We start from the raw sequence: 55,425 nt of genomic DNA, 5'->3' as shown, positions 1-55,425 counted from the left end.
ATCGATATCGGTGCCGATCGCGAACTCGACCATGGTCATGGACAGTCCCTCGTTCACGATCGAGCGAGTGCGATTGACGGTACCAAGTCCTGCGACGCCGTCCTCGACGAATCGGGTGATTTGCGCCTCGATTTCAGTCGGCGCAGCTCCAGGCCAGGCAACGCTGACCGTCACCGTCGGAATGTCCATGTCGGGCATATTGTTGAGCCGGAGCTTCGAGAAGCCGACGGCACCCGCAAGAGTGAGCAGCACGAACAGAATGATGGTTGCGACGGGATTGCGGATCGCCCAACCGGAGATGCCGTTCATCGCAGCGCGCCGCCTTTGACCGAGGCAGTCTTCACGTTTACGAAATCACCGTCGCTGAGGAGACCAGCACCTTGGGTCACGATGCGATCTCCAGCCTCCAGTCCACGCAGGACTTCCACGTCATCCGATTCCTTGGCGCCGATTCCGATCTCGACCAACGACACCAGACTGTCGCGTCCGATCTTGAAGACGTGAGCCTTCGCTTCGCGCCAGACCAGCGCCTTCAGGGGAACGGTCAACGCAAGCTTTCTTTCGGCCGAAATCTCGACCCGAGCGAACATCCCTGGCTTGAGATTCGTTCCCCTTGGCAGCGCGACATGAACCGTACCCAAGCGCGTCTTCGGATCCACCACCGGCGAAACGAGGCGGACCGATCCATACTCGGATCGCCCACCGGGGCCGAGCACCATCACATGCTGCCCTGCCGCAGCAGCGAGCAGGTCGGTTTCGACCACGCGGGCATCGACCTCGATGCGATCGTCCTGGATCAATCGGAACATCTCGACTCCGGCTTGAACCACCTGGCCGATCGCCACCGATCTCGAGGCGATCGTTCCCGCAGCGGGCGCGATGACGACCGTCTGACGTTGCCGTGCCTCTGCTTCGTCGAGTTGGGCACGAGCCGCTTCCAGCTTGGCCTCGGTCGTCTTGACGAGCGTCTCGCGCTGCTCGATGGCTTGCGCGCTCATCACCCCCGAGGACACCGAATGCGCGCGCGCAGCATCCGATCTGGCAATGGCAAGGCTCGCTTCCAGTTCGCCGATCGCGGCTTTTTGCTTGGATATCGCCGCAGCCGTCAGATCATGGCTGAGGCGCGCCAGTACCTGCCCCTTCACAACGACGTCGCCTTCGTCCACGGCGACCTCGATCACCGCCAGCCCACCCGCTTCAGAGCTGACCGGGATTTCACGCCACGCAACGACGTTGCCTGTGGCGGTGATCGTTCTGGTGACCTCCGATCTCTCGACCGATGCGGCCACGACGGTCATCGCGAATGAAAGACTTTCCGCATGGACGGTTGAATGGCAGACCAGAGACGTCATGATCGCCATCGACCTCAGGCCGCGATGGATTCTCTTCATATCAGCACCTTCCTCCCGCGCCCCCGTCGACTCCCGAACGCCTCGCCGGCCACACTTGCTCGTACGGCCGACGACTGCTCGGGTAGGACGTGGCGTTTGCTCGCGTAGTACAATTTGTGTCGGATCGTCTCGGGAGGGTGCCGGTTTGTGTCGAAATGTTGCTAGATTGGTGCCTCGGCGCCTTTCGTTACGAGTTCCGGCTTTTTTCGACCCTGTTTACCGGTAAAACCGCGCTTCCGAGCCACTGTGAAGGGCATCCATGAACGAACACACTCCTCAGATCCTGGTTGTCGACGACGATCCCGAGATTCGTAAGCTTCTTGCCCGCTACATCGAAAGCCAGTCGCTTCGCGTCGTCCTGGCATCGAACTGCAGCGAGATGCGCGAGCGCCTTGCCGCCGAACAGGTAGATCTCGTGGTCCTGGATGTGATGCTTCCGGACGGCTCCGGGCTCGACGCCTGCCGCGATTTGCGAGCGAAACGGAACATGATCCCGGTCATCCTTCTGACGGCGCTCAAGGAGGATGTCGATCGCATCGTGGGTCTGGAAATGGGAGCCGACGATTATCTCGGCAAGCCGTTCAATCCGAGAGAGCTGGTCGCCAGAATTCGCGCCGTCTTGCGACGCCGCTCGGAAAGAAGTCTTCGATCTCAGCAAGCAAGGAAGTACCGATTCGACGGCCTCACGGCCGATCCGCAGTTGCGCAGTGTAACCGATGCGCAGGGCAATGCTCTCGAACTGACCGGCGCGGAATTCGATCTGTTGCAGGTCTTTCTCGACAGACCGGGACGCGTGCTTTCGCGCGATCAACTCCTGGACCTTACGCGCGGCCGAGAGGGAGACGTCTTCGATCGCTCCATCGATGTCCTCGTCAGCCGGTTGAGGCGTAAACTGGACACTTCCGGAATGCCGCCCCTTTTCAAGACGGTTCGCAACGGCGGTTATCAGCTCGTCGCGAAGGTCGGGGTGCAGGACTTTCCGGCGTGAACACCCTGCGCGCCAAACTCGCCGTCCTTCTCACCGTCGTGATCATCTCGGTGGTCTGCATTCTGACCGGGATTCTCGTCTACCTGTTTGATCCGCCCAACGAACGGGAGGCAATCGCTCCACTCGTCGACCAGGTAGAGTTATTGACCCGAGTTGGGCAGGTCGCTCCCAGATTGGTCATCGTTCAACAGGCCGCAGCGGGCGGTGAAGTCGAAACCAATCTCACCGCTTGGCTGCGCGACGCGCTGACGGCCCGCGGGATCCCCCGCGACGTCATCGTCTCCCGCAAGGACGACCTTGCTCTCCTGTCAATTCCGGTCGATCAAGGATGGATCGTCACGCAAATCCCTGACTTGCCTCCCGCGGGCGGCGTCTTCCATCTCCTTTTGATTTGGCTCGCGCTGACCACACTGGGCACGATGGCAGTCGCTCTCTTTTTCGCGAACCGGATGGTCAAACCTCTCGTACTTCTCGAACGCGCGATCGAAACCGTAGGCGCGGACGGTGTCCTTCCCGAGCTGGCCATGACAGGACCGGCGGAGGTGCGGGTCGCAGCCGGAGCGCTGAATTCTCTGTCTTCCCGGCTGAAGTCGGCAATGGAAAGCCGAATGCGGCTGGTCGCGGCAGCGGGCCACGACTTAAGGACACCGATCACCCGTATGCGCCTGCGTGCCGAGTTCGTCACGGATGAAGAGGACCGCCAGATGTGGCTAAAGGATATCGATGAGCTAGAAAAGATCGCGGACAGCGCAATTCTTCTCGTGAGAGAGGACTCCGGCAAGTCGGCACCTGAGCCGATCCGGCTGGACATTCTCGTTTCCGACCTCGTGGACGAGCTTCGAACGCTATCTTACGACGTCACTCTGACCAACTCTGCGGCGGCGACCGCACTCGCGAATCGAACAGGCCTGAGCCGCGCCTTCAGGAATTTGCTCATAAATGCATCCACGCATGGTAAGCGGGCCCGGGTCGCCGTCCAAAGCAGCGCGAAGGACATCGTCGTTGTGATCGACGACGACGGTCCGGGGATTCCGCCCGATCTAATCGGGCAGGTTTTCGAGCCGTTCTTCCGCGTCGACCGGGCGCGCACAAAGCAGTTCGATGGTGCCGGGCTCGGTTTGACGATCGCGAAAGAGATCGTTCAGCGCGCAGGAGGCAGCATCAAGATCCAGAACGGATCACCACGGGGGCTGATCCAGACCGTGACGCTGCCGGTTACGCACTCGCTTCCGGCGGAGCCACACTGACGGGTGCCCCTTTAACCCCGGCGGGACACATTTACCGGAGCTCCGCACTCTGACTGGCGGGGGGCGAGGCCGAACTGGAGAAGTGACCCAGCGGCTTCGGATTTTTCGCGATTCCCGGGGGTGCCTTTATCCACCGGTAGCCTTCGAAACCGGAACGATAGCCTTCGGTGTACAACGCCTGCATATATCCCTGCTCAAACGACGCCTCTCTCGTCGCTCGAAAGGTCGATGAAATTGCCGCAAGGTTGAAGTCAGTACCGTCGATCTCGGCCTTCGCATAGATGCGATAGAGGTCGCCGATGCTTTGATTCTTGATCAGGGTGGAGATCGACCTCAGAGAAATAGAGAAAATGCCCGGTTCTACGGCTTCCCATTCCGGGCTGATCTTTCCGTTTCGGATGATGAAAAGGCGTGCAGCAGCTTTCTTGGTCGGGACGTCGGTGCGAATGATAGTCGAAGGTCGCGGCACGAAAACCTGCTGAGTCACGCCCCCATCGACATGAAGTTCCTCGTAGGTGCGGTCTGCAACACTGACCTTGATGCGAACGGGAGGAAAGGCACCCGGCACAGAAGCGGAAGCCAGCAGGATCTTTCGGAAGAGGGGCAGGGCTTGCGGATGATTGCTCATGGCTATGCGTCCCACATCCCATAGAACGGGACGCTGCGCGTCCAGATTCGTCGTTCCGATGAGCAACACTCGACCCCTTCGCCGCTCCATCGCGATATCGCGGAGGAATTGATCATCAACATACTTTGCTATCAGACTCTCGAGCGGGGAGCTGTCGACCAAGCCCGATCCGAGCAATGGCGCTACGACGCCGGGATCGTAGATATCGCTGCGCTCGTACCTCGTGAACACCTCTTTCAATGCTGCATCTCTGCTCCGCCCCAGATAGACGAACGGCGCAGTCAACGCGCCGGCGCTCACCCCGGTGACCAGATCGAACTCAGGTCTCGTGCCGGCATCACCCCACCCGACCAAGAGACCGGCGCCGAAGGCACCGTTGTCGCCTCCGCCAGATATTGCGAGAATGTTGAGCTCATCCGATTGTTGGCCGAGACGGCCATGAGCGGCATTCGGCTTCCTGCGGATTTGTTTGATCGTAGACAGGGCGGCAAGCGCCTCAGGCGGAGCGTCCCCCCATACTCGAATGTTCGGCATCCCGGTGAGTTCGGCCTCGTCAATGAGCCGTTTCGGAACCACGTCGCGCGGAAACAGGGAGGCACATCCGCAAAGAAGGCCGGTCATCAGAAACAGCGCGGCCACACGCATCACTGATCTGGATGTACACATGGTCTTCGGTATCTGAGGACGCCTAATCCGACCTCCGAGCGAACGGGTCGTCCACCTGAAGGGCTCGGCGATAGATGCTCGATCGGCCGACACGGGGCACGGGGGCCGGACACGATGACGTGGATGACCATCATCGTAGGCGACCTTCGCGATCGAACCGCAAAGGCCGCGTCTGCCGATCCGGCCGTCCTCGACCACCACTACTTTCGTGTTTCCGCTGGACCGTCATCGGTCCATTCGGGAGGAAGGCCCAATTTGCCGCCGACCAGACCGGCGATCCCAGGAGCCCGGCCATAGGTTTCGCACGCCGCATACTTGGGAGCGAGACCAATATTCGAGCCGACCTTTTCCAAGGACGGGATATCGATACTAAAGCCCTCGAAGGGACTTTCACCCTTGTTGAGCATCTTGGCGAAGTCGTCGCCGAAGTCCCGAGCGAGATCGTAAGCGTCACTGGCTCTCGATGCTCTCGGCGTGCTGAAAAAGGCGTTCGCCCCTCTTCCCCAGATCATGGCGGCTTGCTGTCGCCCCGTGACGTCGACGGCTTCGGCTTCGATGGACAAGTCTCCGAGTCCAACCGGAATGCGGGGCACTGGAATCGGAACGGCCGTGTCCACGAAGCTCGTACCGAGCTTCGCCGCGGCCGAGACGCCCGCGGCGACTTCATCAGTCGGCGTCGCACGCGTAATGGCCGCACGCACGGTCAAATCCGCCCGTTGATCGGGCGACACCACTCTGAATCTGTCGCTCAAATTGATGCACAAGGCGCGGCTTACCGTATTGGCGACAAGGATACGCTGCTCATGGGTTAGCGCAGGCGCAACGAAGGCAGGGAATGCCGTCGGTGCGACATTGATCGTCTTCGCCGCCGCTACCTGCTCTTTCTTCACCTGAAGACGGGACTTGGTGATCTTTCCATCCGACTGCTTCAATCCTTCGTAGGAGGAGAGCCCGTTGCCCTGGACCAGCGCGGGAGTCGCGCAAGCGGGCAACAGGGCAAGGATGGGCAGGAGCGCCAAGCGCATCGACTTGTTTCGGCCCGTCGCCGCCAACTGCCGCCAACCCGCCGCGAACGCGGGGCATACTCGGGTGTTCGAGGCCAAGCCGCCCTCGAATTTCGCATCCGTCCGGCCGTACGGCAGCGCGAAGCGGAGCAGGCGCGATGCGCAATATCCGAGCGGCCACCGGCGTTGGTACGGAAACGACGGATATGAACCAGGATGGTTAAGACCGGCAGCGGAGCGCATTCAGACCCCCTTATTGTGAACCCTGCGCTCGTGATAAACGGGCTACATGGCTCGGAATCTGGCCGCGGATGACCTAATGTTGCTGACCGACCGCAATTTGTGTCGAAAGATGTCCAGTCCGAATTGAGGACAGCCTTCGTTACAAATAATACCCTTCAGCCTGTTCCAACCGGACTAAACCGGCGCCTATGCACATTCCCCAAATCCTTGTCGTCGATGATGACTTAGAGATCCGCAAGCTCCTTGCTCGCTACATCAAGGAGCAGGGCTTCCGGGTTCAACTCGCGTCCCGCTGCGCGGAAGTACGTGAACGGATTGCCACGAATCAAATCGATCTGATCGTGCTGGACGTGATGCTCCCGGACGGGTCCGGACTCGATCTTTGTCGCGATCTCCGGTCCACGCGATCGCGGATTCCGATCATCCTGCTCACGGCTCTGAAGGAAGACGTGGATCGGATCATCGGCCTCGAGATCGGCGCCGACGACTATCTCGGCAAACCGTTCAATCCGCGTGAATTGATCGCCCGTATCCGCGCTGTGCTCCGACGGGGCGACGATGGCCGCCCCTCTCACGGTGGGAAAGGTCGCTACCTCTTCGAAGGGTTCGTCGCCGATCCGTCCGCCCGGTCGGTGGTCGCTCCGCAAGGCACCTCGATCGATTTGACCGGGGCGGAGTTTGATCTCCTCTTGACGTTTCTCGACCGTCCCGGCCGCGTTCTGTCTCGCGACCAACTGCTCGATCTGACCCGCGGGCGCGATGGAGACGTCCTGGACCGCTCCATTGATGTCCTGATCAGTCGACTTCGGCGCAAACTTGCAGAGAGCGGCGCAAACCACATCTTTAAGACGGTGCGCAACGGCGGCTATCAGCTCGCCGCCAAGGTTAGCTACCTGGACGAGCACTCCTGAGCCTGTGGTCGCTCAGTCGACCTTCCCTGCCTCTGCATCATTTCGGCAGGGCTGCGAACGATTGCCCTTCGCAGCGGTCGACGATCACCGACAGTCGCGCCTCAACGTAGCGGTTGCCTTCAAATAGCACCGCGTAAGGACGCCGCTTTGACAACTCCGTGGCGCCGCTTCGCAAACATATGATCCAAGGAAAGGAGGAGATCGGATGGGCTCGGATAGGCTCTGAGACCTCGACAGGCTCCTCCAATTTAGCTTCGGCAGCAACTTTCCTCAGGAAGCCCATGACTTTCGACGGCTCCGGAGCCATCGGCGAGCCTTTGGGCTGCACAGCGCACGACGTCAACAGCACACATGCGAGCCATGAGAGAGATCGCGTCGGCACTTTGTTCGCGTCACCGCGCATCGCGCGTGAGATCGATGGCGACCTCGGATACCCAAGCTCCCGGCGACTCCATGACGAAGGATTGGCGGCTTCCTTTCGTACGAACGACGAGCAGCGCTGTGATCTTATCGCCCTCGATGCGGGCATCGATCACGCCATTCTGGTTGTTCCCATAGACCTTGCCCCCGACGCGGTACTCGCTTTCAAACCAGTTTCCTGAAAGCTCCGAGCCGCTTTGTTCGATCGTGGCGCCCAGATCCATCTTGTACGCGTCGCTCGCGCAGCGCACATTCATCTTGACGGATTGGCCTTCGTTCCTGGGCACGTAGTCGACCTTACAGCGAACCCGCTCCCGGGGCCCGTCCTTAGGCTTCATCCAACCACTGCCCGACCATGAACCGGCGACGCTATTGAAGCTCTCCTGCCCTGATGCAGGGGATGCGGCGGCGACGGCCATCAGCATCGAAAAACCGAGGCTCCGTGGCATATTCAACCGGCGCGTTGGCAGGATTCTCATTGCACCGACTATTGCGACAGTCATCTGCCCTCCTTCTAGAACATTGATCGTCGCTGGCAGGCTTCGATCCATTGGTCAGCTGCACACCGCGCACCGCTCCGCGAACATCAAGCTCTTCGACGCTGCAGACCCCGCTTTCCCGCTCAAGCAAAGCTGAACTACTCGACGAACGACCGATCTTGATGGAATCGAGCGTCGCCCTTCTGCCGACCCGCGCTCGTTAATGAGACACCTGGATCCAAATTGGGCCGCGTGTGACTGAACGTTTCTGCGCGTCGGCATGTTGAGTCAAAAGATGTCAGAGCGGCCGAGTCTCTGATTGGACCGGGTGCATCAGACAGGCGCGGCGCCCGAGACGAACGGCGTGAGGTGATGGATACGGGCCGGCGATAGCGGTTGCAGAATTAGGGCCGACGCCTGGTCCAGTCGCGCATTAAGAGATAGCGGCGGGCAAAGAACAATCAATCGCTTGCTGGTCGCAGCGGCGATACGCTGCTGATCTCGCCGCCTCTGATCATCACCGAGGAACAGATCGCCGAAATCTTTGCTGCCATCGACCTTGCGTTGAACAACATCAGCTGACGGCCGACTTCCGGCAGCCGGATGGGAAAACTATCGCGCTGCGGGCTCCGGTGCTGGAAGGCTGATCAGTTGGCGTGTGAAACGCAGGAAATCGTATATCTTCGCGCACAATCGCATGATTGGTAGATCCATTTGAAATGTTGTGCGTTTGGGATTGACGCTCTCGCCGCTACGCGTCAGTTGGTCCAGTCTATCATGTTGGCACAGAGAGATTTCCAGCGCAAAGCACTCGTTGGTGTCATTCGGCCTGCAATATTGACCCCCTAAGCCGGGGGATCGGCGTCCAAAATTGACCCCCTGTAGGTTGGTCTGTTGCGCTGCCTGCTTTGGAATGAAGCAGGTGGTCGGGGATGCTGGTCGTGGAGACGATTGCGCGGATTCGGCGCGAGCACTTCATCAAGGGCAAGACGATCAAGGAGATCGCCCGCGACCTGAAGGTGTCGCGGAACACGGTCCGGAAGGTGCTGAGGTCCGGAAGGACCTCCTTCGAGTACGAGCGGCAGGTGCAGCCACGACCAAAGCTGGGGTGGTGGGCATCGGAGCTCGATAGGCTGCTGGCGGCGAACGCGACCAAACCGGCTCGTGAACAGCTGACGCTGATCCGGATCTTCGAAGAGCTGCGCGGGAGCGGCTACGACGGCGGTTACGATGCGGTGCGGCGTTACGCCAGGCGGTGGAGCAAAGAACGCGGGCAATCGACCGCGGCCGCTTATGTCCCGCTGAGCTTTGCCCCCGGCGAAGCCTACCAGTTCGACTGGAGCCACGAGGTGGTCTTGCTGAGCGGCACCACGGTGATGGTGAAGGCCGCCCATGTCCGGCTCTGTCACAGCCGCATGCTGTTCGTGCGGGCCTATCCGCGGGAGACGCAGGAGATGGTGTTCGACGCCCACGACCGGGCGTTCGCCCTGTTCAAAGGCACCTGCACCCGCGGCATCTACGACAACATGAAGACCGCCGTAGAGACGATCTTCGTCGGTAAAGGGCGTCTCTACAATCGCCGCTTCCTGCAGATGTGCAGTCACTATCTAGTCGATCCGGTCGCCTGCACGCCAGCGTCGGGCTGGGAGAAGGGGCAGGTCGAGAACCAGGTCGGGCTGGTCAGGGAACGCTTCTTCACGCCGCGGCTGCGGTTCAAAAACCTCGACGAGTTAAACGCCTGGCTGCTCGACAAATGCATCGCCTACGCCAAGGCTCATCGCCATCCGGAGCTGGTCGATCAGACGATCTGGGCCGTGTTTGAAGCCGAACGCCCCAAACTCGCTCCCTATGCCGGCCGCTTCGACGGCTTCCATGCGGTGACGGCATCGGTCTCGAAGACCTGCCTGGTGCGCTTCGACAATAACAAATACTCGGTCGCAGCCAGCGCAGTCGGACGACCGGTCGAGGTTCAAGCCTATGCCGATCGCATCGTGATCCGTCAGGATGGACGCATCGTTGCCGAGCACCCGCGATCCTTTGGCCGCGGCGAGACCGTCTACGACCCCTGGCATTATGTGCCGGTGCTCGCCCGCAAACCCGGCGCCTTGCGCAACGGTGCTCCCTTCAAAGACTGGGTGCTGCCGGCCGCGATCGAGCGGATCCGGCGCAAGCTTGCCAGCACCGACGATGGCAATCGGCAGATGGTCGACATCCTCAACGCGGTGCTGACTGACGGTCTGCCCGCGGTGGAAGCGGCCTGTGCCGAAGCGCTCAGTCACAGCGTCCATTCCGCCGATGTCGTGCTCAATATCCTAGCCCGTCAACGTGAACCCGCCCCACCGGCCAACATCATGACGCCGGCCGCACTGACGCTCCGTCATGCGCCGATCGCCGATTGTGCCCGCTACGACAACCTCCGGAGGACCATCTGATGGAACGAACCCAAATCTTCGATCTCATGGGCGAACTCAAGCTCTACGGCATGAAGGCTGCCTTCGACGAGATCATGGCAACTGCCGTCAAACGCCAGCACGAACCTCAGCGCATTGTCGGCGACCTGCTCAACGCCGAGATCAACGAGAAGCAAGCCAGGTCGATCAAATACCAGCTCACCATTGCCAAGCTGCCGCTTGCCAAGGACATTGCCGACTTCCAGTTCGACGGCACGCCGATCAATCAGACTCTCGTCAATGATCTCGCTGGCGGCGGCTTCATCGCCCAACAACGCAACGTCGTGCTGGTTGGCGGCACCGGCACAGGCAAGACCCACCTGGCCATTGCCATCGCCAGAAGCTGCATCCGATCCGGGGCTCGCGGCCGCTTCTTCAACGTAGTCGACCTCGTCAATCGCCTCGAGACCGAGACCCGCAACGGACGGCAAGGACGGCTCGCCGAGCATCTGACCCGGATGGACTTCATCGTGCTGGACGAACTCGGCTATTTGCCCTTCGCCCAGTCCGGTGGCCAGCTTCTCTTCCACCTCGTCAGCCGGCTCTATGAGCGCGCCTCTGTCATCGTGACCACCAATCTCGCCTTCGGCGAATGGCCGAGCGTGTTCGGCGACGCCAAAATGACCACCGCGCTGCTCGACCGGTTGACCCATCACTGCGACATTGTCGAGACCGGCGACGATAGCTGGCGGTTCAAGAGCCGAGACGACGATCACGCCACCCGCGCTCGTCTCGCCTCCGCTATCCCGGCCAGCTCCGACGAGACGAGCGCTACCAGCAAAGCCCGCCGCGCAAAGGGGTCAAAATTGGACGCCGATGAGGGGGCAAATTTGAACGCCGATTGACACTCTTGATGGACACGTGGGGGATGACACTACGAATATTGGCCAGCCCGTGAGCCGCGGCGAAAAATCATCCCGGCCGTCGGCTCGACGCTGGACACTAGGCGCATGGCTACTCAAGAGACATCAACCACCTGCCCGGTAGTCATGAAGACCAGCAGCCCCCGCTTGGCCTTAGTCTGCTTACGATAGGCGGCGATCTGCTGCCTGTAATGGCTGATGCTCGACGCGTCCGGAGCCACGTCGCTCTTCCAATCGACTACGGCGTCGATGGCACCGGCGGCATCGAGCGCGACCGCGTCAACCTGTCCGGAGAGCAAGATCTCCCCGCCTTCGTTGGTCTGGCTTCCGAACAGCGGGAGCTCGGGGACGAGGCGCGGTCGTAGACTGGAGCACCTCTCGGTTCGTGGCGGCGTTTTTCGCTTTCCGAGCGCGCTCTATTGCCGAGAACGTCGCTATTTTTTGCTTATCGCGAGCGCGATCGGAGTGGGATGAAGGTTGGTGGCAATGATGTGCCGGCAATCCGCGTGTGCGGACCCTATATTTCTGGCCCCAAGCGACATTTTGCGCAACGCTCGCAGTATACCACATGTACCATGTGGGACGACAACGGGCCGTATTTCCTTAGCCCAACGACGTTTGCAAACCGTTTGATCCTAAGAAGGATTTCCAGCAGGACATCATCTTCAAGTTCGAACTGCCGAGCTCCGAGCGAGAAACGGTGATGACGGAATTGGAAGACTACGGATTAAATGCCTTCGGGCTCTTTGGCTCGGAAGAAGGGTTGATGGAAAGCCTCTCGCTGCGTGAGGAGTTCAGTGTCACCTAACAATGCCGCTTTGGCCGTTCGAACGAGCGTCACGGCCGCGGGGTCAAGACATGTTGCCGTACCCGACGAACTGACTTCCGATAATCGGGGTTATTGAAAGTCAGGGTGTGAAAAAGCGCCGAACTTTGGCTCTGACGCAATTTCGATGATTGTCGCAACGAAAGATGGCGCACCATTAAGCCGGGCCTGATCCAATGAATTCCAGCACGGTCTCGGCGTGGCCTTCGATTATCAAGTGACCGCCTCTAGTCGGGCGGTCCGCGGCACGGGCCCAAAGCAACTGGGCGGAGAACTGCATTGTCTTCGCGCGGAATGGGACCTCTTATGCTAATATCAATGCATCGCCTCAATGTGCAAAGTGGAAAGCGCGCCTTACCGCGCTGAATGGACGGTGTTTCTATGAAAGAAGTCGAAGCCCGTATGACCGCAGAAGCGCGCAACGCAGTGCTTGAAAGCGGTGACTGGTTGACCGCGGCGCAGATCGTCCAGATTTCGGGGTTCAGCGCTACGAACCCAAGTGACCAGCCGACCAAATGGAAGGAAGACGGGCGGATTTTCGCCGTGCCCCATCGAGGAGTGGACTACTTCCCCGGTTACGCTTTGGACCCTGCAACCAACTATCGGCCAGTCGATGCCCTCGCGGCAGTGCTCGCCGTATTTCGCGGACGAAAGGACGACTGGGGCCTCGCCTACTGGTTCGCGTCGATCAACAGTTGCCTTGGCAGCAAGCGTCCGCAGGACTTGTTGATGAGCGAGCCCGCGCGCGTGGTCGCTGCAGCGGAAGATGAAGTCGCCGGCGTGCTGCACGGCTAATCCGTGCTGACAGACTGTGAAACGGCGTCGAAAGCTGGCTCCGGCGCACATTTGATGATGTTGTCGCGGATCACGCAGACCCAAGCAATCGTGCTTCGAGAAGGTCGAGTTTCGCGCGGCCATACATTTGTCGTTTGACGAGTTTGAGTTTCGTAATTTGTGCTTCGACCTGGCCGTTTGACCAAGGCTCGGTAATCGCAGCGCACACTGCGGCTCTGTCCTTGAGGTCTCCCGTGGCGAGGGATGAGACGAGGCTTGTCTTTGTGTTTGCGATCCAGACGTCGAGTGTCGCCTCGTCCCTTTCGGATCATGTCGTGGAACTGGTCGACGAGCGCCCGGGCCTCAACAAGGGACGGCACACCAGCCTCGATGGCAGCGATGACCACGGCGTCACGTATCCATCCGGTGTAGGCCCTTACGGCACCATCATTCGTCTCGACTAACAAAGCTGCTGACACGAGGTTGTTAGCAGCCGGAGATTAGGCTGCCGGTCTCGGGGATCGATGGATGGCTTATAGGCTGCACTGCGTCGGCGCTTCGGTCTTCAGCTGAGCACGACCCCAACGTCTTCACAGTCACGCGATTGAAGGAAGCGAGGCCAACCGAACTTGGGAGGACTGTCAATAAGATTAGGCTGTCCGGATTTTCGTGTTGAATTGCCTTCGGCTTCGGAGGCCGATCGGTGCGGGGGTCGCTGGATCAAGCGCGCAATACACGACGCGAACGCCTTTGCTGTTCCACCGGCCGCCGACCTGGAATGCGCCTTCGCCACTATTCCAGGTCGACGCAAAGCACGCCTGATCGAGGCGCCAAGCGATGAGCTTGCCGCCTCTCAATGGCTCCACAGAAGGCGTCATGCATAGACGCCATATGCAAGGCGTGTGAGGTACTGTTCAACGAGCTCGACGCCCGCCGGGGTCGCAAGCAGGTCGATCGGACGACGCTGCTCAAGACCGATGGCCGGATGCTCGAGCCACTGCTCCGCGTCTTCCTGCGAACCGAACACGTCCGTGGCCTTGGCCAGGATTTCGGCAAACTTCCAGGTCCGCCCACTTTGCTCCCGTCTGAGCGGCTTGTCCGGAGCGTCCTTGCGTCGCTGAAAGGTGCGAAGGCTTATTCCAACGAGTCCGTTTGAATGAAGAGGAGGTGACTGACGAAGTGGGTCAACGCAGAGCCTGGCAGTCCGTCCAGCAGCAGTTCGTGGGCGTCGAGGGCGCTTGTGATCCGGCGCGACAGGATGCGCGGCCCGCCGAGCAAATCGGCCACCTTCTGCAGATCATTGCCTGGCCCCTCTGGAGTCGGTTTCTCAGTCATAGTAGCCCTCGCGCCAAGTGTCGCCTATTATGTGTCAGATGGTCGCAAATCAAGTGTGGCCCTCTATTGAACTCGGCCGAACCTTGATTGCAAAGTGTGGCGGGGCAGTTGGAATATCGTCCGCTAGATTGGCCCCGTTAAACTCCGATCGAGCGCCAACCACTCAGATCGGACGAAAAACGATACGGCTGTCGTTTCGCGTTCGATCTGAGTCTTGGAGCGAGAAAATCCAATAATTTCAGTCTGGGGATTATGGCTCCTTAGGAGTCTATTCTGGTTCCATCGGAGTCAGGTAGCCAGAATTGGGATTCCATTGGAGTCACTTGGTCGGTCAGGCGAGATCGTACTGCGACGGGGACGGATTAGGGCGGTGATGTCGAAGGATGAAGGCGCGTATCTAGCGCGAACGCTTCCTGAAGGTGCTGCTGGTACGCGCCTTTCGCCCTGGTCGGGTCGAAGATCAGATTCCAGCTGTGATTGGATACCACACTGGGGATCACGACGAATTTGTGCTTGGCCAGGAGCGCGTCCCCGAACGCCTGCTGGCCTGCGCTTGGGATTCCAGGTCGCAGCCAATTGGCATTCGGAACGTCGGCAGGGCGAACAATATGAACGTCAGACACGTCGGCGATATGAAGCGCGGTCAACATGTGCGGGAGAGTGTCGAGCGGTTTGAAGCCTTTGTGAACGGCCACTTCGAGTATCGCGGTCGCTGGATCAAGCGCGCAATACACAACGCGAACGCCTTGGCTGTTCCACCGGCCGCCGGCCCGGAATGCGCCTTCGCCACTATCCCAGGTCGACGCAAAGCGCGCCTGATCGAGGCGCCAAGCGATGAGCTTGCCGCCTCCCAATGGCCCTACAGAAGGCGTCATGCATAGACGCCGTATGCGAGGCGTGTGAGGTACTGTTCAACGAGCTCGATGCCGGCCGGAGTGGCCAGCAGGTCGATCGGGCGACGCTGGTCAAGACCGATGGCCGGACGCTCGAGCCACTGCTCGGCTTCTTCCTGCGAACCGAACACGTCGGTGGCCTTGGCCAGGACTTCGGCAAACTTCCAGGTCCGCCCACTTTGCTCCTGGCTGAGCGGCTTGTCCGGAGCGTCCTTGCGTCGCTGGAAGGTGCGAAGGCTCATTCCGAAGGCTTTTTCCAACGAGTCCGTTTGAATGATAAGGAGGTGACGGACGAAGTGGGTCAACGCAGAGCCTGGCAGTCCGTCCAGCAGCAGTTCGTGAGCGTCGAGGGCGCTTGTGATCCGGCGCGACAGGATGCGTGGCCCGCCGAGCAAATCGGCCACCTTCTGCAGATCATTGCCCGGCCCCGTTGGCCCCGGCTTCTCGGCTGTGGCAGTCATAGTGGTCCTCGCGTCACGTGTCGCTTAATATACGTCACATGTCGCAAAAACTCAAGCCTTGCTCTTCGGCTAGGGCTGGACCGTTGACAATGAGACAAAAACACGTATTTTACGTATTATGTCCATGCGTCTATTTTCTTCTTTGGACCTCCAGCAGCAGTCCGGTGAAATCCAGCGAGCTGCCGCTCAGGCGCCGGTCGTTATCACCAGCCACGGTAAGCCGCGCGCTGTAGTGATGTCGGTCGAGGAATTCCGCAGATTGAAGACCCTGGCTCGCGAAGAAATCCCGCTCGAAGCGATTGCACGGCAGCCGACAGTGTTCGGCCCCGAACCCGACGATGTGCTTGGCTATCCCGAGCACGACCCGGTCGAGGCCGTCCATCACATGGCAAAGGATGCCGCTGCTGGCATCAACCAGGACCTGGTGCGCCGCGAAGCCGACAGGTTTGCAAAGCACTTTGTTCGAGGCGCCAAGTGAACGCTCAGGGGTTCAGCGATAAGGATCCGATATTCCTCATCATGGATGCGTCGCCGATTGTGATGCTGTCAGCGATCCAGCGCCTGGATTGGCTGATGGAGCCCTGCGGCACGATCTGGATGACAGATATGGTCATGGAGGAGGTCACGCGCGATCCGGACTCGGGTAGGGATCCGCGGAGTCGCTGGCTTGCCTACACGCGTTCGTGGATCGCCGCGAACAAATTCCGCATTCGCCGCGTGGAAACCGACACCTACAGAACGTACCAACTTGCGTTGGACGGCTGGAGGGCGCAGGGCTCGGATCCCGAGAGGAAGCCCAATTCCCGCGATCTAGGCGAAGCCAGCATTATCCAGACGCTGAAGAGCTTTCGTGGCAAGGTGCAGCCGCGGCAGACAATCATCGTGCTTATGGACGAGTCCGATGGGCGAGATGCATTGAAGGGAATGCGCCGGATCAACCTCGATGTGTTCGGTACCCGCGCGTTCGTCGAGGCACTATTCGCGCACTTTGGAATCGCGGAGGCCGAGCACGCCTGGCAAGCAATCTTGAAGGTCATCACCGCGGATGAATCCAAGGATGACGATGATCCGTTCATCGTACGCCGAGCGATATAGGCCGAAGGCTGGGTTAGAGCCGATCGGACTTCCAACATTTCCCGCGGCGGCGGACTCCGATTGAAGCAGAGAGACTCAGATCGAACCCGAAACGACAAAATAATGTCATCTCTCGTTCCATCGGAGTCTGCGCGAAGAAAAGGGTAGGCCGTTCAGGCGACGATTTCCGTTTCCTTCGGAGTCGATGCTGGTACGATCGGAGTCAGTTGACCGCGATTACGCTTCCTTTGGAGTCGCTTAGGTCATCGGTCGTCCGCGACAAGGCAGTCAGGCGGTGGAGGGCTGCGCTCAGCGCGCTACCGCAGAGATCGAGCTCCTGCCCGACAGGTCGCCCGCCTCCACCGAAATCAGAACCCGAGCTTCAAGGTCGGATCGACGGAGCCCTTCATTTTTACCAATTTCTCGCCGAAATCGTTTTGCATGCCGTCCACATCTGGCTTGGTCAGGGCGTCAATCATCTTGATGTACTCGACGCCGGTGGGGGTCGCATGTAATGCCGGTCTCTCACCCACGTTACGGACAGTGGCATATCCCGCCTCGATAAGCTCGGCGGCGGGCACGATGTCGGCGGCACTGACCCACAAACCGATCTCGGAGTCGGCATGACCTATTGCCTTCCGCAACATCAGGAAGGCGGCGTCGGTTAATTGGATAGGTTTGGTGGCCATCGTCAGTTGGAATATAGCACGCTCAAGAAGTCGGGTATCCGTCTCGTCCTGAAACGAAGCCATACACACGCGCGGATCCGGTGCACTGGAGAGCTTTTCCCTGCTAGGAGCATCGGCCAGGCCTTCAGGAAGCGCCCAAGCCGCTGTAGGGGGCTTTGCCAGTTTTAGAGGCCCGTTGGACCCGTCCTGCGACCCGTGCCGGGCGCGGCGGCATGGGGCCGGGGCGGTCCGGTAGACCTTGCGGGTCGGCCGCCGGGAGCCGATATTTGGTGAGAGGAGATGCTTCGATGAGTGCGATGCCGTTTTCAGACCTGCGGCCGACCGTGGTGATGGCCGACTCGTCGCCGCTGATCCACCTAGCGGCGGTCGGTCAGCTCGACCTGCTGTTCGAGTATGGGCATGTCGTGCTCGCGGACGTCGTACGGCTCGAGACTTCGCTCGACCAGAGCAAGCCGTTCGCGCCGGAGATCTCGGCCTGGATCGAGGCAAACCGCGGATCGCGTCTTTCGCTTGCCGACACCGATCTTGGTCCGGTCTACGAGCTCGCGATCAAGACCGGAGTGCGGCCGCCGCGCAACTCGGTAGAGCGAGCCATCGTCGACTGGCTCGCCGACAACATCGTGCACGAAGGCGGCCCGGCGCTCATCATCTACGAGAACGGCAAGATCCCGAACATGCTGCGGCGGGAGGGTCTCCCCGAGGACATCGTGGTAATGACTAGCCGGTACTTCCTGCGACTCTCGCAGGAGCGCGGGCTGCTCGCGGACGCGGAGGCTACGTGGACTAGGATCGCCGAGATCGACACCCGGTCCAACCCGCAGGCCGAAGCGACGCTGATCCAGAGGAGCATCTGATGGACGACCGGCTGACTTCCATCCTCCGCAGCTACTCGCATGGCGAGATATCGGCAGAGCGGGCGGCCGATGAGATGGGGGCCACCTACAACGTCGCCGACGTCTACGTGCTGTCGAGAGAAGCCGGGCTGCCACTGCCGGACCCTGACGGACCGTTCGAACGAGCGCAATTTGAGAGGGCGAAGCGCCTATTTGCCGGTGTTCCCGGATCGTCTCAGAGATCAGAGAAGCAGGCGTAACTGCTGACTCAATTCGTGCCAGCCGACGCGCTTTGGGGGCGTGGAGTTCGCTGGACGTTGATCGATGGGTGCATGCCCGACAAACGCCTGGGCTGTTCTCCAATTCCGAGCCTGCGGTCAAAGCACTGCGATCGGTCAGACTCCGATTGAAGCAAAAAGACTCAGATCGAACGCGAAACGACAAATAATGTCGTTTCTGGTTCGATCGGAGTCTCGGAGCGAAAAAGCGCAGTAGTTTCAGTTCACGGATTATGGCCCTTCAGAGTCCATTCTGGCTCCACCCGAGTCGGTTGGCCAGAACTTGGTTCCATCCGAGTCTGCTCCTTTCCGGCAAATTCAACTCAGACCGTCGCGGTACCGATCGACCTAAGCAGCAACACTTCCACTCGCTGAAATCAGCAAATCCGCCGGAATATTGAAACGCTCGCGCAGACGCTTCACCATCGTCATGCTCAATTCGCGCTTGCCGGACATGACCTCACTAACCCGACTCGCAGTGCCCAGAAGCGGCACAAGATCAGCGCGCGTCAAACCATGTTGCTCCACCAAATAGGCCAACAAATCGGGCAACGGCGGCGCTTTGCGCGGCCAGCGCGCGCGTTCATACGCCTCGATAAGGCGAGCCTGCGCGACCATGCGGGCTCGATCGGCAGCCTCGTTCGATTGCATCAGCTTGCCGACAAGCGCCTTGGCCGCCTCATGATCGGCCTGGTTCTGGATAATTATCAATGTTGCCTTCATCATACCGTCTCTGCGTTGACCTTGTCATAGTCTTCATGACTGCCGAAGAAGCGGATCATCAACACACCATCACGGTATTGAACTATGGCGATCAGGCGGTAGTCATTGGCCTTGATGTTGAACACCACACGTCCGCCTTTCAGGATGCTCGCCTTGGGATGCGATCGCTTCACCTGTTGCGGCGTCCGCCAGTCCGAACTCTCCGCAATCGCAAGCCATGCCCTGTATTGAGCGCGCGCCGCATCGATGCCCCGATGACCAGAGCGCTCGGCAAAATAGCGCTCCACAATGTCCGTGCCGATCACCAGCATGAAAGGATACTACCCAGGAGTTCCCAAAAATGGAAGAGGACAATTCCATTTTTGGGAATTTTTGTCGCGCGGCCGAACGCGAGCTACGGGCCGTCCTGTAGGAAGAAGAAATTGGACCTTCGGGCGCCACCGCGGGCCCGCGCTAGCAGCCAGCCCGCCGTCGCAGGACGAGGTTAGCTGGGGGCGGGCCTGAAAACCGAAATCTGCGACAGCCTAGCCGCCCATCCAACGGATCGGCAGGTCCAGACTCCGATTGAACCTAAACGACTTAAATTGAACCGAAAACGACAGTTTGCTTCCCAACGCGTGCCGCTGAGCTATCGACCGCCGCAGGACACCCGGCCCCGTTTCGGGCCAGATAGGCTGTTGGAGCGTGTACCCGAAAATCCTGGGATTGGCTTGAGTGTTGCCAGCCGAGATCTTATTACCCAGGGTAGATCACTCATCGAGAAAATTTCTTTGAGCACCATGCCTTAAGCGCCCAAAGTTCAACCGCTGATCGGCCTGACAGACGCGAAACGACACCGTGGTCATTCTGCTTTGCGGCGACGATAAGCGGACCCAGAACATGGACATCAGGATCGCCAAGGGGATGGCGAAGGAGGTTTGATATGCCGCTTAAGACAACCAAGTTCGATGTTCAGGACCACCTGAAGACACCGGATCAGCGGGTCGCCTATCTAGAAGCAGCGGTTGAGAGCAATGACCCTTCATTCATCGCTGCTGCTGTCGGCGATCTAGCTAAAGCCCGGGGCGACGCTGACAGGGTGAGCCCCAGGAAGGGCCACCCGTAGAGTTTCATCAAGACGAGGAGGAAGGCACGCCGTTCCGCGCTGGATAGCTGTAGGAATGGACGTCCGATGCCTGTGTATTGCTGGCTGCGCCTGTCCTATGTAGCTAGTGAAACGAGGTACCTGCAGCGAAGAGCAGGGCCAGCAGCAAACCGCCCACGAAGACGAAATAACGAATGATCGGCATGAACTGGCCGCTCGTGAAAGGGGATCAGGTTTTGGGCGGGCCGGATCGGACTGGCGGGCCGCTGCTTCAGCGACCCGCCAAGGACTCAGTCGATCTCCTGGACGACCGTGCGGGTCGACGGATCAACCAGCATCACGCGCTCGCCCGAGTAGACATAGCGGTACTTGGTGAGCGAGGGACCCCAGTCGGCGGGCACCGCCTCGAGCTCGACCTCGCGCGGCACGGGCTGGCCGATCACGATCTTCTCGCGGGTATGCACGGGACGGACCTTGTGTTCGGTGACGTAGGTGCGGATCTTCGTGCGGTATTCCGGCTCGATCTGCACGGCGGCAGCATGACCCGTGCCGGTGGTCGTGGTGACGACCGTAGACTGCGCCATCGCGCCGGTCGAAATCAGCGCGGCGGCCGCGCAGGTCAGCATCAGCTTTTTCATGGAAATCTCCCGGCCGCAGGATGCGGCCTGCGAGAACCCGCCGACGATGGCAAGGTTCCGAAGATACGGCAGAATGGTTGCCTATTTTTCCCGACTTGCTGAAGTCGGGCCGCCTCGCCGGAAGGCCCTCCGCAGAGAAAGGCGTGCCCCCAAATGGGACCACGGAGTCGGATCGATCACATGAACGTCCAGAGCCGCGCGCTGGCCATCTAACCGGCAAGCATGCGGTTCGATATCGACGCGCTACTTGGTCGAGAGCACCTCGCCGAACCGCTCGCACTGCTTCCGGTGAAGCGCATGAACTGCAGCTGCTCGACGGGCAGATGGTCACTCTCGCCGGTATTAATCTTGATGCCGGGCAGTAGCATCGGCAATTCCAAGTCTTTGATCGACAGCGCCTGCCGCAGGATGCTCTCGCGACTGAGGTCGTTGCCGGCCGCCTTCAGCACGTGCTCCAGCACCATGCCGCTGCCGCGCAATCCGCTTCACACCCCACCCGCACGCCCTCAGGCGCATCATCTCCGCCACGTCATCCGGCGTCTTCATCACCTGCCCCCCGTGGATCGTTCCACGGCGAGCCTTCAGTGATTCGTTCCCGCTTCATTCACTCTCTCCTCAGCTATCCGACGAGGGGGCAATTCCTCGTGACGCTGAGGGGCCAGTTTTCCATGACGCGCGACATCCGGGCCAAAGCATTCCTCCGGAAGGCTCCGTCTTCGCTATATTCACCGCCCGCCCATTCCAGCCCCAAACCGATGCCGATCGGCATCGGCAGGGAGTTTGCCCTCGTGAACCAAACACGCGCCATCTCTTCGTCCGTCGGCAGACTGCTGATCTCCGATCTGAACGCATCTCTTCGAGTTTTGCTTTGTCGCACGATTGGACGTAGGGTCTCGATCAACCGCTTGGTAAACGGGAAAGTAGCGATCTTCGATATCAGGGAGATCAAGAGGTCAGCCATGATGGACAATCCAGCTGCCTGGTCCAGGCGTCGACGATGTCCAATCCACGATCGCTAACGCCGGAGCTGAATTTCCGCCGAGGCACCAAGTATGCCGGCGGCCTGGTCGCGATTGGAGTGACCTATTTCGTCCTGGCAAAAGGCGGCTTGGCTCTCGCCTCTGTTCATCCGAGTGCAACGCCAATTTGGCCGCCGACGGGTCTCGCTCTGGCGGCGGTGCTGTTGTGGGGGTATCGGACCTGGCCCGCAATCTTCATTGCAGCGGTGATCGCAAACGCGACCACCGCCGGCTCCATTGCCACCGCAATTGCGATTGCGACCGGCAACACGCTTGAGGCCGTTGTTGGCGCACATCTGATCAATCGATGGTCGCGCGGACGTCATACGTTCTCGAGACCAAATTCCGTCGCGAAGTTTGCTCTGATCTGCATCGTGATCGCGACCCCGATCAGCGCCAGCATTGGACTGACCAGCCTGGAAACCGCCGGGTACATTGATCGGACCAATTTCGCGGACGCCTGGGTCACATGGTGGCTGGGAGATGTGACCGGCGCGCTGGTCATTGCCCCCGTTATCGTGCTTTGGGCATCAAGCCACGACCGTGCTTTCAACCGCGATGATTGTCTGGAGACGATCGGCGTCCTCGCAACGGCGGCGGCTGTTGGCCTCATTGCTTTCAGCCCCCTGATCAAGCAAACGCCGACCAGAGATCCACTGGGTTTTCTCGCGATCCTGCCAATGTTGTGGGCGGCGCTGCGCCGCGGTCCACGTGACACCGCAACGGTTGCGCTTGTGCTTGCAGGCATCACGGTCTGGGGGACGCTCACGGGCGGCGGCCCCTTCACGACCGCGGACCTCAACGTTTCATTCCTGCTGGTGTTGATGTTTCTGATCAGCATTACGGTTCCGAGCTTGTTACTGAGCGCCGACGTCGAGGTCCGTAAGCGGGGGGAGAAACGTCTGCGCCGCGCGCAGGTCGAACTCGAACGGAAGGTCGCGGAGCGTACGCAGGAGCTCGAGCTCGCCAATGCAGCAAAATCGCGCTTCCTTGCCATGGCAAGCCACGATTTGCGGCAGCCATTGCATGCACTGGGCTTGTTCATTGCCCAGCTGCGCATGCCGCTCAGATCGGGGGAACGGACAAGGACGATCGAGCTGGTCGATGCAACGCGCAAGGAAATGGAAGAAATGCTCAATTCGCTGCTGGATATGTCCAAACTGGATGCTGGAATCCTCATCCCCACAATTACCGAATTCCCGATCGCGCGCCTGTTGCAAAAAATTGAGACGACGTTTGATCAGGCAACGCGAGAAACGGGCTTGCGTCTACGCGTCAGGCGAAGCGACGCCTGGGTGCGGAGCGACGCCATGCTGCTCGAACGCATACTGCTCAATTTGGTATCCAACGCAGTGCGCTATACGTTGCGGGGTGGGATCATTGTCGGCTGTCGCCGGCGCGGTCAAATGTTGCGCATCGAAGTGTGGGATAGTGGTCCCGGCATTCCCGAGGATCAGAAGCAGAATATCTTTGGCGAGTTCTTTCAACTGGCCGCCCGAGACCGGAACCGGTACGGCAGCATGGGGCTCGGCTTGGCTATCGTCGACAGGCTTCGCCTGCTTCTCAACTATCCAATCGACTTGGCTTCGACCGTGGGCCGAGGTTCGCGATTCGCGATCCTGGTTCCGATGGCCGATGAATGCGGCACATCCGCCGAGCCCGTCGATCCTCCGCACCCCGCAGCCTTTGCCGTCGAAGGCAAGGTCGTCCTTGTCATTGCCGATGCCACAATCGTCCAGGAGGGAACGGGCGGATTGCTTGGCCGATGGGGATACACCGTCCTTACCACCGGATCCGACGAAGCGGCCCTGATCCGACTTGCGGAGCGCCAACAGCGCCCCGATCTCATCATCTCGGATTATCATCTTGCGAATGGAAAGACCGGGATCCGAGCCATTGAAGAAATCAATGCGGCGTTTGGTTCGTCCATTCCGGCTATTCTCATCAGCGGCGATACGGCACCTGAACCAGCACGCGAGGTCAGGGACAGAGGATACATTTTGCTGCACAAGCCTGTCGATCCAATGCGGCTCCGCGCTGTCATGCACGAGCTCTTGATGGATCGTGACGATGGGAGGGATACCCGGGCCGCTTCATGACTCGGATTTCGGCGGCGATTCCCAGCCCATTTTTCCTACTTTTATGACTGCCTCGGTGCGGCTCGTTACGCTGAGCGCCTTGAGAACGACCGTGATGTGATTTTTCACTGTCGGCACGGCCATGTTGAGCGTCTTGGCAATGATTTTGTTGCTTTTTCCCTTCATCAGAAGCGCAAGCACATCGATCTGCCGATCGGTCAATCCGAGACGCTTGAGAAAGTCGGGCGTCGTTGGTTCATTCGTAAGCCGCGCAGACGGGGTTTCCTCCAGAATTTCAGAGGGAATGTAAATACCGCCAGAGAACACCAACTCGATGGCGTTGAGCATGACCTCGCGTTCGGTCGTCTTAGGGATGAAACCCAGCGCGCCGAGTTTGAAAGCGCGCTTGACCGTGTCTTGATCATTCGAGGACGAAAGAATGATGATGGCAATGGTTGGATAGTTGTCTCGCAGTTCGCGGAGGACGGAGAAGCCATCTCTGTCGGGCAAATTGATATCAAGCAAGATGAGGCTGATGTCGGGATGTTCCTCGACTATGTCCACCGCCTGACGGCTGCTCGAAGCTTCAAATATGACGGCTTCTCGCTTCAGCTGTCTCAGGACGGCGCACAACGCCTCGCGTATCAATGCATGATCGTCAACAATAAGGACTTTCATGAAAGCTCTCCGTCATCCCATGGCGCGGAGATCCAATTTGAGAAATCATACACCCGCCTTTGGGTCTTTGGCGAGGAAGAGGCTGGCGGGAAGATGGGCCCCGAAACCGTCCATTCTTCATCGCTGGTCCAGCCAGCGGCTCACGGTTAGGCACTCAAGATAGAAGTTGAATGCCGTTGTATGCTGTAATTGTAATCAGATCACGGGACGCCAAAAAACGAGGGCGGACCACAGGAGTCGTGGGATGCAGACTGCGGATATCCGTAGGTACTTTGATCATAGGACCTAGGAACCCCTCCGTGAGGACCTCCGGCTGATTTACGCGCTGTGCCGTTGAACGATAATCGTCAACCGACAGCCTCCCGCGCCAGTCGGGTCCACCAGGCGTCGCCCTAATTCGCGGCCGGGTTCGGCGCCGCCGAAGTCTTTCGTCGGTTTCGGTCCCTCTCGAAACGTGCGTGGACGCCGGACGGGAAACCAGATGCTTGATCGAACTGCCACCTCGAAGCCATTCGCAGGCGCGCTGCCGGAGCTGAGCGGCTACGGCCGCGATCTGCGCATTGATGCCTGCCGCGGCATCGCGCTCTGGTGGATCTTTCTTGATCATGTCCCCAACAACATCGGGAGTTGGCTGACGCTGCGCAACTACGGCTTCAGCGATGCCGCGGAAGTATTCATGTTTCTTTCGGGTTTGACCTGCGCGCTGTCCTACGGCAAGGCACGGCAGAGCGGGGGCTGGACCGGCGTGATCGGCCGGACGCTGTGGCGAAGCTGGGATATTTATGTCGCATTTCTATTGCTCACCCTCGCCTGCGCCGTCGTGGTTCACCTCGCAGGCGGCGGTCCTCTTGCCGACAAGAGCAATACGCGCATTCTGTTGGATCAGCCGGGCGTGACGCTCGCGCATGCGGCGGTCCTGCAATACCGCCCAGTAAATACCGACATCTTGCCGCTCTTCGTGCTTTATCACCTCTTGTTCGCGCCGCTGCTGTGGCTGCTGCTGCGAGCGCCGAACGCAACGCTGGGCGCGTCGCTGCTGCTTTACGCACTGGTGCACGTCTTCGGCTGGACCATCCCGGCATGGCCGAGCGGCCACTGGTTCTTCAATCCGCTGGCTTGGCAGCTGCTGCTTGTGCTTGGCGCGTGGTGGATCATCGAGGGCAAGCGATTTCGACCATGGCTGACCTCCCGCACCGTGCTTGTTGCCGCGGCTCTCTATCTGTTGTTCAGCCTCATTATCGCATTGAGCTCAAGCGTCAGGCCGCCGGAAGCGTTGGTCCCGCAGGCACTCCTGACGCTGTTTTACCCGATGGACAAATCGAACCTCGCTCCATTGCGACTGCCGCATTTTCTGGCCCTTGCAGTTTTGGCCGCATGGCTCGTGCCTCGCGATTGGCGAGGGCTGACGACGCCGGTGATGCGTGGCGCCATTCTCTGTGGCCAGAATTCGCTGCCGATCTTCTGCCTTGGCGTTCTGCTGACGCTGGTCAGCCACCTGGCGCTGCTCGACATCTCGGAGGGGCTGACGATGCAGATCGCGCTCAGTGTTGCTGGCGTCCTGGTGATGATCGGGGTGGCGTCGCTGCTGAATTTGATCGCGGTCAAACCCAGGCAGCAGCCGCACGCGAAGGCCGTCGAGCAGCCAACCAGGTCTGAGCCGGTCATCAATCCCATGACAGCCAGAGCGCTCGGCGTTGACATTCCGCCCGGGTTGCTCGCCTGTGCCGACGAGGTTGATCTACTAAAGATGCTGTTTGCTCCGGTGCGCGAGTCCGGCTGCGGCGCTGATCCAGTGCCAGCAATCGCGCACGCCTTCGGGCCACCAGCGAAAAGTGTGGGTCAGGACGTGGACTAGATCGCAAGGACTGACAGGGATTGTGGAGCCTGCCCCGTCATCTCCCGGCCATCGTACAGGAGCCAAGGCCATGATGCCTCAGCCAAGGACCCACAAGAGAGCGATGCTGATCGCGGCGTACGTGATGTTTGCCAGCGTAGCGGCATTTCTGTCGGTTAACCTGACATCACCCACCAGCGCCGGGCTCGGCGCGGACTGGCAGTGCAGCCGGTTTGCGCTCGTAATCACTACCTGCACCCCGATGGGCGCCGTTTCCACTGGCATGGGCAAGCCGATCTAGTACACCAAAAACGGGACGCCGTGCTGCGAACGTAAGCTGAAATCAGAGGACACCCTCTGCGAGGGCTCCGTTACTAATTTGAGTCGGGCTGCCGATACGCTCGGCCAACTCCAACGGTCTGGCGCTCGGTTGGAATGTCGCCTCTGTCGCTTCATGGCTCCGAGCTGTAGGCATTCCGCGCTGTGTCTGCTCTTCGGATCAGACCGGAGCGCATGACGGCGGCCGGGTCGCCGTTCACGGCGACGCTGAGCGCGATCAAAGCGAACTGCGGCTCGCCGAGAGAAATCGGGTTCTTCCCAGAACTTGACCTCGGCGACCCTACCACCAGAAGGCACGCTCATGACGGTTCCCGAAGCCATATCGGGGCGGCAGCGGCAGCACCGTCAGCGTGCCCTGCACGATCCGCGATGTCTCCGGCACCGGTGCGCGGCTGGAGCTCAACGCGTCGCTGTGGGTCGCCGAGCAGTTCGTGCTGATCTTCTCGAGTGGTTTGCGTAAGCACTGCCGCGTCGCCTGGCGCAAGGGCCGGCTGATCGGCAGTGTTCGCGGACGGCTATGCGAGCGCGGACGAGCAGGCAGTGATGATGACCACGGAGGAACAGGCCCGGCAACGCCGCGGCATCGGCGCACGCGTCAAGACGGCGCGCGAGGCCCGCGGCTACACCACGGCGCAGCTCGCCGAGCACCTCAGTGTCAAGCCGGCTTTCGTGGCGTCGGCCGAGCAGGGCGAGGTGGACATTCCGCTGTATCAGCTGATGCACGTCGCCGAGTTGCTGATGGTCGGTCTGGACCGGCTCGTGGCGGGCGCCGCGCCCGACGAGATGGATGCGGCGTAGGGCTTCGTAGCGGCGACGTCGCCGTCTGCGCTACGGTCGCCGCTCTATCCCCGTCATTGCGAGCGAAGCGAAGCAATCCAGAATCCCTCCGCGGAAACATTTTTGGATTGCTTCGTCGCAAGGGCTCCTCGCAATGACGGTGGAGGCGGGTCGCAAAGCCGGCAATCATCCCCCCGAATTCGCGCGAAATTTGTTTGCCTTGCCTGGCATCCTTTTGCACTCTTTAAGCGAAGGAGACCAACGCATGACAAAGATGACCGCCGCCTTTGCGCTCGGAACGGCGCTCGTGCTGAGCAGCCTCGCAACATCAGGTGCGGATGCGAGGGCGCGGAAAGCCGTCGTCATTCGCGCCCCACAAGAGCGGCTCATCGTCACGGCCCCCGTGCTGCGGCCGACGCCGTGGGACTACAACATCGTCCCGCGCTATCGCTATCGCCCCGAGGACGACAAGGTCGATCCCTACGGCCCGCCCTTGGTGCCGTCCTACGTGCGCTATGAGGGATGGCGCTGGCCGTATTGGTGGTAGGCGACAATTCGTAAGGTGGCAAAGCGAAGCGTGCCCACGTGTCTGTGGCCGGATCGGAAGATCGTGGGCACGGCGCAAGGGCGCCGTTGCCCACCCTACGGCACTGGTGCACTGACAAGTTGAAGTTTGATGGCCGGTCATCTCTGCGTGCATAGTTTGCAATTGACTAAAAATGGCAAAGTGAAGACTGTCAACAATACATCGGGGTAGAACGGCATTTATCCCCGTAATAAACCCAATGCTGCTTGGGGTTCTGGGCGCGTATTGGGAGAACAGTCATGGCAAGTGTCGAACAATTGCACAGACGGGACGGAGTAAACTTGGTCCAACTCGAAGCCGATATCACTTCGATCCGGTCGGGAAGCTCCATTACTTCAATTAATCTGCCTGATTACGTCGAGCACACCGCGGGCGTGTCGCGCGTCGGTGCGCTCAGTGCCGAAGCGGTCATTCGCGACTATGAGTCCGCGGCGAAAGAGATCGAGGCCATGGGCACCGAGTTGATCGACGCCGCGCAAAAGTGCGAGGCGCTGACGGCCCAGGTTCATGATGCGATCGCCTTCATGCGAGAAACGGCGGCCGGGTACCGTGAAGAGGGACGGAAGATCTTCAAGCGTATCGAAGAATGCGCGCTGTTCACCGAAGACGTTCGCAAGACCTGCGAACAGGTCAAACGCAGAATGACTGACGTCTCGTTCGGCCCATCTTCCGATGAGGAGCTTGCGCCGCAAGAGCCCGAGCTGACGGGGATCGCGGCAAAGGTCACCATGAGCGAGATACGCTGAGGCGCGGGTCGAGTCGGGCCGGCATCAACCCGATCGCGCGTGCGAGAAACAGGCCGGCGCCTTTGCGGGCTCACCAATCCGGATCGCCGTAATAGGGGCCGGCCATATAGGGCGGCGGCATCCAGGAGCCTCGCGGCGGCCTGGAGCGCCGTGGCGCGGCCTCTGGTACGTGCGCCCGGGCACGCGCAGCCGTATCGTTGTTCACCACGCTGCGCACGACGGGCTTGGCGGCTGCGGAGGCGGATGACGCCGATGACGCGCTCAGTTGCGTTTGCAGCGCCTGGACCTGCGCGGCAAGGCGCGCATTGTCCGCCGCATCCTTCTCCTGCGCGGCCTTGAGCTGCTCGATGGTGGCGGCCTGGTCGCGCAGGGTCTGCTCGCTGCGGCTCTTCAGCTGCTCGAGCTTGCCGTTGATGTTCGCAAGCTCGCTGGTGATGGCCTTGAGCGATTGCGCGAGCTCGGACGATGACGGCTCGGCCGCTCTGGCGGCAGGCTTCGGAGCGCTTTCCGTGTCCTTGGGCCCCGGCGGCGCAGGCACCGGGCTCGGCTCATCCGCGGCCGCCAGCAGCACCGTCGCCGGTTGCGCCGGGCTTTCCGCCGTGGACGCCTGTGTGGAACTGCTCGCGGCCGGCGGAGCCCATCGCGCCGTGATCGACTTGCTGATCGATTTGGCCTCGTCGCTATATTGCGATGCGACGGCGGCACCGAGCAGGCCGATCGCCATTACGAGAATGGCCAAAGCGCGCATCATGGCCCGGTCTCCCCTCAGGCCCTGATCGCGAGGCTTGGTGTTTAGAACGTTGGCTTCCGGCGTCGGCGTCTTGTTGCCGGAAGTGGCGGCTGCCGTCGCGGCGGCGCTTGCGTGCGAGGTCCGCGGGGCTTCGCTGTTGCGTTCCATTCCGGAAACCAGCCGGTCCAGCCGCGCAAGGTCTTCCTCTGCGCTCTTGATCCGGTCGTAGGCCCGAGTCAGCCCGCTATCGGCACGTGTCTCGTCCGGCTTGGCGGCATCGGGCTTGGCGTTATCGGCCTTGCCGGTATCAGGCTTGGGGTCGTTCGTGTCAGGCATCGATGCGCTCTCCATCCGGTCGGGCGCCAATGGGAGGCAGTCCGATCTTTGGGAAGGATAGGTCTCGCCGCTGTCCGACACAACGCGTGTGCAAAGGAGAAATTATGGCGGGCTCGGCACACGATGCGCGAGAGGGCGCTGTCGTGCGATCGCTTTGCTGGTCTCACCATGAGCGTTCGCTGAGGGGAACGGGCGCTGGTTCATTCCGTTTCCTTTGAGGGGGTTTGTTCGAGGAGGACAACATGAAAGCAACGATCATCGCGCTTTCGGCTGCCGTTGTCATGGCCACAGCCCCAGCCGTGTTTGCTCAGGGTGTATCGAGCAAGACGCCAGGTCATGAGATGCAGCAAATGGGTTCCAAGAAAGGCGAGCCGGGCGCTTCCAGCTACGCTCCTGGGCATAAGAAGAAGCATCACGCGAAGGCCTCGAAGAGCACCAGCCCCGGCGCGTCGAGCTACGCTCCAGGACAAACCACAGGTCAAACCACGGGCGCGAGCACGAGGCCGACCACCGGCTCCAAGTCAGGGTACTGAACTCCAGGCGGTCCTCAAGCGCGTAAGGTGGGTTAGCTCCGCGACGGCGCAAAGCGCAATTCGCGTAGCGTAACCCACCTCTTTCATCTCGGCGCGCGGACCATCAACGAATGATGGGTTTCGCAAGGATATTGCCCATCCCAGAGCGTCCAGCCCCGCGGCGCCGCAATACGCAGTTGCCGTTAGTGACGTAGCGCGCGGATTTCGAACGTCGTCTGGGAGAGCCTGGCCACGAACCCCTCGAAATGCATGACCCTTTGTCTGGTCAATTGTTCATGCAGCTCGGTGATCTTCTGGGATTCGGCGACAAACGAATCGCACGCCTGTTTCGCGTACGCCATCTGAAGCTCAAAGGCTTCGACGGGTGAACGCGCCGTCGCGAGCTTTCCCAGAAAGCTCCAGGCTTGCTCAAGCGACGTCCTGATGTAGTCGCTATAGGCGTCGGCAATCGCCTGCGTGCTGGCCTCTAAGGGGTCGACCGGTGCGACGGGCGGGCTTGCAGCGATCTCCATCCCGGAAGCCTCATCCGGCAAGGCTGCAGCCCAAGGTATCTCCGCACCGATCTGTCGGCTCGGCTCTGGCTCGGTCTCTTGCCTGTTCTCCGGCGAGTCATCCGGCAATTGATGCGCTGCAGTCGCGCGTTGCTCGCCGGGCCCGGTCAGTTGTCGCGCCTTCTTCCGGCCGCGCCGGCCGGACTTTCCCGTTGGCTTGTTTCCCACCGCACTCAACATTGCAAATGGCTCTTTTCACAGCCGGGTTGCACTAACGTCGACCATCGCATTCCGCTCCGACATCGAGACCGAACCCGACGTTCCCAAGGCCATCAAGGACATGGCACGCGCCAGAGGGTATCGAAGCATCGTTGTTGTCCCCCTTCTCAAGACGTTCACCGATCAGGCAGTGGTCGTGATCGAGAACGCACGGCTTTTCAAAGAAGTCCAGGCGCGCACGAAGGAGCTGGCGAAATCCCTTGACGATCTGCGCGCCGCACAAGATCGCCTGGTGCAGACCGAAAAGCTCACTTCACTCGGTCAACTCACTGCAGGTGTCGCGCACCGCCGACGTCAGCAATAGCGCCGAAAACTGAGAAATCATAAGCCGCAGCGACGGCTGCGGGCTTCTGGCTGTGTAGACCGACCATCATCTCGCTGAACAGCGACGCTTCATCGGGATGATGGGCGAGGTAGTCGAAAATGCGACGCCCTGTGCCTTTTCAAAGCCAGGGCGGCCAGTCTCAATGGAATGATCCCAGCCACTTTGAGACGACGGATTGCCGGAAAAAATTACGGATGCTCGCGCTGAGCCGGGCACGCCGGTTTTCAGCGCATCACCCAATGCAGTTAGGGCAAAGCGCTGCTCCGCGCGCTCGGTAAGAATGCCTAGGCTCGCTAGGGCACGCATTAACCTGTGCAATGAAGGCGCATGTGCATGGTGAAGCCCGGCGAGTTGGGCAGCGCTCTTCGGTCCGGAAGCGAGTTGATCTGCCAACCCCAACTTTGCCGCCGCGTAAACGGTTCTCGCGACAACATGGGCCCGACCCATCTGGATTAATTGAATGTGCGGCGGAGGCTCGTTCGGCTTGATATCCGCCATAATCACTCCCCTCAAAGACGAGTAACATACAAGACAATCGAGGCGCAGGCCACTTCCGGTTGTTACCCCGAAGGCGAAGGTCTGGCTTCATGTCCGGCACGTCCGGCGATCGATTCCAGACTGGAAATGCCTGAGATGTGGCCCCCTGGATTCGAGATCGCCAGCCGTTGGTCTAAGTCTGAGGACGTGCAATGCCTGTGCTCTAGCCGAGACGCGCCATGAGGTGGCCCTGGAATTCCGGATCCTGGCCTCGCTGCCGGCTCCTCCTGTCGGCGGTGACGTCAGTACCGGCCGCTCACGTCGAATGGCCTCGCGCCCTAGTAGGCCAGGTCAGATAGCGCGGATCGATGGCGGCGTTGTCGATGAACTCGTCGATCTCAATCGTATGGGTGGACTCCAGCGCGATCTGCTCGAACTCCTGCTAAACGGCGCGAGTAGGTGGTGCTCCCAGCTTTTCAGCGATGCGCAACTAGGCGGCCCGGACAGATTTGAGGAAGCCGGCCACTTCGACCTTGAGCCGGTCGCTATCTCCGGAGAGCATCTGAGCAGCCGATAGTACCTGTGAGGAGGCCGAACCGGTCTCGCTCGCGCCGCGCTCGACGTCGCTGATATTCGAGGAGACCTGCTGGGTGCCTTGTGCGGCCTGCTGCACATTACGAGAGATTTCCTGTGTCGCTGCCCCCTGCTCTTCCACCGCCGCTGCGATGGTAGAAGAGATCTCCGAGAGGCGCTCGATGGTGCTGGAAATTGTCCTGATCGCGCTGACCGATTCCCCCGTTGCCGCCTGAATGCCTGAGATCTGCTGGCTAATTTCGCCAGTCGCCTTCGCGGTCTGCTCGGCAAGCGCCTTCACCTCGGAGGCGACGACGGCGAAACCCCGGCCCGCCTCGCCTGCGCGCGCCGCCTCGATAGTGGCGTTGAGGGCGAGCAGGTTGGTCTGGCCTGCTATTGTATTGATGAGCTCGACGACATCACCGATCCGGCCCGCCGCTTTGGACAGCTCGCCAACCCGCTCGTTGAGCACCCCGTATTTGCTCGATCTCGTGAAATGCTTCACGATCTTTCCTGCGAGAGAGGGTCCGGCTCGCCGAAGCCGCCCGCTTGCTGCACTAAGTCTTGGCGGTCTGGCCCTTCCGCAGTCCAGGTAGGAACGCTGCAGCCACGTACCGCTTGGCTGGTATGGAGTGGTTCTCTGTACCGATGCTAGTGGCGGCCGCATTCATCCTCGGCGTCATCGCTGGCTATGGCATTCGAGCGCTCATTTCCGCAAGGAAACGGGCCGATGCCCGGCGCAGGCATCATGATTTCAAATGACACTGGTACCGCCATCGGAGGCTTCGCCCAAGGCAGCAAAGTCGCGCAGGCGGCCGGGCGTCAACGCGCCGAACATCGCGGATTTGCGGGAGATTCTCGCGCAGATCTGTGGCGCCAAAGGCTGGTCGGCCTGCGGCGGTCTCGTGGATTATTCGCGCGCGGCTCTCGGTTGCATCGCGGTAAACACTTCTGGTTTAGCGCCCTTTCCAGCGAACGTAACGGCGAGGCAGTCAAGGTCGGGGCCTAGCGTCTTGGCAAAGGTCGCGTCGCGCTGGATCGGTCGTTCAGACTTGCCGGTCTTGGCGGCCGAAACGCGCCGCCCACAGCCTTCGCTGGGCCGTGCACCGCTTCACAAGCCGCGTTCCGCTTCGCGATCAGTTTCGCGCCCTGCCCCGGCGTTAGGTCGCGGCGGATCAGAGTTTCGTCGACCTCAGCGAGCCAGACGGATGGCTGACAGGCGCGCACAATAAAGTTCGTCTCGAGCAGGAACACTATTCAGCGCGGCGAGGTTTGTTTCTTCATCGGGGGCTAGGCTTTGCGGAGTTCTCTTCCATGGCTACCCAGATCGTAATGGACGGCACAGGCGACAGCAGACATTTTTTTGAGCAGGACGACCGCAATGGGCTCGCCGAGGCTGAGCGGCGGTTCAAGAAGCTGACCTGTGAGGGATTTACCGCTGCCACTCGGACAGCAGCCGGCGATCTCAAGCTGATAAGATCATTTGATCCAACAGCGGAGGAAACGCTGTTCTATCCGCACTTAGTCGGCGGTTAGAACCGTCGTAGTACGAAAGATGTTTTTGTTCGGACGCAACGGCGTCGCTCAGGGTGCGCGTTTGCGTGCCCTGCGTGCGCTCTATCGGAGCTTCAACGAGCAAAGTGGCCCGGAAGCGCGTGCACGTCGCCTTTTGCGAGAATGGTTATCTCCAGAACAGCGCGCGCACTTTGATACTAATGGCTTTTTTGAAGTTACTGGCTCTCAAACGGGCCGACGGTACCGAATTCATCAAGGCACCATGGGCAATGTTTTGGAGCTTGACGACAGAATGGAGCCTAAGATCGGGTGGTGCTTTCTTCCGGACCGAGCCTTGGCAATTGGCGATGTGATGCTCGCCCAGAAGATCGCGCTCGAAACTGACGAAGCCGCAGTTCTCGCGATCGCCAAGCCGTTTTCTCCGAGACTGCCGTCTGTGCCCCAAGCGGCGCGGCGCGCTCACTAGAGCTGACCAGCCGCGGCTGCCACTTTTTTCGGAGACAAAGTCCCCGCCACAACAAATGTGAGTCCGATGTCTCCAATTCCAAGAAACACCTCGAGCCCCGCCCTTATGCCGACCCGGAGACCGCCGCGCGTCGGCTCGTCCAGCTCGCCGCCCATCGAGCCGGTGCAGGACGGCCGCATTAACGCGCCGCTCCTGTTCACGTCGTGCCTGGGATCGCACCAGCTCCAATGACGAGATCGAAACAATCTTTGACCCTACGGACCAGGTCAGCGGCCTCTATCACCTGCTATTGTCCGTTATCACCTGCTAGTGTCCGTACCTCGGTACGAGCCCGGGTCGATGAAAGCTCCCCTCGTCGTCCGCAAGGACTTGTCACAGCCACCCCGCGCCGCCCGCGCGGCGCAATACGTGCGCATGTCGACGGACGCCCAAAAGTACTCGCTCGAGAACCAGGCGGCCGCGATCGCGGCTTATGCCGCTCGGCGGCATCTCTCCATCGTGCAGACCTATTCCGATCCGGGCCGCAGCGGGCTTCGGATTGCCGGGCGCGCCGGCTTGCAGGAGCTGATCCGAGATGTCCAGCTGGGCCGCGCGGATTTCAACTGCGTGCTGGTCTACGACATCACCAGATGGGGGAGGTTTCAGGACGTCGACGAGAGCGCCTACTACGAGTTCATCTGCAAGCAAGCCGGGATTCACATTCACTATTGCGCGGACGACTTCGAGAATGATGACAGCCTCGCCTCCATCGTTCTGAAAAACATCAAGCGCGTTGCGGCGGCGGACTTCAGCAAGCAGCTTTCCAAGAAGGTTTTCCAGGGCCAGTGTCACGTCGTGACCCTTGGCTATTGGCGCGGAGGCCCTGCCGCTTACGGTCTGCGACGCATGCTGCTGGACGAAGCCGGCAAACCCAAGGGAGTTTTGCAATACGGCCAGCGCAAGAACCTGAAGAGCGAGCACATCACACTCGTTCCCGGTCCAGCGTCGGAGCAGAAGGTCGTCCGCCGGATCTTCAGGGCGTTCGCCGATAAAAAGAAAAGCAGGACTCAGATTGCAGTTGAGCTCAACGCCAAGGGCATTCGCAATGCTCGCGGCAAACTCTGGACGTCCTTGACGATCAGCAACACGCTCAAAAACGAAGCCTATATCGGGAACCTCGTTTTCAACCGGCGATCCCAGAAGATGGGAGAGCAACAAGTCAGCAATCCTCCAGAGATGTGGGTCCGCAAGGACAACGCCTTCAAGCCAATCGTTGCGCCAAGACTGTTCGCAAAGGCGCAACGACGCCGGCGCCAGGTCGAGTACGGAAGGATGATGACGGACCAGGAGATGCTGAATCGACTGGCCGCTTTATATCGCAAAAAGGGATATCTCTCGCTCAAGCTCATGATGACGACGAAGGGCATCCCGCACTACAAGACCTATGCCCAACGCTTTGGATCGCTAGCGGCCGCCTTCAGACGAGTCGGCTTCGAACCCAAGCCTCGTTACTGCTTCCAGGAAACAGCCGCCAAGGCGGGCCGCCTGATTTCGTCAGTCGTCGAAGACATTGTCACGGAGATCGAACGGCGCCACATCAGCATCTCGTTCCTTCACGAACTTCGCCTGCTGACGATCAGCAGCACTGTCACCGCTTCAGTGACCCTGGCGCGCGTGGTGTCGGACGGTGAACAATACCCAGGTCCGAAACCACGGTGGGAAATCCAGCGTCTCAAGTATCGGCGTTCGGACCTCGTTCTGATCATCAGGCTCGATGATCAAAATGCTGCCGTAAAAGACTACTTCTTGCTCCCGATGGCGAGCCTACCAAAAACCAGAGACGGCAGGCTGCGGATCTCGAACCGCGTCTTCGGACCGTTCCGATGCGACACCTTTGCCGATCTGATCAGCGACCTGCTGCGACGGTTGGGCCGGCCGCGCACTGGGGCGGAGGACAAGCAAAGTGGACGGCAAGTCGGTCGCGTGCGAGGATGATAGGGAACATCTCACTCAACAGGTTGGAGCTCACTCGGAAAGGCCGCGCCAGCAGCTGCTGGCTGGCGGCGGGATGGGGCCTGATCAGCTCTCATGTCTGCGATCACTAGAGCCGGCGATCAGACAGGATGGCCGCGACCCCTTAAACCTGTTGGTGCTTAGGTTTTTGCCAGATGTGCTCGGCCAGCTTCCATCAACTTGGGCCCGGTGTGTGGCTCTCAGTTACAGCTATGAGTCGTGGATGTCGACCCGCGTCCACTTGATGTTCATTTGCTTCCAAACGGAAACACTTTCTTCCAGTCGTTCTTCATATCGACAACGGTCCAGCCCATCGCCTGGGCCGCGTCGAGCGCTTTGTCGAGGCGGCCAATGGAAGAATGGCGATCGTAGGCCCATTCCCGTTCGGCGTCGGTGTGGTGCACGATAAGGGCGAAGCGGACACCGCCGCCTCCCTTGGCCCATTCGAGCATTTGCAGGTCACCGTCGGAGTTGCCGAAAGCCGCGATCGGGTGGTGGCCGATGTGCATCTGGATGCCGACGGGCTTGCCGGCCTTGTCGTCGATGAAATCGAGTTCAGGCAGTTTCATGAGAACGGGTTTGCCGTCGCGCAGCTCGAAGTTCAGCTTGCCGCTGCTGCCCACCACCTGCTCGGGCGGGACGCCATAGACCCGATCGGCAAAGACGCGCATGAAGTCGATGCCGCCGCCGGAGACGATGAACGTCTTGAAGCCGTTGCCGCGCAGATAGGCGAGCAACTCCAGCATCGGCTGATAGACCATTTCGGTATAGAGGCGCCCGGTCACCGGGTGTTTGGCGGTGGCGATCCAGTCTCGCACGATCTGGTCGAATTCCACCGTGGTCATGCCGGAATGGGTGGCCGTCACGATCTGGAAGATGGCGGCCTCGCCGCCGGCGAGCGCGCCTTTGATGTCGCCCTTGAGCAGCGAGGCAAACGGCTCCTTGTCCTTCCACTCCGGATGCAGCGGGGCGAGCGCCTTCACGCGGTCGAATGCGAAGGCGGCCTGGAAATAGATCGGCTGTTCCGCCCACAAGGTGCCGTCATTGTCGAAGGTCGCAATCCGCTCCGCAGCCCGCACCAGGTCGGGCGAGCCTGGCTTCGTCACGCGCTCGACGAAGGTGACGATGGCCTTCTTGGTCGCCGTATCATTCCACGACGGCAGCGGATCGGCCGCAGGCGTTTGCGCCAGCGCCGATACGACGGGAAACGCCGTGAACGCCGCAAGCGCAGACAGTACTGTGCGGCGGTTCATATCGAAATGCACTTCGCTCTCCTAGGACGCTGTGGAACGAAGATTGCGTTTCGTCAGCATAGCGCTGGCTCCTATTCGGGGGTGTGGTGTTTCGCGCGGTCGGCCGGCGCCGAAGCGCCGGCCGCTTATTTCACTGGGCGGAGATCCCCACCGTCGTCTGCGACTTCACGACCGGCGGCGGATTCCATCTGCCGGTCAGCGCCTCTGACTTCGGCGCATAGAGGCGCATCGTAAGATTGAACGGCGCCTTTGGCGCGGGAAGCCAGTTGGCTTCGAGTTCTTTGCCGGGGCTTCCATTCTGGAAATAGAGGTCGAGCGAACCATCGGCATTGTACTTGAACGGCATCCAGCTGGAGACCGCGAAACGGTTGAGTGTGTTGCCGACCTGGAATCCGTCCTGATCGTAGAGCGTGATCGACCAGAACGCATTGACCGGAGGGGTGGCGCCCTTCTCGAAGGTGATGGTGTATTTGTTTGCGCCATCGAGCGGCTTGCCGGATTCATCGGCAAGATTGAGCGGATAAATGGCGTCCTCGACCACGTTCGCGCCCAGCCCCTGCTGCGAGAGAATGGCCCGCTTCAGGTAATAGTTGCCATAGACGCCCACGGTGTCGGTATTCATCGACCAGCCGTTGGCAACCCGCGCCAGCGTCGGCAGCTTCCAGGCCATCAGCTTTTGCGCATCCTTCGGTGCGGCTTCAACCGCTCGCTGCACGGTCGGATCGAGCTTGCCGATGTCAAAGCTCTTGCCAACCTCGATGCCGATTTTCTTCATCTGCGCGAGGATCGGCTCGTCGGTGATATGAGGCGGATGCAGCTTGAGCAACTCGGCGGCATTGGCGAAATAGACGCCCGCCGACATGGTATCGACCTGGGTTTTTGGCGGTGTCTTCATATCGACGCTTGGGTCGGGCTTGAAATCAAGCGGCTTGGGCGGTTTGCCATACTCGGAAAGCAGAGTAACCTTGTAGCCGGCCTGGATCTTGTGAACCGCAGGATAATCCGGCGGGCCGTCGGTCTTGGTCCGGCCGATCAGCCAGACGTAAGGCGTCGGCGCGTTGATGCGCTGGGTGTCTTTCGGAAGCTTGAACTCCTCGGCAAACTTGTCGCGCAGATCCGGCCGCCACCCTGGGGGCGTCACCAGAAACGTCCCGGCCTTGGTGCCCGTCGTGCGCCAGCCTGGCGACGCAAAAACATCGGTCCACATGTCGAGCATCGGCAGCAGATAATAGCGTCCATCGGTATCCGGCGCCGAGATGACGACGGGCTCCTTGGTCATATCCAGCCACGACGCGGAATACAGCGTATCGAAGTTGGAGCGCACCACGCCTTTGAAATCGGCCGGCGGGTATTCGGCCACGTTCATGAACGTGTTCATCGGCCCCTTGAAATCGGTCGTGCCGTTGGTGAACTGCTTGCGGGATACGTCCATCGACAGCAGCGGGTAGAAGTAGACGTAGGCGTCGACCGCGATGGCGTGCGCCTCCTGTTCGGTGATGGTCGTCTGGGCCAGCGCCACGGGCGCGGCTGCCGCGCCGAGGCAGAGAGACAACGTCAGGGGCAGAAATCCTCGAAACATATCGGGTCCTCCTCTTCGGTGATGTAATACGGTCTCCATCTTCGGTTCGTTCGGAATTCGGCGTTGCGCGCTCGGCGGGTGCCGCGGGCATGCCGATTGTTTTCATGGATGACAAGGCTGCCGTGTGCTGGGCAAGCGCTGTTTCGGTCCCGCACAACGTCGCGGTCACGCTGAGCGTTCCGATATCTGATTCAGTGTTGTGATACGCATACATCATTCCTTGTACAAAAAACGACGGAACGACTTGAAGCGTTCTCGCTTGGGTGCGCGAGGGAGCGTGCAAATGAACGTGCGACGTCGACTGCATTGAACGCCGCATGGCGTCTGCATAATCGAAACAGGATTGCTGGGCGATAAAGCTTGTCGTTGAAGGGCACTTCGAAGTGCGGCTTCGGCTACCTCCATGGCATTACGATAGCACAACCTAATAGTGAGGGCCAGCCATGATCATTATTCTGTGCCTATATGGTCGTTCCGCTGTCGCTTGTGTTCTCGAAATTCAAACTGGTGCGATGTCTCGAGGAGGAAGACCATATGGGGTGATTGAGAATGTAGTCACTCACGTTGACTACCGTCGACTGGGGCTTGGTCGAAGGGTTCTTGCTCATGCGCTCGATGTTGCTCGGCAGGCGGATTGCTACAAAGTCCACTTGGCGACGGGTTCGAAGCGGGAGGCCACCCTGCGCTTCTATGAAGGAGCGGGCTTTCATCGTGGGGCAAGACATACTTCGAAGTACGCCGCGCCTAACGGTTCAGTGCAGGCGGACATCATTAGTGGCTGGGCCCGAGCACCACTTTCGCTGTCAAACTGCCTATGTTGCGTGCCCGTTTTATGCTAGCTTCAGCGGGGGTGCGCGCTGGCCTAGTGAGTGCTCCCTCTAACTTAGCCTTAAATTCCCGCCTCCACTTGCTTTTCTCGTAGAGGCGGGATTTTTCGAAAGTGCCCTGGGAGTCCGCGAAGGCCACCGCGCTCTAGGCCCTGGCCTCGCCCGCCTTAACTTGGCAACTCACTGAACTTGGCAACTCACTGATCGTTTTAGCGAGAGTTTTTCAAGAGTTGCAGAGGAACGCCATCTCAGCGCTCTCGTTAACGCCTGCAACTAGAGGAGGCATAATGAAAGCTGCCGCAATTCTCGTTCTCGGTACCCTCGCTGTGGCATCAGCAGCAAGAGCCGATCAACCCGGACCTGACTGGATGCCGATGGAACAAGTGAAGGCTAAGGTCATCGAGTTCGGCTATTCCCAGGTCACTAAGCTTGAAGCCGACGATGGACAATGGGAGGGCGAAGGCATCAAGAACGGACAGAAGATGGAATTTCATGCCGATCCCAAGACCGGCGTCGTCGTGCGCGAAAAGCCGGACCACTAACCCTTGAGATACAAGGCGGGTCGCCGGTTGAGCTTACCGACTGCGGCGCCACAATTCACTTCGGAAACAGCTTATCCCGAAGGTAACGCGAAGTTGGCGTCAGCCCAATACCTCGTGGCTTGCACCACACCGTCTTGTCGCGGCCGTTCAACACGGTCGGCCGTCGACTTGCTGCACAGTTGCCAAAAGATGCGCGCGACCCATCTGGCCTATCGCGATCTGATCCGGCGAGAGTTGGCTCTGCACAGATCAGGTCTGCTCGCACCATTGTTTTTGGGATAGCGTCGCGCCGCACTTCCACGCGCGAGATCGACTAGGACCATTGAAAAGAAGCCCGCTCCCAAGGGGGAAACGAAGGCGGGAGCGGGACTGAGTTATCGGGAGGATACCGTCGCGGTACCCTCAACCCGGAGGATAGCAGCCTACCTCGCAACAGGCCACTCCGAAGCTAGTCCCCCGTTGGCGTGATGCGAAACTCAACTACCTCTGGCAAACCGCGCAAATGCTTAGCAAGTCTTTCGGCATTAGCCCTGTCGCGGCTCTTAATGGTCATCCGGTATTCGAACTGCTGCCCGCCTTCGCTTAAGCGGGATGACAGGTTGGCGATCGTAAAACCGTGAGCCCCGATCATCTCGTGGACTTCGCTTTCGCCCATTACTTGATCCCGGGCAAAGCGCAACATGTGATGGGCATAGAATTCACTCGGCAGCCGAGCCTCGATGACTCGGAAGAGCGCGAGCACCACTAGGGTCGCAAGGGCACCTACAGCCGCAGCAAACCAGAAGCCGATTCCAACCAAAATACCGATAGCTGCTGTGACCCAAATGGACGCGGCCGTTGTTAGTCCCCGGACAGTCAGCCCCTCTTTGAAGATGACGCCCGCGCCCAAAAATCCGATGCCAGTCATAATGCCCTGCGCCATGCGGGTCGGGTCCGTCCGGATGGCGTCATGTTCAAGCAACGTCATCCACTGGTGCTGATAAACCGTGACGATCATCAGAATGGCCGAGGCAATGCAAACTAGCGAATGGGTTCTAAAGCCCGCTGGCCTGCCGTGAAACGAACGCTCAAATCCAATCATAGCGCCAATGAGCAGGGCACCCGCTACTCTGACGATTATTACAAGTTCGTCGTGGCCCATAAATCACCTTTGGAAATTCGACCTGGGTCGGCGGCCTTCTTTCCCCTATGCGAAGTCAAAGCAAGGCTGCATTAAAGTGCATGCGCAAACCGCATACAAATGTGTTGGAAAGCCGGTTCTCTCGGCATTCCCGCCAAGGTCCGGTTCTGGCCCATCGGAGACGTTTGCAAGTGCTCCGACATGTTCGGCCTTCGGGGGAACAGCCGACCAGCGACGCTGGCCTCTGTGGCACATCCGCCGCCGCGGAACACGTGGACAAGTCCGAGCCCTGGCGTTTCTGAATCCCTGCCCCGTGCCGCGGAAGACCTCATCGACGGCCCAAACGAGCAGCCCTCCTTTGAAGGCAACCGTCAAGGCAACGATCGCCGTTCCCGCCGGAGGGCGAGATCCAGGGCAGAAGGCCCGCTACGATCACGATCCACAGGACGAGGTTGGGCGCCTGAGCTATTCGAGAACGAACGCCCGGCCACACACGGCCCTTGATCGAGGCGATCGACGACTACGTCGAGCGGATCACCGGCGATCGCACCATGCTGCATGCTCGGTCGTCGAACCTTGGATGAGCTGGTCCCGCACGTTCGATGAACCGAGCCCCCCTGCCCGGTCGCGAACCACTCGAACGCTTCGCTGGACCGGATCAATTTTTTCCGCAGGCCAGTGCTCAACGGAATGCCGGCTCAAGCAGTTGTTCCTCGGCCCTACCCGGTTGAACGGGATGCAACTTGGAATACGGCCCGGCTCATCAAATCGTAGCTTATCGTCGTGGGTTCTTGCGCCGTCTTCCTAGCGACCCGACAAAAAATGAAGCGCTTGCAGGATCTTGCCGCTCCTGGTGTGGAGGATTGGATATCCTCGGCGCGGCGAGAACCAGGGACCAGTAGCTCGCCCCTCTTCCGCGAGAGTGCGCGGTGTTTTTCCGCGCGGAGCTTGCCACTTCTACGGTTCGCGCCGAGTTACGACATTAGATTGCGGGAGCCGCTAGGCTCAGTCGCGCTTGACCGAAGTGAGGTGTGGGGCTCCCGGCTGCGGCTAGCCTCACAAGCCACCGGCGGAATTCTCCGCGAAAAGTGTGGAGAGGTAGTCTGGAGCGGCCGGATTATGGGCGCGATGATCCATGCGCAAGGAGCCGCGAGCGCGCCCAGGAGGCCGTTCGAGAAGCCGACCGGGCGGAGGCGGAAGCCTGGTCGGTCCGCATGGAATGCTACGGGGGCCGTGCGCAGCCCTGCCCGACGATCGATCAATGCTTAGGTGGCGGACTCGCGTGGCTGGAGGTTGAGTGCGCCCGCCGCAAGACACGCGAGCCTGCCACTCGACGTCATACATCAGCATAACCACACGCCGCTCTGGAGTTTAGGCGCTTTTTCCTGCCTCCATGAGCCTCGAACTTCCAGCGATCGGACTCATTTGCCGATGGCGCCTTCGCGCGCAGCCCCGGGCCCGAGCGCACGGGCTAAAACTGTGCTAAACAACGAAACTCAGCACCGTCGTCAAGGGTTCATATGGAGCACCAAATGGCTTCCACGCGGGACGACAGCGTCGCGGAACGGCAGATCGCGGAGGAGCTTTCGCAGCTGACGCGCAAGGCGGAAGACGGTCCCTCGGTCCAGCCGACCATGGACACGTCTCGCGCACCGGCAACGAACCATCAACCGCCGAAACAGCTCCACGTGGCCTTCATCTGCTCTCTGTTGGCTGTGACCTTTGCTGCTTGGTGGTGGTGGTCGTCCTCCGCTCAACCGGCGATGAGGGCCCCTTCGGACCCTTCACCCCTGACGCGGGGCCCCCGAGATGCTGCGGCGCCGAAAGACGCGGCGCCGTCTGCAATCGCCCTATTTTCCGACTTGACGCAGCAGCTGCAGTCGATGACGCGCGATCTCGCTGCCTTGAGGCAAGCAGTCGAACAGCTTAACGTGGCGCAAGAGAAATTGGTCCACGACAATGAAAATGTCGCGCGCCAACTCAAGACAGGCCAGGAAGAACTCGCACGTAACAGCCGTGTCATCGACGATGTCAAAGGGATCCAGATCCAGATGGCGCGCGAAAGTCAAACGCTCACCCATCGCCTCAACGCAAACCAGGAGCAACTCGCCCGCGCCACGGCGAACGCCTCAGCACCAAAGGAGATGATGCCTGAAGTTACGAACGCGATCCCAGAAAAGCCACAGGTCATGCAGGAAGTACCATTGCCGCGTCCACGGCAGTCGGCCAATGTTGCCCAGGCGCCAAAGCCGGCGCCAATTGCCGGACCGAAAGCTATAAAACCCCAACCGTCGTTATCGTGGCCATGGTCGCGCTAAGCCGCGACCGACCTGCTCCTGCGGCCGAAACTAACGCTATGGAGACGGGCGCCGTTGACTGCGACTCCTATTCAGACTTTCGGATCTGGCCCGCTGTCGCCCCGCGGTCCCTTTCGCTACGTAATCGCCCTCCCGTAGACCTTGTAAACCCGCGAAATCATCAGGATGATCGGCGTGTCGTAGCATCGCTCGCGAGACCTTCATGCGAAAATGCGAAGTCGCCGTGCTGGGTCTGGGGCTCATGGGCGGAGCAGCGCTTAACGCATTGCTGGATGCCGGCGTCGATGCGCTCGGCTTCGACCCTGTCGGACCCGGTTCGGATCGAGGCTCGTCACATGGTTCATGTCGAATTTTCCGTCGCTTCAATTTCGAAAACCCCAACTACACCAGCCTGAGCGACGAGGCTCATGCCGGCTGGATCCGGCTGCAGAGCGAAAGCGGTCAAACGGTTCTGACGGAAACCCCTGTTCTGGAGGCCGGCCGTTCCGGCTCCGCCATGGTGGCGTCCTCGCGCGCGGCCGCGATCGCGAAAGGGCGGGCGGATCCGATGTTGACCGCGGCTCAAGCGAACAAGGAATTTCCGGCTTTCACCCTGCCCGACGACTGGGACGTGGTGGTGCAGGACGGTGGTGCGATCCTGCGGACCGGTGTTGTCATGAAACTGATGCGCGCACGCGCCGGGAACCGCGTGATTGCGGAGCGCGCGAGCTTCACGCCGCACCACAACGGCGTGTCGATCCGCACGGCGACCCAAGAGTTCTTCGCCGAGCGCGCGATTCTGGCGCTTGGCCCATGGCTCGGTCGCGCACTCCCGCGACTAGGCGCGCTGCTGAACGTCACCCGACAGGCGGTCGGCTGGTTCGATCCGGCCCGCCCCGACACTGTGGCGCTCGGTCGTTTCCCGATCTTCATTCTGGACCGAGGTCCGAACGACATGGTCTACGGCTTTCCGGACTTCGAACAGCACGGCGTCAAAGCTGCGCCTCACAACCACGGGCGCGTGGTCGACCCCGACGACTGGGGTCCGAACGCCACCGATGCCGAGCTCCGCCCGATCGGCGAAGCCTTGGCCGCCCTCGTCCCGGGCGCGGCCGGGCCCATCATCGATCGCGACGTCTGCCTCTACACCAACACCGCGCCCGCCGACCGTCTGCCCGATGCGGGCGAGGAATTCATCATCGATCGCTGGCCGGATTCCCGCCTAATCGTCTGCTCCGCGTGTTCAGGCCATGGTGCGAAGTTCGCGCCTGCCATCGGGCAAAGGCTTGCCCGACTGGCCACCGATCCGTCCTACGAAGCAGAGTCCTTCTTTCAGCTTTCCCGATATTCTCAATTCGCCTGAGCGGATATCACGGCGTGGCCGGATCGGCTACGCGACCCTGGCGGTGTCACTGGTCGATATGTTCTGCGCCGGCGAGCTTCGGCGCGGGACCTCCGAATTCGCGCGCGACGCAGCATGTGTCCAAGCGGGCTATCGAGATAGCGCTGCACGCCGTAGAACGCGACGACCGCGATGAAGAGGCTCACGTAAAGAATGACGTACTGGAAGGTTTCGGGCGTAAACGACAGCCCCAACAGGGCCGGACGAGGGACCCGGATGCCGTCGGCGCCGGCTCGCGTTCCCTGCGCATCATCTCCGCCTGGACCTTCTGCGCTTCGGCAAGCTTCGCATTGTTGGATTCGAGCATTTGCTGCAGGTCCGCAAGCTGGCGGTCGCGCTCGCCGAGGTCGTCCGCGAGCGCAAGACGCGCCTCGTGGCCTTGGTTTCGGCGATGGCGGTGCGCTCGTCCGCGACTTGGGCGCTGGTCCAAACGAGCACTAGGTTTTGCGCGTGCGAAGTGACGTTCCCTGTGGATTGACTTTGGGATGGGACGCTTCGTTGAAGGCGCGGACAGATCCCAGCTGACGCTCTTACCGGACTGCCTGGAGGATTGGGTATTGGACCACAGCGGGCATTGGAATTACGACACGTGACATTTGGAAATTGAGCGCCCCAGGAGAGCTATACGTCTACTGAAATTCCACATTTGGCTTGCTGCGGTTGAAGACTCGTTTCAGCAGGAATGCCCCTCCCATCCACTCACGCAACGAGCCTCAGCCCATCCTGACCACCGGCGCCGCAGTACCGTCGGGTGAGCCGAGACACCGTCCAGAATTATTGACAGGTCTACTGCGGCGTGTTGAACTTAAGTGCATCCTGCCGGCGCCTCTGCGGCTTTGCACAGACGCGAAACTTAACAAAATTCGCGACGAGGGAGGCAAAGAATGACCCGCAAGTATTTGACGGCAATGGTCGCTCTTCTCGGGAGCGTATTGTCGAGTACGGCACTAAGCGCCCAAGACCTTAAGCTCTACGTGTTCAGTTCCGGCGCGTTGACTCTCGGCAAAGGATTTTTGGTGAACGGCGCACCCATGGAGCCGGCAATCCAGGTTCCGGTCGGTTTTTACGTGATCAAACATCCGAAAGGGAATGTTCTTTTCGATACGGGTAACAACGACAAGATTATCACCGACCCAGGCTACTGGGGTGCCGCTTTCACCGCGTTGAAGCCGGTCAACACGCCAGATGTCGCGATCGATACGCAGCTGAAGAAAATCGATCTTACGCCCGATGATATCACCTATGTCGTGGTGAGCCACCTCCACCTCGATCACGGCGGCAACGTGGCCAAGTTCCCGAAGTCGACGCTCGTCGTGCAAAAGAGCGAGCTTCAGAACTTCTTCTGGCCGGAGCCCGGCACCGGCTCCAATTACGTACTCGGCGACGTCCTGCCGCTGCGCGGAAACATGACACCAAGTGCAAACGCGGTGAAGATGTTGCAGCTCGAAGGCGATCAGGACCTGTTTGGAGATGGCACGCTCGTCGTGAAGCGCTGGGTTGCCCACACACCGGGCAGCCAGATGATGACGGTGCGGCTGAAGAACACCGGCCTCACCATCCTCACCGGGGACAACGTCTACTTCCGGGAGAACGTCGAGCAGAATATACCGCCGAGCACCCCGTTGGTCTATTCGACATCCGGATTCTACTCGGCCTTCGAGTGGATCAGGCGGGAGATGGCGACGCAGAAGGCAAATTTCTTCACTGCCCACGACCCAGACGCGTTCAAGGCGATGAAGAAGGCGCCGGAATTCTACGATTGACCGGCTCGACGCCGACAGTGGACCGGCACCTGACCGATCGACCGCCCCGAGCCCCGGCGGGGCTTGGCATTGCGCCGGCTGAAAGCTCGCGGCACGGCACCGCCGTCGCATCCGTCGAACGGCTGGGCAAACGCTATGGCCGCCGCCAGGCAGTGGACGGCGTCTCGTTCGAGGTGAACGAGCAGGAAGTGGTGGGCCTGCTTGGTCCCAACGGCTCGGGTAAGACCACCATCTTGCGCGTCATCACCGGCTATCTGCGGCCGAGCCAAGGAACTGTCCGCATCGACGGCTTCGACGTGGTCCGCGACGGACACCAGGCGCGTGCGCGGATCGGCTACGTGCCGGAGAACGCCCCGCTCTACGGCCATATGAGGGTGGACGAATTTCTCCACTTCATGGGCCGGTTGCGGGGCTTGCGGGGAGGCGCGTTGCGCCGAGGCATGGAGTCCGCCCGCGCGCGACTCGCGCTCGAGCCGGTCGGCGACGCCGTGATTGGCCGGCTGTCGCGAGGCTATCGGCAGCGCGTCTCAATCGCCCAAGCCGTGCTGAACGAACCCAAGCTGTTGGTGCTCGACGAGCCGACCAACGGCCTTGACCCGCGTCAGGTCATCGAGCTGCGCGGCCTGCTACGGACCCTGGCCCGCGACAGCGCGGTCCTAGTCACTTCGCACGTCCTTGCCGAGATGGAACGCGTCGCCGATCGGGTCGCGATCCTGCTCGACGGGCGGCTGCTCACCGTCCACCACCTAGCCGGCGCCAAGCGCGGCGCCTCGCTCCGGGTCCGCGCCCGAGCGAATCAAGCGGACGAGGTCGCGGCGGCCTTGTCGGGCCTGGCGGGGATCGACAGCGTGACCCGGGAGCAGCCGGATGGGGACTTGGCCGGCTGGCGGGTGGAGGTGTCGGAGGCCGGCGCAGCGCCGCAGGTCGCCGCGACCCTTTGCCTCGCCGGCATCGCCAGCGTCGAGACGGTCGAGACGGCTTCAGACCTGGAGGAGCTGTTCCTCCGGCTTACGGCGAGCCGAGCACTCCAGTGACGGCATTCCTCGCCCTAGTTTCCAAGGAGTTGCGCGCGCTGTTCGTCTCGCCGATCGCTTACGCCGTCATCGCCGTCTTCCTTGTGCTCAACGGCTACGGCTTCGCCGTCACGCTCATCGCCACCAAGCAGGCGACGCTGGTGAACGTCTTCTTTCAGGCGGCCGTGCAACTCGTCCTGTTCGTGCCGCTCGTTACCATGCGGCAGTTCGCCGAGGAACGCCGGGGCGGCACCCTCGAGCTGCTGCTGACGGCGCCGGTGCGCGAGGGGGACATCGTGCTCGCCAAGTTCGCAGCCTCGATGGGCATGCTGCTCGCGATGATCGCGCTCACGTTGGTCTATGCGGGGATACTGGCGCGTTTCAGCACCCCCGATTGGGGGCCGATCTACAGCGGCTACCTCGGCCTCGCTCTGCTCGCCGCCGCCCTGGTCTCGATCGGTCTTGCCGTTTCCGCGCTCACCGCCAACCAGATCGTGGCTGCGGTCGTTTCGCTCGGCGTGTTCGGGATGCTGTGGGCGATTGACGCCTGGGCCGCGTTGCTGCCCTCGCCGATCGACAATTGGGTGCTCGGGTTGTCGCTGCTGGCGCGCTTCCAGCCTTTTGCCCTCGGCGCCATGTACGCTTCGGATTTCGGCTTCTTCCTCGCGGTAACCCTGCTCGGACTGTTCCTCGCCGTGCGCGGGCTGGCCCGGCGCTGACGCCATGGAGCACCCCGAGCTCGACTGGAACGCGTTGCTCTGGGCTGGTGGCTGGCTCGCCGCCGTCCTGGTGCTGTTCGCGACCGGGCTGAGACTGCCGCTGCAGACCGGGCTCGCGGGCTGGCGGGGGCGGGTCTATTCGGCCGGAGTCATCCTGATCGCGCTCGGCGCCGCGGTGCTGGCCAATGTCGCGCTGCATCTGCATGACGTGCATTTCGACCTCACTCGCGAGAAGGTCTATACGCCCTCGGGGGCGGCCATGCGGGCGATCGACGAGGTCTCCCGAGAGGTAACCGTCACCTACTTTTATCGGTCGCAGGATGCCGCGGGACGGCGCGCGCGCGACCTCCTTGCGATCATGGCCCGGCGCAACCCGCTGCTCAAAGTCGTCGCGGTTGATCCGGACCGGGACCCGAGACTCGCGCGCGAGAAGGCAATCCAGATCTACAATGCTGCGGTCGTGGAGGCGGAGGGACGTCGGGTGCTGGTGCAAGGCACGGACGAGACGGAAATCGCGATAGGTATCCAGCGCGTATTGCGCGGTCGCGTGATTACGGCCTGCTTCCTCGAGGGCCACGGCGAGCTGCCGATGGACAACCTCGAGTACCACACGCACCTGGAAAGCGGCGCTGGCCACAGCCACGACGACGCCAGCTCGCAGGTGGTGGAGATGCCGGGCCACGGCGCGGGGCGGCTGCGTCGCGCGCTCGAAGCGCAGGGTTATGAGGCGCGAAAGCTCATCCTCGCCACCGAGGGTGAGGTGCCGACCGGGTGCACCCTCCTCGTCGCGACCAATCCGCGGACCACGTTCCTGCCGGCTGAAAGCGCGGCCTTGCGCGCCTATCTGCGGCGCGGCGGGTCGGCCCTTCTCCTGCTGGACCTGGGTTTCGTGCTCGAACCCGGACTCGCCCGGCTCGTTGCCGAGCTCGGCGTCCGCCCGGAGCAGGAAGTCGTCGTCGATCCCTTGAGCCACTACTCGACCAACCCCGAGATCGTTGCGGTCACGGGCTACGACCCTCACCCGGTTACGCGCTCGGTCTCGCTCACCTTCTACCCCGGCATCCGCCCCATCACGATGCTGTCGACGGCGGGCGACCTCCGCGCCACCCCGCTGCTGCTCAGCAGCCGGGACAGCTACACGCGCACGGTCAAACCGGTGGGGTCACACGCGGTCGAGCCTGACGCGGCGGGTGATAAGGACGCGGCAGTGCCCCCGGTCGCCGGCCCGCGCGTGTTGGGCGTCGCTGTGGAAGGGCGCCTCGACGGCAACTCCGAACCCATGCGCGCCATCGTCGTCGGCGACAGCGACTTCGCCAGCAACTCGTTCTTTCCTTACATGGCAAACAGTGACCTTTTGCTCTCGGCGGCCCGCTGGCTGGCACGTGAAGAGCGCACGACCGCGGTTGCCGCGCGCGTTCCCGTGCCGCCCCTCATCGCGTTGACCGGGCGGCAGTCGAATGCGGTGTTCTTCCTGGTCGTCGTCGCCATGCCGCTCCTGGTGATCGCGCTCGGCTGCGTCGTTTGGTGGCGGCGCCGATGAGGCGGCACGTGCTGCACCCCGTTCTCGCAGCGCTTGCGCTCCTCTACCTCGCGGCGATGGTGGTGAGCGGCGCCATGCCGGTGCAGCGCCAGCTTGTGCGGTTCGAGGCCAAGGGCGTGCTCAAGCGCGCGCCGGAAGAGGTCACGCGGGTGGAGTTGAGCCGCGGCACGCGGCGCGTTACCCTGCTCCGCGCGGGCGAGACGGCGTGGGCAACGCCTGACGGCGTCAACATCGGCACTGCCGGGCTCCGGGTCAGCAAGGCCGTCCAGATCATGCACAATTCCGGGCCTGTCCGTGAGATCGAGGCGGCGGAGCTGGCGGGGAGCGACCCGGCGCCGTTCGGCCTCGACCCACCGCAGCTCTCCGTGAAGCTCTACGGAGGGGACGGCGAGCCGGTTCTCAGCGCCCGCTTCGGCGAGCTCAACCCGGAGGGGTACCTCCAGTACATGCGCATCGATGGCAATCCGCGGCTCTACCTCATGTCCCGCTTCGTCGGCGGCGAATGGGCCGAGGTCATGACTGAAGCGGCCGCGCGATGACGCCTCCTGCCTCTCTCCGCCGCGCGGCGCCGTGGGCTGCTCTCGCGCTCCTGCTACTGCTCGGACCAGCGCAAGGGCACATCGCCGGCTCGATGGGCTATGCCACCGTGAGCCTGCACGGCGGAACTGTCCGATACAGCCTAACCCTCGGCCCCGATGCGCTCGCGGCGGCCGGCGGCGAAGCCGGGGTGCGGCTGGCGCCCCGTGGAGACTACAACACGCTGGCCGATTTGGTCGCGCGCAAAGTCGGCATTTCCGCGAATGGGGTGCGATGCGAGCCGGTGCCCGGAACGGTCACGCCGCCCACGCCCGACCGCGCCAATGCCGTAGTGATCATCGATTACGCCTGCCCTGGTACGCCCCGCGAACTTGTGCTGCGCGACGACCTGTCCGACGTCCTCGGCAACGACTACCACACGTTTGTCCGCGTCGAAGCCCTGGGGAGCGTGCGGCAATACACCCTCGAAGGCGACCGGCGCGAGGCTCGCCTCGCTGTCGCAGCACCGAGCGGGAGCCCTGCGCCCGAGGTTACCGCCGGGAGCGGCGTCTTCGCCTTCTTTCGGCTCGGCATCGAGCACATCCTGACGGGAGTTGATCACCTCCTGTTCGTGCTGGCCCTCGTCCTGGGCGGCGGAGGAATCGGATCCTTGTTCGCCGTCATCACCGCCTTCACGGTGGCGCACAGCATCACCTTGGCCGTGGCGGTACTGGGCGGGGCGTCGCCGCCTAGTTGGATCGTCGAGCCGGTGATCGCGCTGTCGATCGTCTACGTCACGGCCGAAAACATTTTCCTCAGACGCACGGCGTCGTGGCGCTGGGCCGTGGGCTTCGCGTTTGGCCTCGTGCATGGCTTCGGCTTTGCTGGCGCGTTGCTCGATCTCGATCTGCCCCCGGCCGCCCTCGCCGGCGCGCTCGTGTCGTTCAACCTCGGCGTTGAAGCCGGCCAGGCAGCGGTGATCACCGCTTTCCTGCCGGTCCTCCTCTGGTTTCGGCGCGCCGCGTGGGAGCGGCGGGCGGTGAAGGCGCTCTCCGGGCTCGTGCTGGTCGCTGGGCTCGCCTTCCTTGTCGATCGCGTTCTGGTCGCCGCGAACTGGTGAGATGCACTGAGTAGAAACTTCAATCGCAACTCGCTTCGACACGCAACTGCGGAGTATCTACTGCGAGACCTGCACAAGCGTCATGCCGGAAACTTCGGTTACATGGGCGCTATTACTGGATAGCCGACGGTCGATTCATGACTTGACCTCCACGGTCCGGGGCCGCTCCAGCGGCGCACCTAATTAAGCCGAAGGAACCCTGGGGACAAGTCGTAGATGTCTGCTGTGGGTCAACAGCGCCGATTGAGTGGCGCCGTGTCGTGCGCTAACGATTAAAGCCGCCTCGCGGGCCAAACACAGGTTGCGTTTCCATCTTCTTTATTGTTGGCAAGGTACTCAGCCATTTTTGCGCGGAGCGAAACCAAAACTGATCGGCCGGAATCAATTGGTCGCGCTGTTTGATGGCGCCGACGCGCAAGCTTAGGACTTTTGCGCCTTGGCCGATGGGCGCCGAATAGATTGGTGTACCGCAATCAGGACAGAACGTCTGCTCTCGCTTGTTTCCGCTCTCCCCGGTCTTGACGTAAGTTTTCAACGCGCCCGACAGCAATTTGAAACTTCCTTCTTTCGTCGGCACGACCGTACGGAAGGCCGTGCCAGACAACGTCTGGCAATCGGTACAGTGACAGATCAGCACCTTGGTGGGATCAACCTCCGCTTCAAAAGCTATGTAGCCACAATGACACGCGCCGCTGACTTTCATGAAGCGCTCCCTTTTTGTTGATCCTGCTGTTTCAAGATGCAAGTGCGCGTCGCGGTTCTTGAGCGCATCGCTTTGTCTTCTGTCGGCAGGAAACATACCCAAGACGGGCCGAATGATTGAGAACCACTATCCCCAACGGGCGACACGCATCGCAATGTAGTCGAAATCGATCGCTCCATTCTGCGATGGCGAACCTTCATTGACCGGCCGCCGTGCCCTCCGTTCTTCGTCATGAGGGGACTGTATTTCATGCTCAAATAATGATAATCTTGATATCAGGAAATAGATTGATGAATTTTTGGAACGAATATGAGTAGCCCCGACGAGATGCGGGCGTTTGTCCAAGTTGTCGAGCGCCAAAGCTTTGGAAGCGCTTCTACAGTGCTCGGGCTGACCCCTTCAGCCGTTTCTAAGCTTGTCACGCGGTTAGAGGATCGGCTTGGCGTGCGCCTCCTTCATCGAACGACCCGGCGGCTGGCGCTCACGCCTGAAGGTGACATTTATTTCGCTCGCGCGCGTCAGATTCTTGCCGACATCGAAGAAGCCGAAGCGCAAGTCGCGAAGTTGCGCGCCGCGCCGCGGGGGCATCTGCGTATCAACACCAGCATTGGGTTCGGAATTCATCAGTTGGCACCGGCAATGCCCGACTTCCTGACGCGCTACCCGGAGATCGACGTCGAGCTTGCATTGACTGATCGCGTCGTCGATCTGGTCTCAGAGCACGCGGACATGACGATCCGCGCTGGTCCGGTCGCCGAGACGGCTTTGACGGCGCGAAAGCTCGCGGATGTTACGCGACTACTGTGCGCATCGCCAGCATACCTCACCCGCTACGGCGTGCCGCGAACTCCAGCCGATCTCGCCAGACATAGTTGCATCGTGATGGCGTTTCAGACTCCCTACCGATGGGCATTCCGGAACCATGGAAAGATAGAGGAGATCGAAATTAAACCACGGGTCGTGACCGATAACGCCGAGGCTGCGCTCAGATTGGCGCTTAATGGTGCCGGGATCGTTCGGCTTAGCGATATGGTCGTCGGTGAATCGATCCGCGGTGGCTTGCTCGTACCGTTACTTACGGAAGCTCATCACGTCGAAGCGGTACCGCTGTCGGCTCTTTACCTAGCTGGACGTCACCGTTTGCCTAAGGTTCGGGTGTTTCTCGATTTCCTTGTTGAACGATTTAGCTCCGCGACTTTGCAAGTTGCCGTCGCGCCTGGACGCTCTAATGCATCATCAGTGGTCTAAACTTGGTAGCAACGCGACGGAACGCCCGCTTCGGGTCAACAGGCGACATGCAGTGGGATATCACTCTATGAACAGCAGCCCCCGCTTCTTATCGCCGTCGAACGTATTTACAGCGTCGAACAGCCGCTTCCGCTCGACTAGCCATGGCTGGAAGTTGAAATTGACATCGAGCACGAAAACGAGATCCTCGGCTTCGAAGTAGCCCCCAATTGGGGAGTGATGTCCGCTACCAACACCAAAAATTTGAGCGCGATCGAAATTCACGATGTAGCGTCGGCCCGGATCGTTGGTGCGACGGAGATGCTCCAGAAACTGGTTCTCGCTGAGATCGCGTAAGACCGTAACTTTCCGGCTCATGTTGGTCTGGGCGACTTTGGCCAGCTCGTCGAGCGTGAGACCCATGATGCATACGCCTGTCCAGCAGCTCCATGTACCGGCCAACACCTTGCCCTCCGTGCTTGCCGCCTCGCCAAGCGACCGGTAGGCATTCGCAACAGCTGCAGGTCCGCAGCGAGAGCCATTTGACTGCCAGTCAACATGTCTTTGGAATGTGGCTGCCACGGGCAGGTGCCACGCACGCTCCATAAGCTCCGGAGCACGTGTTACCGATGACGCTATGGCGTCTGATGGCACGTGCGATTGACCGACCACCAGGGCGCCGGCACAGGCCAGAGCCACGGCGATAACCATGCTGCTGATGCTGACGTAGTGCCATCGCTTCATGGGCCAGAACCTAAGCGGCAATGACGAAATCGGCCGGCAAGATTATGTTTTCAAGTTAACCAGCGGGAGGGAGATTTCGTATGAGGTTTCCTTGGCCCTGTGGCAACGGCCGGCCTCGATGGCGGCAGTCAGCCTGTCCCGCTGACGGCCGATAAGCGAGGCAAGAAAGAAGTGGCCGGAGATGAAGAGCTTCGCTGGCACGGAGGGGGACCACCTGATGCAATTAAAACTCAGGACTTGTCGTGCGCGTACTTCTCCAAGAGCAGCCGATTATATTCATCTCTCACGGCTCTTCGTGAAACATGCCTTTTTCGGTCTTTGGCAATCTTCAGAAGATCAGGATCTGTCGGTGCCCGTGATTTCCGCCTAAATCTCGCAAAGAGTCGGG

At 60.8% G+C, this 55,425-nt stretch carries 54 protein-coding genes and 9 pseudogenes (1 of these 63 only partly in view); 35 read left to right on the top strand and 28 right to left on the bottom strand.

The features are described 5' to 3' along the window. Positions 1–309, bottom strand: the start of a protein-coding gene (locus tag AC066S_RS16915; protein WP_135169800.1) for an efflux RND transporter permease subunit. 2,796 nt of this gene lie to the left of the window's left edge; 309 of the gene's 3,105 nt are visible here — the first part of the coding sequence; the start codon lies at positions 307–309; the stop codon falls past the left edge of the window. Next, positions 306–1,391, bottom strand: coding sequence for an efflux RND transporter periplasmic adaptor subunit (locus AC066S_RS16910; RefSeq protein WP_135169801.1), 1,086 nt, complete (start codon positions 1,389–1,391; stop codon positions 306–308). The genes AC066S_RS16915 and AC066S_RS16910 overlap by 4 nt, the downstream gene beginning before the upstream one ends. Before the next feature lie 259 nt (positions 1,392–1,650). Here AC066S_RS16910 and AC066S_RS16905 point away from each other — a divergent pair, with 259 nt between their 5' ends. Together AC066S_RS16905 and AC066S_RS16900 are read left to right on the top strand one after the other, a co-directional pair. Continuing rightward, entirely contained in the window at positions 1,651–2,379 is a 729-nt protein-coding gene (locus tag AC066S_RS16905) for a response regulator (RefSeq protein ID WP_135169802.1), read from the top strand. Beyond that, a complete protein-coding gene (locus AC066S_RS16900; protein ID WP_235885112.1) occupies positions 2,376–3,626 on the top strand; it encodes a sensor histidine kinase in 1,251 nt (416 codons plus the stop codon). Before AC066S_RS16905 ends, AC066S_RS16900 begins: the two co-directional genes overlap by 4 nt. A gap of 31 nt (positions 3,627–3,657) precedes the next feature. On the opposite strand, the gene AC066S_RS16895 is transcribed toward AC066S_RS16900, so the two are convergent. Together AC066S_RS16895 and AC066S_RS16890 are read right to left on the bottom strand one after the other, a co-directional pair. Beyond that, the gene (locus AC066S_RS16895; RefSeq protein WP_235885113.1) at positions 3,658–4,899 is read right to left on the bottom strand and encodes a patatin-like phospholipase family protein; all 1,242 of its coding nucleotides are present in this window, start codon (positions 4,897–4,899) and stop codon (positions 3,658–3,660) included. 221 nt (positions 4,900–5,120) lie between these two features. Continuing rightward, on the bottom strand, positions 5,121–6,167 hold the full coding sequence (locus AC066S_RS16890) for a DUF3313 domain-containing protein (RefSeq protein WP_478270216.1): 1,047 nt from the start codon (positions 6,165–6,167) through the stop codon (positions 5,121–5,123). Between the two features lie 188 nt (positions 6,168–6,355). On the opposite strand from AC066S_RS16890, the gene AC066S_RS16885 reads away from it, so the two are divergent. After that, positions 6,356–7,078: a response regulator transcription factor gene (locus tag AC066S_RS16885; protein WP_135169804.1), complete on the top strand. Its 723-nt coding sequence runs from the start codon at positions 6,356–6,358 to the stop codon at positions 7,076–7,078. Positions 7,079–7,470: 392 nt separating this feature from the next. Here the strand turns inward: AC066S_RS16885 and AC066S_RS16880 are convergent, their stop codons facing one another. Further along, the gene (locus AC066S_RS16880; RefSeq protein ID WP_235885115.1) at positions 7,471–8,001 is read right to left on the bottom strand and encodes a hypothetical protein; all 531 of its coding nucleotides are present in this window, start codon (positions 7,999–8,001) and stop codon (positions 7,471–7,473) included. Positions 8,002–8,909: 908 nt separating this feature from the next. Here AC066S_RS16880 and istA point away from each other — a divergent pair. Together istA and istB are read left to right on the top strand one after the other, a co-directional pair. Continuing rightward, positions 8,910–10,400, top strand: a pseudogene (gene istA, locus AC066S_RS16875) (IS21 family transposase); the annotation flags it as partial. Positions 10,401–10,408: 8 nt separating this feature from the next. Beyond that, the gene (istB, locus tag AC066S_RS16870) at positions 10,409–11,272 is read left to right on the top strand and encodes an IS21-like element helper ATPase IstB (protein ID WP_478270215.1); all 864 of its coding nucleotides are present in this window, start codon (positions 10,409–10,411) and stop codon (positions 11,270–11,272) included. 113 nt (positions 11,273–11,385) lie between these two features. Here the strand turns inward: istB and AC066S_RS16865 are convergent, their stop codons facing one another. Beyond that, positions 11,386–11,589: a hypothetical protein gene (locus tag AC066S_RS16865; protein ID WP_167767541.1), complete on the bottom strand. Its 204-nt coding sequence runs from the start codon at positions 11,587–11,589 to the stop codon at positions 11,386–11,388. 908 nt (positions 11,590–12,497) lie between these two features. On the opposite strand from AC066S_RS16865, the gene AC066S_RS16860 reads away from it, so the two are divergent. Continuing rightward, a complete protein-coding gene (locus AC066S_RS16860; protein WP_135169807.1) occupies positions 12,498–12,911 on the top strand; it encodes a hypothetical protein in 414 nt (137 codons plus the stop codon). Positions 12,912–12,981: 70 nt separating this feature from the next. On the opposite strand, the pseudogene AC066S_RS16855 reads toward AC066S_RS16860, so the two are convergent. Continuing rightward, positions 12,982–13,170: pseudogene (locus AC066S_RS16855) on the bottom strand (ISL3 family transposase); the annotation flags it as partial. A 55-nt stretch (positions 13,171–13,225) separates the two neighbouring features. Between AC066S_RS16855 and AC066S_RS16850 the strand changes: the two are divergent. Continuing rightward, positions 13,226–13,354, top strand: a complete 129-nt coding sequence (locus AC066S_RS16850; RefSeq protein WP_283810607.1) for a hypothetical protein — start codon at positions 13,226–13,228, stop codon at positions 13,352–13,354. Between the two features lie 246 nt (positions 13,355–13,600). Here AC066S_RS16850 and AC066S_RS16845 read toward each other — a convergent pair. The 4 genes and pseudogenes from AC066S_RS16845 to parS (AC066S_RS16830) all read right to left on the bottom strand — a co-directional run. After that, positions 13,601–13,768, bottom strand: a pseudogene (locus AC066S_RS16845) (RES family NAD+ phosphorylase); the annotation flags it as partial. Continuing rightward, a pseudogene (gene parS, locus AC066S_RS16840) lies at positions 13,765–14,225 on the bottom strand (type II RES/Xre toxin-antitoxin system antitoxin). The pseudogenes AC066S_RS16845 and parS (AC066S_RS16840), both read right to left, overlap by 4 nt. Positions 14,226–14,587: 362 nt before the next feature. Then, the gene (locus tag AC066S_RS16835; protein ID WP_135169808.1) at positions 14,588–15,100 is read right to left on the bottom strand and encodes an RES family NAD+ phosphorylase; all 513 of its coding nucleotides are present in this window, start codon (positions 15,098–15,100) and stop codon (positions 14,588–14,590) included. After that, complete coding sequence (gene parS, locus AC066S_RS16830) at positions 15,097–15,579, bottom strand: type II RES/Xre toxin-antitoxin system antitoxin (protein WP_135169809.1); 483 nt, start codon at positions 15,577–15,579, stop codon at positions 15,097–15,099. The genes AC066S_RS16835 and parS (AC066S_RS16830) overlap by 4 nt, the downstream gene beginning before the upstream one ends. 124 nt (positions 15,580–15,703) lie before the next feature. Between parS (AC066S_RS16830) and AC066S_RS16825 the strand changes: the two genes are divergently transcribed. Both AC066S_RS16825 and AC066S_RS16820 read left to right on the top strand, forming a co-directional pair. After that, on the top strand, positions 15,704–16,057 hold the full coding sequence (locus AC066S_RS16825) for a type II toxin-antitoxin system prevent-host-death family antitoxin (protein ID WP_167767542.1): 354 nt from the start codon (positions 15,704–15,706) through the stop codon (positions 16,055–16,057). Next, complete coding sequence (locus AC066S_RS16820) at positions 16,054–16,674, top strand: PIN domain-containing protein (RefSeq protein WP_135169811.1); 621 nt, start codon at positions 16,054–16,056, stop codon at positions 16,672–16,674. The genes AC066S_RS16825 and AC066S_RS16820 overlap by 4 nt, the downstream gene beginning before the upstream one ends. A 347-nt stretch (positions 16,675–17,021) precedes the next feature. Here AC066S_RS16820 and AC066S_RS16815 read toward each other — a convergent pair whose 3' ends face one another. Next, positions 17,022–17,405 (bottom strand): hypothetical protein, encoded by a 384-nt coding sequence (locus tag AC066S_RS16815; protein WP_135169812.1) that lies wholly within the window; start codon positions 17,403–17,405, stop codon positions 17,022–17,024. A 224-nt stretch (positions 17,406–17,629) separates the two neighbouring features. Here AC066S_RS16815 and AC066S_RS16810 point away from each other — a divergent pair, with 224 nt between their 5' ends. Beyond that, complete coding sequence (locus tag AC066S_RS16810) at positions 17,630–18,196, top strand: hypothetical protein (RefSeq protein ID WP_135169813.1); 567 nt, start codon at positions 17,630–17,632, stop codon at positions 18,194–18,196. Beyond that, positions 18,196–18,435 (top strand): hypothetical protein, encoded by a 240-nt coding sequence (locus AC066S_RS16805; protein ID WP_135169814.1) that lies wholly within the window; start codon positions 18,196–18,198, stop codon positions 18,433–18,435. Before AC066S_RS16810 ends, AC066S_RS16805 begins: the two co-directional genes overlap by 1 nt. A gap of 366 nt (positions 18,436–18,801) precedes the next feature. Here the strand turns inward: AC066S_RS16805 and AC066S_RS16800 are convergent, their stop codons facing one another. Together AC066S_RS16800 and AC066S_RS16795 are read right to left on the bottom strand one after the other, a co-directional pair. Then, the gene (locus AC066S_RS16800) at positions 18,802–19,179 is read right to left on the bottom strand and encodes a helix-turn-helix domain-containing protein (RefSeq protein WP_235885116.1); all 378 of its coding nucleotides are present in this window, start codon (positions 19,177–19,179) and stop codon (positions 18,802–18,804) included. Then, positions 19,176–19,487, bottom strand: a complete 312-nt coding sequence (locus AC066S_RS16795) for a type II toxin-antitoxin system HigB family toxin (RefSeq protein ID WP_130370874.1) — start codon at positions 19,485–19,487, stop codon at positions 19,176–19,178. The genes AC066S_RS16800 and AC066S_RS16795 overlap by 4 nt, the downstream gene beginning before the upstream one ends. Positions 19,488–20,098: 611 nt before the next feature. On the opposite strand from AC066S_RS16795, the gene AC066S_RS16790 reads away from it, so the two are divergent. Beyond that, positions 20,099–20,281 carry a helix-turn-helix domain-containing transcriptional regulator gene (locus AC066S_RS16790; RefSeq protein WP_347338955.1) on the top strand — a complete coding sequence of 61 codons (183 nt, stop codon included), beginning with the start codon at positions 20,099–20,101 and terminating at the stop codon, positions 20,279–20,281. Positions 20,282–20,550: 269 nt separating this feature from the next. Here the strand turns inward: AC066S_RS16790 and AC066S_RS16785 are convergent, their stop codons facing one another. The 3 genes and pseudogenes from AC066S_RS16785 to AC066S_RS16775 all read right to left on the bottom strand — a co-directional run bounded on the left by AC066S_RS16785 (position 20,551) and on the right by AC066S_RS16775 (position 21,859). Then, the gene (locus AC066S_RS16785; RefSeq protein WP_135169815.1) at positions 20,551–20,898 is read right to left on the bottom strand and encodes a DUF1236 domain-containing protein; all 348 of its coding nucleotides are present in this window, start codon (positions 20,896–20,898) and stop codon (positions 20,551–20,553) included. A 243-nt stretch (positions 20,899–21,141) separates the two neighbouring features. Continuing rightward, positions 21,142–21,368: pseudogene (locus AC066S_RS16780) on the bottom strand (ABC transporter substrate-binding protein); the annotation flags it as partial. 149 nt (positions 21,369–21,517) lie between these two features. Further along, positions 21,518–21,859, bottom strand: coding sequence for a hypothetical protein (locus AC066S_RS16775; protein WP_167767543.1), 342 nt, complete (start codon positions 21,857–21,859; stop codon positions 21,518–21,520). Positions 21,860–21,895: 36 nt separating this feature from the next. On the opposite strand from AC066S_RS16775, the gene AC066S_RS16770 reads away from it, so the two are divergent. Next, positions 21,896–24,016: an MASE1 domain-containing protein gene (locus AC066S_RS16770; RefSeq protein WP_478270214.1), complete on the top strand. Its 2,121-nt coding sequence runs from the start codon at positions 21,896–21,898 to the stop codon at positions 24,014–24,016. Here AC066S_RS16770 and AC066S_RS16765 read toward each other — a convergent pair. Next, complete coding sequence (locus tag AC066S_RS16765; protein ID WP_135169816.1) at positions 24,011–24,673, bottom strand: response regulator; 663 nt, start codon at positions 24,671–24,673, stop codon at positions 24,011–24,013. The genes AC066S_RS16770 and AC066S_RS16765 overlap by 6 nt on opposite strands. Before the next feature lie 481 nt (positions 24,674–25,154). Here AC066S_RS16765 and AC066S_RS16760 point away from each other — a divergent pair, with 481 nt between their 5' ends. The 5 genes and pseudogenes from AC066S_RS16760 to AC066S_RS16740 all read left to right on the top strand — a co-directional run bounded on the left by AC066S_RS16760 (position 25,155) and on the right by AC066S_RS16740 (position 28,955). Beyond that, positions 25,155–26,528 (top strand): OpgC domain-containing protein, encoded by a 1,374-nt coding sequence (locus AC066S_RS16760; protein WP_167767545.1) that lies wholly within the window; start codon positions 25,155–25,157, stop codon positions 26,526–26,528. Positions 26,529–26,631: 103 nt separating this feature from the next. Next, a complete protein-coding gene (locus AC066S_RS16755) occupies positions 26,632–26,808 on the top strand; it encodes a hypothetical protein (protein ID WP_478270213.1) in 177 nt (58 codons plus the stop codon). Positions 26,809–27,196: 388 nt separating this feature from the next. Then, positions 27,197–27,644, top strand: a pseudogene (locus tag AC066S_RS16750) (helix-turn-helix domain-containing protein). Positions 27,645–27,888: 244 nt separating this feature from the next. Further along, a complete protein-coding gene (locus AC066S_RS16745; RefSeq protein WP_135169818.1) occupies positions 27,889–28,170 on the top strand; it encodes a hypothetical protein in 282 nt (93 codons plus the stop codon). Positions 28,171–28,490: 320 nt separating this feature from the next. Continuing rightward, positions 28,491–28,955 (top strand): hypothetical protein, encoded by a 465-nt coding sequence (locus AC066S_RS16740; RefSeq protein ID WP_235885119.1) that lies wholly within the window; start codon positions 28,491–28,493, stop codon positions 28,953–28,955. Between the two features lie 70 nt (positions 28,956–29,025). Here AC066S_RS16740 and AC066S_RS16735 read toward each other — a convergent pair whose 3' ends face one another. Continuing rightward, positions 29,026–30,021 (bottom strand): hypothetical protein, encoded by a 996-nt coding sequence (locus AC066S_RS16735; protein WP_235885120.1) that lies wholly within the window; start codon positions 30,019–30,021, stop codon positions 29,026–29,028. Positions 30,022–30,263: 242 nt separating this feature from the next. Here AC066S_RS16735 and AC066S_RS16730 point away from each other — a divergent pair, with 242 nt between their 5' ends. After that, on the top strand, positions 30,264–30,554 hold the full coding sequence (locus AC066S_RS16730; protein WP_135164573.1) for a hypothetical protein: 291 nt from the start codon (positions 30,264–30,266) through the stop codon (positions 30,552–30,554). Positions 30,555–30,736: 182 nt separating this feature from the next. Here the strand turns inward: AC066S_RS16730 and AC066S_RS16725 are convergent, their stop codons facing one another. Then, positions 30,737–31,285 (bottom strand): phasin family protein, encoded by a 549-nt coding sequence (locus AC066S_RS16725; RefSeq protein ID WP_135169820.1) that lies wholly within the window; start codon positions 31,283–31,285, stop codon positions 30,737–30,739. Between AC066S_RS16725 and AC066S_RS16720 the strand changes: the two are divergent. Continuing rightward, positions 31,266–31,610 (top strand): annotated as a pseudogene (locus AC066S_RS16720) (sensor histidine kinase); the annotation flags it as partial. The gene AC066S_RS16725 and the pseudogene AC066S_RS16720 sit on opposite strands and share 20 nt — an antisense overlap. 84 nt (positions 31,611–31,694) lie before the next feature. Here AC066S_RS16720 and AC066S_RS16715 read toward each other — a convergent pair. From AC066S_RS16715 to AC066S_RS16705, 3 genes and pseudogenes are all read right to left on the bottom strand, one after another. Beyond that, the gene (locus tag AC066S_RS16715) at positions 31,695–32,147 is read right to left on the bottom strand and encodes a methyltransferase family protein (protein ID WP_135169821.1); all 453 of its coding nucleotides are present in this window, start codon (positions 32,145–32,147) and stop codon (positions 31,695–31,697) included. A gap of 322 nt (positions 32,148–32,469) precedes the next feature. Beyond that, a pseudogene (locus AC066S_RS16710) lies at positions 32,470–32,568 on the bottom strand (non-homologous end joining protein Ku); the annotation flags it as partial. A gap of 48 nt (positions 32,569–32,616) precedes the next feature. Further along, positions 32,617–33,162: pseudogene (locus AC066S_RS16705) on the bottom strand (methyl-accepting chemotaxis protein); the annotation flags it as partial. An 851-nt stretch (positions 33,163–34,013) separates the two neighbouring features. On the opposite strand from AC066S_RS16705, the gene AC066S_RS16700 reads away from it, so the two are divergent. The 3 genes from AC066S_RS16700 to AC066S_RS16690 all read left to right on the top strand — a co-directional run bounded on the left by AC066S_RS16700 (position 34,014) and on the right by AC066S_RS16690 (position 36,654). Next, positions 34,014–34,235 (top strand): hypothetical protein, encoded by a 222-nt coding sequence (locus AC066S_RS16700; RefSeq protein ID WP_135169822.1) that lies wholly within the window; start codon positions 34,014–34,016, stop codon positions 34,233–34,235. Positions 34,236–34,254: 19 nt separating this feature from the next. Continuing rightward, entirely contained in the window at positions 34,255–34,680 is a 426-nt protein-coding gene (locus AC066S_RS16695; protein ID WP_478270212.1) for a hypothetical protein, read from the top strand. Between the two features lie 339 nt (positions 34,681–35,019). Then, a complete protein-coding gene (locus AC066S_RS16690) occupies positions 35,020–36,654 on the top strand; it encodes a recombinase family protein (RefSeq protein ID WP_478270211.1) in 1,635 nt (544 codons plus the stop codon). 266 nt (positions 36,655–36,920) lie between these two features. Here AC066S_RS16690 and AC066S_RS16685 read toward each other — a convergent pair whose 3' ends face one another. Together AC066S_RS16685 and AC066S_RS16680 are read right to left on the bottom strand one after the other, a co-directional pair. Next, the gene (locus AC066S_RS16685; RefSeq protein ID WP_135169857.1) at positions 36,921–37,925 is read right to left on the bottom strand and encodes an HAD family hydrolase; all 1,005 of its coding nucleotides are present in this window, start codon (positions 37,923–37,925) and stop codon (positions 36,921–36,923) included. Between the two features lie 130 nt (positions 37,926–38,055). After that, a complete protein-coding gene (locus tag AC066S_RS16680; protein ID WP_135169825.1) occupies positions 38,056–39,504 on the bottom strand; it encodes a DUF1254 domain-containing protein in 1,449 nt (482 codons plus the stop codon). Between the two features lie 443 nt (positions 39,505–39,947). On the opposite strand from AC066S_RS16680, the gene AC066S_RS16675 reads away from it, so the two are divergent. Both AC066S_RS16675 and AC066S_RS16670 read left to right on the top strand, forming a co-directional pair. After that, entirely contained in the window at positions 39,948–40,343 is a 396-nt protein-coding gene (locus AC066S_RS16675; protein WP_478270210.1) for a GNAT family N-acetyltransferase, read from the top strand. Positions 40,344–40,618: 275 nt separating this feature from the next. After that, complete coding sequence (locus AC066S_RS16670; protein WP_135169826.1) at positions 40,619–40,873, top strand: PepSY domain-containing protein; 255 nt, start codon at positions 40,619–40,621, stop codon at positions 40,871–40,873. A gap of 448 nt (positions 40,874–41,321) precedes the next feature. Here the strand turns inward: AC066S_RS16670 and AC066S_RS16665 are convergent, their stop codons facing one another. After that, on the bottom strand, positions 41,322–42,014 hold the full coding sequence (locus AC066S_RS16665; RefSeq protein WP_135169827.1) for an MgtC/SapB family protein: 693 nt from the start codon (positions 42,012–42,014) through the stop codon (positions 41,322–41,324). Positions 42,015–43,525: 1,511 nt separating this feature from the next. Between AC066S_RS16665 and AC066S_RS16660 the strand changes: the two genes are divergently transcribed. From AC066S_RS16660 to AC066S_RS16620, 9 genes are all read left to right on the top strand, one after another. Continuing rightward, positions 43,526–44,311 (top strand): hypothetical protein, encoded by a 786-nt coding sequence (locus AC066S_RS16660; protein ID WP_135169828.1) that lies wholly within the window; start codon positions 43,526–43,528, stop codon positions 44,309–44,311. Positions 44,312–44,513: 202 nt separating this feature from the next. Continuing rightward, positions 44,514–45,653, top strand: a complete 1,140-nt coding sequence (locus AC066S_RS16655; protein ID WP_135169829.1) for an FAD-dependent oxidoreductase — start codon at positions 44,514–44,516, stop codon at positions 45,651–45,653. Between the two features lie 346 nt (positions 45,654–45,999). Next, positions 46,000–46,170 carry a hypothetical protein gene (locus AC066S_RS16650; protein WP_167767547.1) on the top strand — a complete coding sequence of 57 codons (171 nt, stop codon included), beginning with the start codon at positions 46,000–46,002 and terminating at the stop codon, positions 46,168–46,170. A gap of 406 nt (positions 46,171–46,576) precedes the next feature. After that, positions 46,577–47,455, top strand: a complete 879-nt coding sequence (locus AC066S_RS16645) for an N-acyl homoserine lactonase family protein (RefSeq protein ID WP_135169830.1) — start codon at positions 46,577–46,579, stop codon at positions 47,453–47,455. Further along, positions 47,452–48,489 carry an ABC transporter ATP-binding protein gene (locus tag AC066S_RS16640; RefSeq protein WP_167767548.1) on the top strand — a complete coding sequence of 346 codons (1,038 nt, stop codon included), beginning with the start codon at positions 47,452–47,454 and terminating at the stop codon, positions 48,487–48,489. Before AC066S_RS16645 ends, AC066S_RS16640 begins: the two co-directional genes overlap by 4 nt. Positions 48,490–48,518: 29 nt before the next feature. Then, entirely contained in the window at positions 48,519–49,187 is a 669-nt protein-coding gene (locus AC066S_RS16635) for an ABC transporter permease (protein ID WP_167767549.1), read from the top strand. Between the two features lie 4 nt (positions 49,188–49,191). Continuing rightward, on the top strand, positions 49,192–50,727 hold the full coding sequence (locus AC066S_RS16630) for a GldG family protein (RefSeq protein WP_135169833.1): 1,536 nt from the start codon (positions 49,192–49,194) through the stop codon (positions 50,725–50,727). Positions 50,728–50,735: 8 nt separating this feature from the next. Further along, complete coding sequence (locus tag AC066S_RS16625) at positions 50,736–51,266, top strand: hypothetical protein (protein WP_135169834.1); 531 nt, start codon at positions 50,736–50,738, stop codon at positions 51,264–51,266. Positions 51,267–51,358: 92 nt separating this feature from the next. After that, a complete protein-coding gene (locus AC066S_RS16620; protein WP_167767550.1) occupies positions 51,359–52,363 on the top strand; it encodes a HupE/UreJ family protein in 1,005 nt (334 codons plus the stop codon). Between the two features lie 265 nt (positions 52,364–52,628). Here the strand turns inward: AC066S_RS16620 and AC066S_RS16615 are convergent, their stop codons facing one another. After that, positions 52,629–53,162, bottom strand: a complete 534-nt coding sequence (locus AC066S_RS16615; protein WP_478270209.1) for a GFA family protein — start codon at positions 53,160–53,162, stop codon at positions 52,629–52,631. 213 nt (positions 53,163–53,375) lie between these two features. On the opposite strand from AC066S_RS16615, the gene AC066S_RS16610 reads away from it, so the two are divergent. Next, complete coding sequence (locus AC066S_RS16610; RefSeq protein ID WP_135169836.1) at positions 53,376–54,314, top strand: LysR family transcriptional regulator; 939 nt, start codon at positions 53,376–53,378, stop codon at positions 54,312–54,314. A gap of 60 nt (positions 54,315–54,374) precedes the next feature. Here AC066S_RS16610 and AC066S_RS16605 read toward each other — a convergent pair whose 3' ends face one another. Beyond that, complete coding sequence (locus AC066S_RS16605; RefSeq protein ID WP_135169837.1) at positions 54,375–55,037, bottom strand: phytochelatin synthase family protein; 663 nt, start codon at positions 55,035–55,037, stop codon at positions 54,375–54,377. Between the last annotated feature and the right edge of the window lie 388 nt (positions 55,038–55,425).

Source organism: Bradyrhizobium sp. CFUWI, assembly GCF_056429085.1.
Note: the sequence above shows the minus strand (reverse complement) of the source record. Positions and strands in the feature narration are given on the sequence as shown.

Coding starts and splice junctions, on each gene's coding strand:
- AC066S_RS16810 (WP_135169813.1), top strand. CDS start 17,630: ATGAGTGCGATGCCGTTTTCAGACCTGCGGCCGACCGTGGTGATGGCC.
- AC066S_RS16760 (WP_167767545.1), top strand. CDS start 25,155: ATGCTTGATCGAACTGCCACCTCGAAGCCATTCGCAGGCGCGCTGCCG.
- AC066S_RS16770 (WP_478270214.1), top strand. CDS start 21,896: ATGTCCAATCCACGATCGCTAACGCCGGAGCTGAATTTCCGCCGAGGC.
- AC066S_RS16620 (WP_167767550.1), top strand. CDS start 51,359: ATGGGCTATGCCACCGTGAGCCTGCACGGCGGAACTGTCCGATACAGC.
- AC066S_RS16800 (WP_235885116.1), bottom strand. CDS start 19,179: ATGATGAAGGCAACATTGATAATTATCCAGAACCAGGCCGATCATGAG.
- istB (WP_478270215.1), top strand. CDS start 10,409: ATGGAACGAACCCAAATCTTCGATCTCATGGGCGAACTCAAGCTCTAC.
- AC066S_RS16765 (WP_135169816.1), bottom strand. CDS start 24,673: ATGAAAGTCCTTATTGTTGACGATCATGCATTGATACGCGAGGCGTTG.
- AC066S_RS16680 (WP_135169825.1), bottom strand. CDS start 39,504: ATGTTTCGAGGATTTCTGCCCCTGACGTTGTCTCTCTGCCTCGGCGCG.
- AC066S_RS16615 (WP_478270209.1), bottom strand. CDS start 53,162: ATGTTTCCTGCCGACAGAAGACAAAGCGATGCGCTCAAGAACCGCGAC.
- AC066S_RS16730 (WP_135164573.1), top strand. CDS start 30,264: ATGAAAGCAACGATCATCGCGCTTTCGGCTGCCGTTGTCATGGCCACA.
- AC066S_RS16815 (WP_135169812.1), bottom strand. CDS start 17,405: ATGGCTTCGTTTCAGGACGAGACGGATACCCGACTTCTTGAGCGTGCT.
- AC066S_RS16605 (WP_135169837.1), bottom strand. CDS start 55,037: ATGAAGCGATGGCACTACGTCAGCATCAGCAGCATGGTTATCGCCGTG.
- AC066S_RS16890 (WP_478270216.1), bottom strand. CDS start 6,167: ATGCGCTCCGCTGCCGGTCTTAACCATCCTGGTTCATATCCGTCGTTT.
- AC066S_RS16700 (WP_135169822.1), top strand. CDS start 34,014: ATGGCTACCCAGATCGTAATGGACGGCACAGGCGACAGCAGACATTTT.
- AC066S_RS16660 (WP_135169828.1), top strand. CDS start 43,526: ATGGCTTCCACGCGGGACGACAGCGTCGCGGAACGGCAGATCGCGGAG.
- AC066S_RS16905 (WP_135169802.1), top strand. CDS start 1,651: ATGAACGAACACACTCCTCAGATCCTGGTTGTCGACGACGATCCCGAG.
- AC066S_RS16885 (WP_135169804.1), top strand. CDS start 6,356: ATGCACATTCCCCAAATCCTTGTCGTCGATGATGACTTAGAGATCCGC.
- AC066S_RS16675 (WP_478270210.1), top strand. CDS start 39,948: ATGATCATTATTCTGTGCCTATATGGTCGTTCCGCTGTCGCTTGTGTT.
- AC066S_RS16610 (WP_135169836.1), top strand. CDS start 53,376: ATGAGTAGCCCCGACGAGATGCGGGCGTTTGTCCAAGTTGTCGAGCGC.
- AC066S_RS16795 (WP_130370874.1), bottom strand. CDS start 19,487: ATGCTGGTGATCGGCACGGACATTGTGGAGCGCTATTTTGCCGAGCGC.
- AC066S_RS16665 (WP_135169827.1), bottom strand. CDS start 42,014: ATGGGCCACGACGAACTTGTAATAATCGTCAGAGTAGCGGGTGCCCTG.
- AC066S_RS16775 (WP_167767543.1), bottom strand. CDS start 21,859: ATGGCTGACCTCTTGATCTCCCTGATATCGAAGATCGCTACTTTCCCG.
- AC066S_RS16655 (WP_135169829.1), top strand. CDS start 44,514: ATGCGAAAATGCGAAGTCGCCGTGCTGGGTCTGGGGCTCATGGGCGGA.
- AC066S_RS16910 (WP_135169801.1), bottom strand. CDS start 1,391: ATGAAGAGAATCCATCGCGGCCTGAGGTCGATGGCGATCATGACGTCT.
- parS (WP_135169809.1), bottom strand. CDS start 15,579: ATGACTGCCACAGCCGAGAAGCCGGGGCCAACGGGGCCGGGCAATGAT.
- AC066S_RS16805 (WP_135169814.1), top strand. CDS start 18,196: ATGGACGACCGGCTGACTTCCATCCTCCGCAGCTACTCGCATGGCGAG.
- AC066S_RS16630 (WP_135169833.1), top strand. CDS start 49,192: ATGGAGCACCCCGAGCTCGACTGGAACGCGTTGCTCTGGGCTGGTGGC.
- AC066S_RS16645 (WP_135169830.1), top strand. CDS start 46,577: ATGACCCGCAAGTATTTGACGGCAATGGTCGCTCTTCTCGGGAGCGTA.
- AC066S_RS16685 (WP_135169857.1), bottom strand. CDS start 37,925: ATGAACCGCCGCACAGTACTGTCTGCGCTTGCGGCGTTCACGGCGTTT.
- AC066S_RS16790 (WP_347338955.1), top strand. CDS start 20,099: ATGCCGCTTAAGACAACCAAGTTCGATGTTCAGGACCACCTGAAGACA.
- AC066S_RS16725 (WP_135169820.1), bottom strand. CDS start 31,285: ATGTTGAGTGCGGTGGGAAACAAGCCAACGGGAAAGTCCGGCCGGCGC.
- AC066S_RS16835 (WP_135169808.1), bottom strand. CDS start 15,100: ATGACGCCTTCTGTAGGGCCATTGGGAGGCGGCAAGCTCATCGCTTGG.
- AC066S_RS16670 (WP_135169826.1), top strand. CDS start 40,619: ATGAAAGCTGCCGCAATTCTCGTTCTCGGTACCCTCGCTGTGGCATCA.
- AC066S_RS16880 (WP_235885115.1), bottom strand. CDS start 8,001: ATGACTGTCGCAATAGTCGGTGCAATGAGAATCCTGCCAACGCGCCGG.
- AC066S_RS16755 (WP_478270213.1), top strand. CDS start 26,632: ATGCTGATCGCGGCGTACGTGATGTTTGCCAGCGTAGCGGCATTTCTG.
- AC066S_RS16785 (WP_135169815.1), bottom strand. CDS start 20,898: ATGAAAAAGCTGATGCTGACCTGCGCGGCCGCCGCGCTGATTTCGACC.
- AC066S_RS16860 (WP_135169807.1), top strand. CDS start 12,498: ATGAAAGAAGTCGAAGCCCGTATGACCGCAGAAGCGCGCAACGCAGTG.
- AC066S_RS16825 (WP_167767542.1), top strand. CDS start 15,704: ATGCGTCTATTTTCTTCTTTGGACCTCCAGCAGCAGTCCGGTGAAATC.
- AC066S_RS16735 (WP_235885120.1), bottom strand. CDS start 30,021: ATGCCTGACACGAACGACCCCAAGCCTGATACCGGCAAGGCCGATAAC.
- AC066S_RS16690 (WP_478270211.1), top strand. CDS start 35,020: ATGAAAGCTCCCCTCGTCGTCCGCAAGGACTTGTCACAGCCACCCCGC.
- AC066S_RS16715 (WP_135169821.1), bottom strand. CDS start 32,147: ATGGCGGATATCAAGCCGAACGAGCCTCCGCCGCACATTCAATTAATC.
- AC066S_RS16745 (WP_135169818.1), top strand. CDS start 27,889: ATGACAAAGATGACCGCCGCCTTTGCGCTCGGAACGGCGCTCGTGCTG.
- AC066S_RS16895 (WP_235885113.1), bottom strand. CDS start 4,899: ATGCGTGTGGCCGCGCTGTTTCTGATGACCGGCCTTCTTTGCGGATGT.
- AC066S_RS16695 (WP_478270212.1), top strand. CDS start 34,255: ATGTTTTTGTTCGGACGCAACGGCGTCGCTCAGGGTGCGCGTTTGCGT.